A 57,671-nucleotide genomic window follows, 5' to 3' on the forward strand; every position below is an offset into this window, starting at 1 on the left:
CCCACCCCGAAGAGCCGGAAATTTCCACTTTAGAACGGCACTGATTTGGGGGTAGCCTCAGTCTATTTTTTCAGTTTTAGTTGTGCCAATTCGTAATATGGCGCGGCCCCCACGTGAGGTCACTATAATGAACATCCTGAGCGCGCAAGCACGCGCCTGCCGTCTACGAATCCCACCATGCAAAGCGTCATTTTGCCGTTCATTGCCGGCTTTCTCGCCGTACTGTTTTTTCATGAGGCAACGATCGCGTTGCTGCACGCGGCCGAATTGACCGACCAATTGCCGTTCTCGACCACGCCGTTCGCGCCCCTCGGCGTCCCTGAGTTCCTGCTCACCGCGCTGCTCGGCGCGCTATGGGGCATCGTACTGGCGTGGCTGCTGCGCGTAGGTCCGCAACGGCCTGCGCCGTGGCTCGGCTCATTCGTGTTCGGTGGCGTCGTGCTGACCGCAACGACGGTGTTCGTGCTCGATCCAATCCGCGGTATCTGGCCAAGCGGCAACATGCTGCCACGCCTCGCGTTTAGTTTCGTCGTCAACGCGATATGGGGATTCGGCACGCTGGTGTTCATGCGCGCGTTCATGACGGACAGTGACAAGCCGTCATAAACCGCCTGCGGCACACAAGCACGCGCAAGCAAGGCCGAAACGCCGTCGCCACCGCACAGCACGACGATGCGACGGGCCGCGACAGCGACACGGCGAATCGTCCGGAGCGGATCGTCCAGAGCCAGCGGGGCCAACGTGCGGCCCGCCGGTTCGCGCTGGTCAGCCCCGTGACACGTCACCAGGACGGAAATGACCGCTCTTGAGCAGTATCGGGTGTCCGTCGCAGCGCTTCAAATGCTCGCGCGCTGTGTCGAGGATACGCGCGCGGCCCCGGTCGAACGCGCGGATCCAACCGTCGCGATCGTTCGATACAACACCGAAGTGATCCTCCAGGGCTTCAACGGAGATGGCGCAGCGTACCCGTTCGCCATTGACAATGGCATCGAACTCCACGGTTAGGTTGTTGTCGCGGTACGCTCCGGCTTCAGCGGGAAAATCAATCTGCATGCCAGCCTCGGGAATCGGACGTGGATTCCTATTTTAGCGAGCCACGGCATGGCCAGCCAAGTCGGCCGATAGCGGGACGCCAATTCAGTCGTGCGGCAACGCTAATCCGCTGTAATCGTGCCCGAGCAGCGCACACAGCGCTTCCACCACGAGTTCGTGGTCCTGGCGTTGTGCAAGGCCCGACACGGTCACCGAACCGATCACGCCCGCGCCATGCACGGCCAATGGAAACGCGCCGCCGTGCGAGGCGTAATCGGCACACGACAGGCCATACTTGTCGGCCAGCGTGGCGCCAGACTGTGCAAGGCGCAGGCCCACCGCGTAAGAACTACGCCGGAAATGCTCCACCGTATTGCTCTTGCGGCGCACCCACCGCGCATTGTCCGGTGTCGCCCCCTGCAACGCGCAGTAAAACACCGGATGGCCGAAGGTGCGCACGTCGATCGCGACCGCATGCGCCCTCGCCTTGGCGAGCTCATGCAAGTATGCGCCGAGCTGCCATCCAAAATCCGTGTCAAAGCGTGGCGCGACGAGCGTCTTTTCCTGAAGGACAATGTGCTGCAGGTCTCGAGTGATGTCCATGGGCAATGAGTCCGGCCAGCCACGCCGCCGGTAAATAAGAAGTCGGCAAGGCCGGCCAAGATGAAGCCGATGAAGTCGCAGGCTCTCGCATAAGCCATCATTCTAGCGGCATGGCGGCGCTGCGCGGTGCATTCGCGAACCAGGCAGTCTGATGCTGCACTGACATTGCGCGCTGCACATCCTTGCACCGCAGAACGGACCTGTGTATAATTTAATTCTTCGACGGACGCGGGGTGGAGCAGTCTGGCAGCTCGTCGGGCTCATAACCCGAAGGTCGTAGGTTCAAATCCTACCCCCGCAACCAAATCATTTTTTCGAAAATCCCGGATTTCGCACGAAACCCGGGATTTTTGCTTTCTTCATCTTGGCGAGGACCAACTCGCCGATGCTGGATTCGGCAAGCCATTGCGCCAATCTGATGCCGCAAAAGCAGTTCGGGCGCGTTTGATCAAAAACCGTATCCGTTTCCGCAGTGACATAAGGTTTTCCAGCCATAGAACCATCCCCACTGCCTGTCGACGATCAGCAGGGCACGGCGGATGGAATACGATTGCATTGAGTTTTCCTGCCAAGCCGGCGATGAACGGAGAAGCGACAAGGCCCTGTCCATCGCTGATGGGACCTTGGAATGAATACCGCTATATCTCAGTCACGCGCGCCGATCTGATGACCCGCCATAGGCGGCCCCGTGGTCACGGTGGTGGTCATTGTCTTGAGCGTAACGAAGTTCATGCGACGCATCATCATGAGCCGCATTCAAAACATCGTTTACCCAGCAGCACCTATCTCTAGATATTTTTTCATCACCCAAGCCGCAGTCTAATCGATACGGCTCGGATCACAATCCGATGATGGGATGCTCGCGCCCATTCATGGTGCCAACGCCAGCCGTGCGACATTCGTCGCGCCTTTATTTGTGCCGCAGGCGAGCCGATCACGGGCGCGCTAGCGCGTCGGCGATGCAAAAACGCCAAATGTCGGCCACGCGCCCGATGTTAAACTGCGCACCATTGTCCCACCGACCCTCGATCGATGAAATTTTGTTCTGTCTGCGGCCACGTGGTGAGTCTGCGCGTGCCTCCCGGCGACAACCGCGAGCGCTTCGTGTGCGACAACTGCAATACAATTCACTATCAGAACCCACGTAACGTGGTCGGAACGGTCCCGGTCTGGGACAACAAGGTGCTACTGTGCCGCCGCGCGATCGAACCGCGCTATGGCTACTGGACATTGCCGGCTGGCTTCATGGAAATCGGCGAGACGACAGCGGAGGGGGCCGCACGCGAGACGCTGGAAGAAGCGGGCGCGCGCGTCGAGGTTCAAACACTGTTCACGCTGCTCAATGTGCCGCATGTGCACCAGGTTCACCTGTTCTACCTCGCGCGGTTGCTCGACATCGACGTGCAGGCCGGCGAGGAAAGCCTGGAGGTACGGCTATTCGATGAAGCGGATATCCCTTGGGATAAAATCGCGTTCCCGACCGTTGGGCAAACGCTGCGCTTTTACTTCGCCGATCGCGTCGCGGGCGGCTTCGGCCTACACACCGGCGACATCTTCCGCCCACTGCGCGACAGCTAGTCCCGCGCGCGGGTCACACGTCGCGCAGCGTCGCGGCGCAACGCCCGTGCCGACACGCCAATCTCACTATGGTCCCCTGGCTCAGCCCCGACGATCCGTTCCCGCCACTTGAGCGCGCGCTGGACGAAGCCAGCGGCGCACCCGGCCTACTCGCCGCGAGTGCCGAACTGGATCCGCGACAACTACTCGATGCGTACCAGCACGGCATCTTCCCATGGTACTCGAAGGGCCAGCCCGTGCTGTGGTGGAGTCCCGATCCGCGCATGATCCTGGTGCCCAGCGAATTCAAGGTGTCGATTTCGCTGCGCAAGAGCCTGAAAAAAGTCCTGCGCGAACCTTCTTGGGAGATCCGCGTGGACGCTGGCTTTGCCGATGTGATGCACGCGTGTGGAAACGCGAACCGGCATGGGCAGCATGGCACGTGGATCACGCCCGAAGTGATCGCCGCCTATGAGGCGTTGCACCGCGCCGGCTTGGCCCATAGCGTCGAAACCTGGGTCGAGGGCCAACGCGTCGGCGGTCTGTACGGCGTGAGCTTGGGTCGCATGTTCTACGGCGAGTCGATGTTCGCACACCGTACGGACGCGTCGAAGGTTGCCCTCGCCGCGCTCATTGCGCATTTGCGTGAGCACCGGGTTGACATGGTCGATTGCCAACAAAACACCGCTCACCTTGCCTCGCTGGGCGCGCGTGAAGTATCGCGTCGCACGTTTATCGCCCATATGCGCGCCGCGATACGGCACTCGCCAATCCCGTGGCAATTCGACAAGCACGTGCTGCATCGATACTGGAACAACAGTCGCAACTAACGCGCCCGGACCGCGCGACGGGTCCTGCCGCTGGAGTCGAAAGCCATTTGCAAGCTGCGCGCCCAACGCAACGCGGTGCGCGGGCCCACACTGTCCGATAAGCTTATTGAAATGGCGGCCTTATAAGGGACACCCTGCTGCTTGGCAAGAACTTGCGTACGGTGGAAACCTTCGACTATGCCGCTCGGGGGACCTGCGCCACAACCTGCCATCATTTCGTGATACCGTTGTTACAGCCTCGTGTGCTGGCTTGATTTGGCTGCCGCAAACATGCCATCAGCACCGAAGCGATCTGATGTCGCCACATATTGGGCAAACGATTGCTGTGTGAAGGGCTGACGTGACCTACCTTAACGAACTGCCGATATCGCCGCTGTCAGCGCTGCAATTCTATGCGACAGCGCCCTACCCCTGCAGCTACCTGGAGGGACGCATTGCGCGTTCACAGGTCGCCACACCAAGCCACCTGATCAACTCAGATGTCTACACCGAATTGGTCAAGGCAGGCTTCCGGCGCTCTGGGGTCTTCACTTACCGGCCCTATTGCGACGGCTGTCGCGCCTGCGTGCCGGTGCGTGTGCCCGTCGAGCGCTTCGATGCAAGCCGGACCCAGCGCAAGGTGTGGCGCCGTCATCATGAGTTGATCGCGTCGGTCTCGCCGCTGCAATATGATGAGGAACACTACGCATTGTATATACGCTACCAAGCCGCACGGCATGCCGGTGGTGGAATGGATTGTGACAGCCGCGATCAGTACGAGCAGTTCCTACTGCAAAGCCGCATTAACTCGCGGCTGGTCGAGTTCCGCGAGCCGTACGAGCCACGCGGCACGACGCGCTCACGTGCAGTGCGCGAAGCTGCGAGCCCCCGCAAGGGCAAACTGCGCATGGTCAGCATGATTGACATCCTCGGCGATGGCTTATCCTCGGTCTATGCGTTCTACGAACCTGATGTCGAGCGCTCGAGCTTCGGTACCTACAACATCCTGTGGCAGATCGAGCAGGCACGCAGTCTGAAGTTGCCGTACGTGTACTTGGGCTACTGGATTCGCGAAAGCAGCAAGATGGCGTACAAGGCGAATTTCAGGCCGCTCGAGGGACTGGTCGAAGGTCAATGGCGCGATCTGGAGTCTGCAGGAGCCGACACGCCGCCGCTCGATGCCGCCATCGAACGGCTTGCGCGCCCGGTAAAATAACGGGTTTTCGACTCAGGGCCGTCGGCCCAGCCCACTTCCGTGCTCAGTTCCCTTTATCCGCTCGCACGGGCGCACCTGTTCCGCATGGATGCGGAGGACGCCCATCACTTGACACTGCGCCTGCTGAGCGCGGCCGCCCGCGCCGGCCTCGCGCGTTGCCTCGCCCCGCACGCACCCGATGCGCCGCGCACCGTGATGGGCTTGACATTTCGTAACCCGGTGGGGCTTGCCGCTGGCCTGGACAAGGACGGCGCTTGCATCGACGGTTTGGCGGCGCTCGGCTTTGGCTTTATCGAGGTCGGCACGGTAACGCCGCGCCCACAACCGGGCAATCCACGCCCGCGCCTGTTCCGGCTGCCCCAGGCCGATGCGTTGATCAACCGGATGGGCTTCAACAACCATGGCGTGGACGCGTTCGTCGCCAATGTGCGAGCCGCACGCTATCGTGGCGTGTTGGGGCTAAACATTGGCAAGAATGCCGATACGCCAATCGAGCGCGCGCTTGACGACTACCTGTACTGCCTGGAGCGCGTCTATCCGTTCGCCAGCTATGTGGCGATCAATATCTCGTCGCCGAATACAAAGAACCTGCGCCAGTTGCAAGCCGCCGGCGAACTGGATGCGCTACTGGGCGCGCTCAAGGACAAACAACAGCGGCTGGCGGACCTGCACGGCAAGCAGGTGCCACTGGCGCTGAAAATCGCGCCAGATCTCGACGACGAGCAGATCAAGTCAATTGCGCACACGCTACTGCGGCACCGTATCGATGGCGTGATTGCGACCAATACCACACTGTCGCGCACCGCGGTGCAGGGCCTGCGCGATAGTGACGAAGCTGGCGGCCTATCCGGGCGACCGGTGTTCGACCCGTCCAACCGGGTAATCCAGCAATTGCACGCGCAATTAGGCGACGCGGTGCCGATTATCGGCGTAGGCGGAATTTTTAGTGGCGAGGACGCGAACGCAAAGCTTGCAGCCGGTGCCTCGTTGGTGCAGCTTTATACCGGCCTGATCTACCGCGGCCCAACGCTGGTGGCCGAATGCGTGCGTGCCACCGCTGGCCATCGCGATTCATGCGTAATATAGCCATCTGAAATTGATAGTTAAGTTTTAATGACGGTTTTATTATGATGACCGCCATCTGTCACTACCCGCCAAGAGGGGAAAACGATGAAACTTTCGCTGCTCAGGAAATGGCTCGCCGCGGCGCTGGTCGGCGGCGCACTCGGCACGGCCGCCGTGGCCGCACCAGCCGCCGACCTACTCGACCAGGTCAAAGAGCACGGCACGCTGCGCATCGGTCTCGAAGGGACTTATCCGCCATTCAACTTCCGCGACGCCCATGGCGAACTTGTCGGCTACGACGTGGACGTGGCCAAGGCGATCGCGCTGCGGCTCGGCGTGAAGCCCAAGTTCATCACCACTGAATGGAGCGGCATCATCGCCGGACTGCAGGCCGGCAAGTTCGACGTGATCGTGAACCAGGTCGGTATCACGCCCGTGCGACAGCAGACGTTCGACTTTTCTCAGCCCTATACGTACTCGGTCGCGCAACTGATCCAGCGCAAGGACGATTCGCGCCAGTTCAAATCACTCGACAACCTGAAAGGCAAGAAGCTTGGCGTGAGCTTAGGGTCGAACTACAACGACCTGGCCAAGTCGGTGCCTGGCATTGAGGTGAAGACCTACCCGGGTGCGCCCGAGTATCTGCGCGATCTGGCGGCGGGCCGCATCGACGCGGCGCTCAACGACCGGCTGATGCTCGCATACTTGATCAAGACCAACGCGCTACCATTGCGTCCGAGCAGCACGCTGGGCCAGCAGGAAAAGGTGGGTATCCCATTCAAGAAAGGCAACCCGAAGTTCGCCAAAGCCATCGACGACGCCATTGCTCAACTCAAGGCCGACGGGACGCTGCCGAAGATCTCCGACAAGTGGTTCGGCCTCGACGTGACCCGACCACTGAAGTAAGCTGCCACCTCGATGTCACCGTTGACGTTGTTGCTGCAGTCCGCCCCCGCGCTCGCCGCGGGTGCGTTGCTAACGATCAAGTTTGCGCTGCTATCGATGGCATTCGGGCTAGCCGGCGGCATGTCCATCGCGCTGATGAGCATCAGCGAGCGGCGTTGGCCGGTGAGCGCCGCACGCGCATACGTCAGCATCATGCGCGGCACGCCGCTGCTGGTGCAGATCTTCGTCGTCTACTACGGCCTGCCGAGCGTGGGCATCGAGTTGGATCCGACGCCGGCCGGCGTGCTGGCGTTGTCCGCGAACGTCTCCGCGTACCTGTCCGAGAGTATGCGCGGCGCAATCCTGGGCATCGCACGCGGCTAATGGCTCGCCGCGTACAGCCTAGGCCTGTCGCGCCAGCAGACGCTGCGCTACGTAGTCGGGCCCCAAGCGCTGCGTATCGCAGTGCCGAGCCTGTCCAATAGCCTAATCAGCCTGGTCAAGGACACCTCGCTGGTGTCGGTGATCACCGTGACCGAACTGCTGCACAGCGCGCAGGAAGTGATCGCGGCCACCTACCAGCCGCTGCCGCTTTATGTCGGCGCAGCAAGTGTGTACTGGGTACTGTGCCACCTGCTTGAGGGGCTCCAGCACCGGCTCGAACGCTACCTCGCACTGCCCACGCGGCACTGAGCGGCCATGCGCTCAGCCTGCTCCGCGCGGTATGCGGGCGGCGAGCGCACTTCACGCACTGTGTGCCCGGTGCGCATCATTGTGCGCCCCCGTACATAGATAACGCTGAGTGCTGCCGATAATGGCCCGAGTGGCCATGATGCGCAGGGCGCACACGGCGTCAACACCGCGTCAGCCGCAAGGCCGAAACCTAATCCGAGAGGACCCACGCTTGAAGGTAGCGATTGTTCACGACTGGCTGGTCGTCCATGGCGGCGCCGAACGGGTGCTCGCCCAGATGATCGACTGTTTCCCGCAAGCGGACATCTTCAGCCTGGTCGACTTCCTGGAAGACCGCTCGTGCCTGCGCGGCAAGCCGGTCCACACTTCGTTTATTCAGAAGCTGCCCATGGCCCGGCGCAAGTACCGCGGCTACCTACCGCTATTTCCACTGGCGATCGAGCAATTTGATCTGTCCGGCTACGACGTGATCCTGTCCAGCTCGTACGCCGTGGCCAAGGGCGTGCTGAACGGGCCCGACCAGCTACACGTGAGCTATGTGCATTCGCCAGTGCGCTACGCATGGGATTTGCAGCACCAGTACCTGAGCGAGGCGGGGCTCACGCGCGGCGTGAAATCCGTGCTCGCGCGCGCGCTGCTGCACTACATCCGCAACTGGGACGCGCGTTCAGCCAACGGCGTGGACCTAATCGCAGCAAACTCGCGTTTTGTCGCGCGGCGCATCCGCAAGGTCTATCGTCGCGAATCGACGGTCATTTATCCGCCAGTGGACGTTGAGCACCTGCAGTTGAATACTGCCAAAGAGGACTTCTATCTGACCGCGTCCAGAATGGTGCCCTATAAGCGCATTGACCTGATCGTGGACGCCTTTTCCCGGATGCCACAGCGCAAGCTGGTCGTCATCGGCGATGGCCCGGAGATGGCCAAGATCCGCGCGTTGGCAGGCCCGAACGTGACGCTGCTCGGCTATCAACCCTTCGACGTGTTGCATTCACACCTGCAGCGTGCCAAGGCCTTCGTGTTTGCCGCCGAGGAAGACTTTGGCATTTCACCAGTCGAAGCACAGGCATGTGGCACGCCCGTCATCGCCTACGGTAAGGGCGGCGCGCTCGAATCGGTGCGCGCCCATACCGACGCACAACCCACCGGCCTGTTCTTCGATGCGCAAACCACGCCCGCGTTGATCGATGCCATCGAGCGGTTCGAGGCGCTGCCCCACGGCACGTTCGAGCCGCTCGCGTGCCGCGCCAACGCGCAACGCTTTTCTGCGGATCGCTTCCGCGCCGCGTTTTCCAACTTGGTTATGGAAGGCTACCAGCGGCTGCAGGCTGAATTGGCGTCGCCAGTCAACGATCCAGCGCGCAACGACGTGCCGTCGTATGCGATCATGCCAGACCAGCCGGCTGTCGCCACCACGCTGGCGTGCGCGCCGTCCAGTCGCGTAAGCTGCTGCGCACCGCGCCCGATACGCATCCCCAGTTTGTGATCTTCAAAGGCACGGAGGACAGCTTCGCGCATTCCGAAGGATGCCTGACTGATACATCGCCATCTTGACTACGCCGCAATCCCGCTCGATATGGAGCACGTGGACACCACCGCGCTGCTCGATGTCGCGAAACGTGACGCGGCGACCATACAGCGAATGCCAATGATGATGGCACTCGACTTCCTGTCTGATATAGGCGCAATGAACGAGAACGTGCGAACGGCCTGATTGCATCTCGCCCACGTCGCTCGAGATCGCCACGCGTTGGACTTAATGTAACGATTTAATTTTTGTCGTTCATTTTGTAGATATTACAGCGCTATCCCAAAGCGCTTTGCGGCTACATCGTGCGTAACTGACGCAAACACCGTCCCTCAATTGTCTCGATGATCAAACGCGTCATTAACGACATCAGCCAAATTTGCTTCCCTGCTCTCAAGCGCAGCATTTAGAGCTATGTCAAACCGCCAATACGCTTAGGATTTAAGCACATGGCTTTTGCAATGTACTATTCTCTTACTAAGCTGAATTCAGCCATGTCGTTCATAAATGACATCGGCCTCGGGGCCACTCATAATGTTGGTGGCGTTTTTAAGCTATGAAAAAGGAGATTCTCATGGATCAGTCCCAAAGCATGAATTATCAAGCATTGGATTTGCCGCTGGATGACGAATCACTGATGGAACTGTGCGCTTCCGAGTCGACGCTAGGTGGCTCAGGGCAATATAGGGAGGCTGGTGTTGGCCGCTTCCTATAATCATTAGTTTGGTATAAAAGCTTACGCTAAGCAATACGCCGAGCACTGGCCTACATGGATGTATATGCGTGGCAGGCGTTGTGAGGGATTGCTTAGCGTCGCGACGCTGTGCTGGTCGCGCCATCAATACGCCGAACTCGTGTTTGGTCCCCTTCCGTTCCCGCTATAGCATCGCCTCCTCAGACGGCAGCGTCGGCGTAGCTGCCAGCACATGCGCGTGCTCGTAAGACGCAGGAGCGAGCCCGGCGCGCAGCGATGGACGAGCCTGCCGCTCATCGAGCACGTCGGCGAAAAGCTCCGTGAGGAACGCCTCGCACAATGCCGCGACGCGCTCGCGTGCTGCCGGATTCAGCACCTCATGATCCATGTTGGGTATCACGCGGGCATGCACACCGCCGATCCGTGCAAGCCGTTGGCCACCATGACCGAAATGAACCTCGAGTTCGTCCAGGCCACGGTCCAGCGGACTGAACAGCAATTGCACGCGAACCCCGCGCGCGGCCAACTCTTTCATCTGGCGACGCGCTCGCTGGCTGCTGCCCGGCGCATCTCGCATGTCTTGCGTCCAGGCGGCCGCGAGGCCCCGCGTGCGCGCCACCGCATAGCGGCACAGCGTGCCGATGACCGGCCGCAGGCTGACCTCGCCGCGCAACACCTGGGCCCACTTCTGCGCGCGCCACATCGAGCGGAAATGCGCGCGGGTCGATCCGGCACCCACCCGGCCGGCGTCATGCATCGTAAATCCATCGGGAAACGAAAAGCCGAGCAGGTTCACCAGCATCAAGCCCCGGATCGCCGCATTGTCGAGCGCGGCGCGCAAGCCCAGGTATGCACCGGAGCAAATACCGAACACCGCAATGCCCGGATGGCCGCGCGAGCGCGCCCAATCGACCGCATCGGACGTGTCGGCGGCCAGCGCGTCGAAACTCAACGAGCCCGGATCGATCTGCGTAGCCGCCGCCGCGCTGTCGCCCAGCCCGCTCGCATCAAGCCGCAGCGAAGCAAACCCCGCACGCGCGAATTGGCGCGCCAACTCGACGTTAAAGCGTCCGTCCCCGACATGGTGCGTGGCGGCCGTGTTGGGGATCACAATAAGCGGCGCACGGCCCAATCTGCCCGCCGGTTCGCAGAGGATGCCGAACAATCGGCCCTGATCCAACTTGACCGGCTGCTCCACCATCCAGTCAGTCTGAAGCGGCGCATCGTCACACATCGGCATCGGCGATGCGGGACGCGATGCGCCCGCCGAAGCGGCCTGAGACGTCACCTCTTCGTTCACCAGCCACTGTGTGACGGCATCGAGCGTAGCCTGCGGGACTTCGGCGAGCCAAGATGGCTGCATCGCGCCCGGGTATTCGGCGAACCAGCCAGCGTCCACACGTGCGCCCTGCGACCGGTACACATCGGCGAGCGCATGGCTCGGATCGTGCGGGTCGACATGCATGATCAGCACTGACGCCGCGGGCGGTGCCTGGACGCGGCGCAAGTCGTGCTTCGCCACCTGCTCCATCGCGGCCAGCTCGAACCGATGCCCGAGCACATCGAATGCGCCAGCCGGTGGTGCGTCGGTGCGCACGTGCGAGCCCGTCTTCTCCCGCCATGTCTGCTGCAACACCTTGAGTTCGCGAACGAACTGCCGGCCCGAGACGACGGGCGCCATTAATACGACGCGCTGCGCGCCGACCTGGGGCGCGGCCTGTGCGGCCACCATCGCGCCGTAGCGCGCCCCGACCAGCGCAATGCGTTGCACCCCCGTCACACGACGCAAATGTTCGACGGCGCTCACCACTTCGCCCGTCCATCGGGTCGGCTCGACCAGCGTGTCACGATCCAGCGAATCGCCGGTGCCTGCATAGTCAAAGCGCAACACCGGAATGCGCCGCGACGCCAACCGCTCGGCCAGTTGCCGCATCGTCTGGTGCAACCATAATGCTTCATGCCCGAGCGGGCTGCACAGCACCACGCCCCAACCCACGTCGCCCGGATCGCCAGCCTGCGCACCATGAAGCCAGCCGAAATGCCCATCAAACGAGACAGGCCGCATCGTCGCGTTCATTCTCTAACCCTCTTTGTTCTTCCACCCGGCGCCTGCGTGCCATGCGCACGGGCCATCCGGCCGTCCCCCCTCCATGACAACGCGTCCACGGCACGGATGCGCCGGTTAGTAGGCGGCATCCGCACGGGTGGGGTCGGTACGCTGACACACCCAATCGAACCATGCTCGTCGCCGTGCGTGTGCCGCCTTCGCGCTGCCCCCCGCGCCGAAGACGGGTATCGGGTTTAATCACGGGCTTTCTCCCGACGAAATAGGGGAAAATCCGGCCATTTTGTTTGTCTGTCACCCCTGGGACGTTCTTCTAGATTGGCGCATACTAGACGTAAGGGGACTCCTTAATTTTCGCGCAGTGCTGCCGATAGGCAACGATGATGGCCAACAGTGCAGCGGTGCGCATCTTGCCGGACTTCGCGCTGTCGGGCTTGGGGGACGCGCCGGACGAGGCGGTGCGCTTGAAGGGATAAAATCATGAATAACATGCTGCATATTGTAATCATCGTGCTCGCGATCCAAGCCGTCGCGCTATTTGTTGCCATGGCATTCGGACGCGCGGCCAAGAGCGGAGATCGTTTCGAAAGACTGAACGAATTCGACGACGCGCGCGCCACCAAGACAACGCTACTCGCGCGTCGCGAAGCCTCCCGGGTGGCACAGCCGGCGCAGGTACAACAACCGAGCCATTGAGCGCTCCAGGACGGCGCGCGTAACACGACGGGCGAACCGCTTTGCGCGTCTCACCCGCCACTGTGCAGCCCCGCTCGGGCCGTATTCCGCCGCTCGCACGCTTCTTCGCGCGGCTACTGGCCGCATGGCGACTTCCATAGGGTCTGCCGCACCCGCTGCGGCCAGGCGGCGATATCGAAACCATGCAACTTGAATAGCGACAGCGCAATCCGTTCAAGCCCAAAGCCGCAGCACCCAGTGTGCACGATTTCACCGGTTTCGCTACGGATGTCCCATGTCTTGCCGAAGTTGTCCATATGGTAGTTGAAGCTGCCACACGCGGTCGGCTTATGCGGATTCAGCACGGTCACCGCCGCCTCGAACTTAAGCTGCAGCGCACGTTGGCTGTTTGCCACGACGCGCCCGCCCCGGCCGAAAAACGGATCGTTGGCCAGCTCCAGTGACATTGGCAACTCCAGCGCATGAAACATCCAGCGCGCATGGTCCATCCAGTTTTGCCGGAAGGCGAGCACTTGCTCGGGCGTGCCCATCCTGACGAACTCGCGCTGCCGAAACAGCTGCATCCGCTCCGGCTCCAGTGACGGCTCCTGACGGAAAACATACGAAAAAATATCGATCAGATGGCCTTGCGCCGGCACCGGACCGCGCTTGGCTATCACCGAGTAGACGGGATAGCAGGCTACTGGCGTCATCATGATGCGTGTGGGCTTTTGCTCGGCGGTCCAGTCCTCGCCTTTATCCAGGCAGGCGAGCAAGCGGGGATGGCTGAAATCATTGCCGCAGAAGCTGAAGACCGTGCCAGCCAACTGCGGAAAGTTCTTCAAGTAACCGCTTTGCTCGAGCAACGTGCGGCTCATCGCCGGCGGAAACCGCATCACGTCAGCACCGCGCTCCACTCCCCATGCACCGATCAAGTCGCTGATGCGCTCGACGACGTCCTCGAACACGGCGCCACGGCCATACAGCCCATCGACGTCGCTCGGAATCAGCAAGCCGCGCTCGAATAACTGCTCCAGAAAACTAGCGGCGCCTGCTGCATCGTTCAGCTCGCGAGTGGTCGCCGCGCGATCGCGCTCGTTCGGCACAGCTCCGGGACCGGACTGTTTCGATTCCAGATTGGCACTACCCATGTTCGGCTCCTTTGGCGGGGATTCGTGTCGCATGATCGATGCTGCGCTTTGTGGGCTCCGGGCGGATGGAAACGGCGCGGCAGACGCTGTCCGGGAACGCCGCCGTGCGGCACCGCAAGCGCACGTTGTACGCGAAAACCCGCACGGCCATCGGTTCGCTGCCGAACAGTGGACCAGTGCACGTTGAGCGTGCACTGCACAACGCCGGCGGCGCAACCTCACCTCTTCGCCAGGATCCATGTCGAATAGTGCGCTTGCGAACAGAGCTTGCCCGCACTCGCCAGTACCTTCGTTCCATAGGGTGCGGCCGCTTTTGGCATTGCAACATTGCGGTGCCGGCGGCGCACGGTGCTATCCGGCCACGCCTGGCGTTTTCTGCGCTGGCCGAACGAGGAACACATCATGGACTGGAAATGCTGCGAATTCGGGCAACTGAGTTCGGACGAGCTATATCTGATCCTGCGCGCGCGCAATGCCGTATTGGTTGTCGAGAACGCCCACGTGCACCTGGACATCGACGGCAAGGACAAGCAAGCGTTGCACGTTTTCGCGATCGATACGCGTGCGCAGCAGCGATCGGTGGAAGGCTACGCGCGCCTGCTGCCGGGCGATGACATCGACCCGGAAACAATCATTGACAAATTCTTGACGAGCGCCGCGCGGCGCGACGACGACACCGCCGAGCAATTGCTCAGGCGGGCACTGAGCCATGCGCGCGAGCGTTGGCCAGGCGCGCCGGTGCGGATCCACTCGCCGATCTACCGCGAAGCGTTTTATAGCCGGTTTGGTTTCCGCAAGGTCGACGGACCGTTCCTCGAACACGGAATGCCGTACATCGGCATGATCCACTCGATGCGCGACACGACGCTACCCAGCCGCGGCCTGCTGCGCGGCGTGCGCGGCCTCGTCGAGCCGGTGGCCGGCGCGCTGGGCAGCGTCACCCAGCCGGCCCGCGCAGTGCGTGCCGACGCACGCACCGAATCAGACGCTTACGCCTTCTCATCTCGCCTTCCCGCAGATTCCGGAGTAAATCGATGACCGGCACCGAGCCTACATTCACGTCTTCCGTCCCCGCCGACGCGCCGCCGCACCTGCTGCCGGTGATCCTGGCCGGCGGTTCAGGCACGCGGCTGTGGCCGCTTTCTCGCGAGCACCACCCCAAGCAATTGATTGGCCTGATCGCCGATGAATCGTTGCTGACAGCAACTGCCCGTCGCTTGGACGGCATCAGCAGCGCGACGCTAGACAACGAACTGCTGCTCGTGTGCGGCGAGCACCACCGCTTCATGAGCGCCGCGCAGGCGCGCGCCAGTGGCAAGTCCGCCCGCATCCTGCTGGAGCCGGTAGCACGCAACACCGCACCGGCGCTCACGCTTGCCGCGCTAGACGCGCAGGCGCGTCACGGCGACCCGGTGCTAGTGGTGATGCCCGCCGACCATGCGGTCACTGATCCAAAGGCGTTTCAGGACGCCATCGCGCTGGCCGCCCGCTACGCGCAAGCCGGCGCCATCGCCACGCTCGGCGTGCTGCCCCGGCACGCGGAGACCGGCTATGGATACATCCGAATCGGCGCGCCGGTGCAGCATGCCAATGGCACACTGGGCGGCCACGCAATCGAGCGCTTCGTCGAGAAACCGCACCAAGAGCTGGCCCGCCAATACCTGCAGTCTGGCGAATATTGGTGGAACAGCGGCATCTTCGTGGTACGCGCGTCGACCTGGCTTGCGGCAATCGCCGCGTTGAACCCGCTCATGCATGCCGCCTGCGAGGCAGCTTGGCGAAGCGGCGCGGAGGAAACCGGTGGCTTTTTCAAGGCGGACGCGACGGCCTTCGACGCATGCCCGTCCGATTCGATCGACTACGCCGTGATGGAACGGCTCGCCGATCCAGCGGGTCCGGGCATCCAAGGCGTCGTTGTGCCCCTGGCGGCCGGCTGGTCCGACGTTGGCTCATGGGACGCCATCTGGGAAATCATGCCCAAGGACGCAGCCGGCAACGTCTCGCGTGGCCGCGTCATCTTCGAGGGCACGGAGGACAGCTTCGCACATTCCGAAGGACGCCTGATCGCTTGCGTTGGCTTGAAGGACGTCGTGGTGATCGAGACCGCCGATGCAGTGCTGGTCGCCAACAAGCACGATGTGCAGCAAGTCAAGGCCGTGGTGGCGCGGCTCAAGTCCGAGCAATACGTCGAAGCCGAAGATCATCGCAAGGTGCATCGCCCCTGGGGCTATTACGATTCCATTGACCACGGCGAGCGTTTCCAGGTCAAGCGCATCGTTGTCGAGCCGGGCAAGCAACTGTCGCTGCAGATGCACTACCACCGCGCGGAGCACTGGACCGTGGTGCGCGGCACCGCGCGCGTGACTTGCGGCGACAGAATGTTCCTGCTCAGCGAGAACGAGTCGACATTTATCCCGCTGGGCACGGTGCACCGGCTTGAGAATCCGGGCAAGACGCCGCTGGAGATCATCGAGGTGCAGTCGGGACATTATCTGGGCGAGGACGATATTGTGCGGCTGGATGACCAGTACGGCCGGGCCTCTCGGCCGGCGGCGGGTACACCTGGCGCATCTGGTGTACCTGGCACATCCGGCGCGTCCGGTACCACGCCCGTCGCAACCGCTCATGCGATGGAAGCCGCCGATGCCGTGGGAGTCGCCGATGCCGCGCAAGCCGCTCCGGCCACGGTCGCCTCCCGCGCTGGGGAAGCGCCGAGCGCCATGGCCGCGCCGCGCGGCGGCGTGGGCGCATGGCGAGCCGGCCGTTGACCGTGCGCGCCACAGGGCCCACCCTCGCCAAGCGCGAGATGATGGTGCTGGTCATCAACGATTTCGTGCGCAAAGGCGGGGCGGAGGAAGTGTACCGGACCTCGGTGGACGTACTGCGGGCGTTGCCCGGCGTGGACGCCGAAGGCTTCGACGAACGATCGGTGGCCGCCGCGCATGGCATGGCACGGCGCGCGTGGAATCCGGCCGCGGCGCGCGCGCTGGCCGCCACGATCGAACGTGTTCAGCCCCAACGCGTGTTGGTGCACAACTATCACAGCCTACTGTCGCCATCGATTTTGCCGGTCATACAACGATACAAACGCAAGCTCGGCTACCGCACCTTCCTGACCTGCCATGACTATCACATGGTGTTCTACAATCCGAACCTGCTGACCTATCCGAAGCCGGGCGTGTCCAAGCCTCTACCACTGGAGGCGCTGGGCGACAGCCGGCGGCTGCTCGCCCGCGCCAGTGCACGGGGCATGCTGCACGATGCGGTGAAAAAACTGCATTGGCACGCGGTCAATACGGTGCTAAACCCGTGCGCCGTCTTCGACCAATTCCTGTGCCCGAGCCCGTACATGCGCGATGCGCTGGCACGGCGCGGCATGATGCGTTCAGCGATCCTGCCCAATCCAGTCAATACCCGCATCGCCCAGGCACCGCCCCGCATCGTCGACAAGGACCGCTTTGACCTGGCATTCGTCGGACGCATCGAGCCCGAAAAAGGACTGGATCCGTTTCTCGAACTCGCCAGCCACACGCAATGGCATCGGCTCGGCAGCGTGACCCTCTACGGCGACGGCTCGCAACGCGATACCCTGCACGCGAAGTACACGACGCTGGTCAACTGCGGCCGATTGCGCTTCGCGGGTCGGCTCGACCACGCGCAGTTGTTTGAGGCGCTGCGCGCGCACGATGCGGTCCTGCTACCGTCGATCTGGGCTGAAAACGCACCATTGGTGATCGTCGAGGCAGCGATGATCGGTCTACCGGTGCTCGTGCACGATCTGGGTAGCTTAGCTAGTTTTGGCGATGAGATCGGCAACAAGATCAAGTACCAACACACGCCTGACAGCCTGGTCGCCGCGCTTGATGCACTAGGCATGCATTTGCGCGACACGCGGCGCCGTTACGATTGGTCCCAGTACACGCGCGAGCACTATGCGGCACGGTTGAGCGCCCTGCTCGATTTGCATGCCGGAACCGATACCGTAGGTAAATAGACATGATCGATCAGCGCGACATCCACGCGAAGCTGCCGTGCACAGCCTGCGCCGGTTCATTTTTTCCAGTCCGGAGCCGGACATGTCGTCCGTAAAGAAGAACTTCCTGTTGTTGATGACGCTGCAGTTGTCGACCTACGTCGTACCGCTACTTACGCTGCCGCTGCTCACCCGCGTACTTGGCCCCGAGGGATACGGCCGGCTGGCGTTCGCGTTGGCTGTCATCACCTACTTCATCAATTTCACCAATTACAGCTTCGACCTCACCGCCACGCCACGCATCGCGCTCGCACGCGAAAACCGCGCCGAGCGCTCGCGCGTGTTTTGGGCGACCTTTCTCGCGCAGGTCGCGATTACCATGGCCGGATTCGTCATCCTGCTCGCGTTGACCTTCATTGTCGAGCGCTTCGCTCTTGACCGCACGCTGCTGATCATCGGCTTCGGCATGACTGTCGGCGCCGCGCTCACGCCGAGTTGGTACTTTCAAGGCGTGGAGAACCTGCGCACGATGAGCCTGCTGCTGTTCGCCAGCCGCGCGCTCAGCGTCCCCGCGATGTTCCTACTTGTGCGCGAGCGCTCCGACGTCACGCTCGCGATGGTCGTCAATGCCGCCGTGCCGCTTGGCTCCGGCATCGCGATCTTCGTCTATATGTTCATCCGACGCGAGGTTGAATTCGTTCGGGTGAGCATCACGGACATCGTCGATGCGCTGGCCGGCGGTTGGCAAGTCTTTCTTGCGTCGACGTCGGTCGCGTTCTATGCATCGACCAATACCGTGTTGCTTGGTTTCGTCTCAGGCAACGTCGCCGCCGGCTATTTCGCCGCGGGCGACAAGCTGATTCGCGCCGCGATCAGCATGTTGCAGCCGATGAAAGCCGCTGCATACCCGCACATTAGCTACCTAATGCACCATGCGCGTGAGGATGCGATGACCTTCCTGCGCAAGTTGTTCATGGTCCAAGGTGCGATGGTGTTGACGATCTCACTCTGCATCTTCTTCGGCGCGCCGCTCGCCGTGCGCATTCTGTACGGCGCGACCTACGAGCCGACGATCGGCGTGCTGCGCTGGATGGCATTCATTCCATTTATGGCGGGGATGACGGACCTGTTCGGCGTGCAAACGATGCTGCCTCTGGGTATGAAGACCGCGTTCAGCCGCGTGCTGATTTCCTCCGGTTTCCTCAACGTCGCCTTGCTACCGTTGCTTGCGAAGTGGTTCGCTGAACAAGGCGCGGCGGCCGCGGTACTGGTCGCCGAGAGCGCGGTGGCCACCGCGCTGGCCTACGTTCTCTATGTCCAAGGCGTGTCGCTAATTGGACGGGCGGCGCCACGGCAATAGCGATTCCGGAAAGATGCGCTATTGTTTTCAAATGTTCAGGAAAATTTTTTCGGCGTACTGCTTGAATTTTAATGGATGCGCGGTGACGCACCGAAGCGCCTCGTGTCCAACTGTAACGTAAAAAAACTTTGCATACGCGCGTGCACCCACCACGATTTAATGTCGCAGTCACGGAGTAGGGTCGCGAAGGCGATGCTGCAATCGACGCGGATCGTCCCTGTCCTGTGGATATCCTCGATAACTAGATCCAAGGCCCTTGAATGGCAAACCCTCCAGAAAATGGCCGTTTAGACCACATCGACGCGATGCGTGCTATCGCGGTATTGTTCGTTATCTGGACGCACTATGCTGAACTGCTTGCCCCGCTGGCCGGATCTCAACATGGGTTGGACGCACTACAGCGTTCGGTCAACTTCGGGCGCATCGGTGTCGTGATTTTTTTTGGAATCAGCGGGATGCTGATTCCAAACAGCCTGCGGGGCAGCATCGCCGATGGTACGCGCACATTTTTGATACGCCGTTTCATGCGGCTGTACCCCGCATTCTGGCTTTCGGTACCACTTGGCTATCTTACGTACTGGACGCTGTTCCAACAAAAGATGAGCAGCATCGGCATTCTCGTCAACTTGACGATGATCCCAACGGCATTCGGCTTCGACACCATCATGGGCCACTACTGGACATTGGAAACTGAATTGTATTTCTATCTTTTATGTCTAGTTTTGTTCTGGAGTGGCTTGCTGCATCAAATGCGTGCACTCGTTACCGCCAGCGCGGCACTAGGCATACTGTTCGTCTTGACCACTGCATGGCATGTTATTCCTAATAATGCATTGGGGCAGTACAAGGGCATGTTGTATCATTTGTCAATCATGTTCTGGGGGGCAGTATTTCGCAAGGCGTACGACGAACCCAACGCAATCTTGCTTATCTGGCCGCGCAGACGCTCTATCCCTGCGTTGTCGATGACCTACCGTGGCGTATTGATTGCGTTGACCACACTGATCGCTTTAATTGCAGTGGCAATCGCTATCTATACTCTTCGGCGCCATGACTATGCGCACGTTTCGTCGTCAATCGGCTACCTCGTCGGCATCGCGTTGTTCGCCAGCTTCGCCACCCTATTCAAGATCCATCACCCGTCATTTGCGTGGCTAGGCAAAATCAGCTACTCCGTGTACCTATTGCATGGAATACCGCTATATCTTGTGTTCTGGCTGTGTCGGCATTATCAGTGGACCGGCGCGCCGCTTGGCGTCTATATGCTTGCTCCATTGGCACCGGCAATCGCACTGTCCTGGCTAAGCTTCAAATTTTGCGAAGCGCCTAGCATCCGTGCGGGACATGCGCTAACCTGTGCATGCCAGACCCGTTTAACGGAGCGGGCCCGACCGGCTACAGCACGTTCGCAACGCTTCTGAAACACAGGCGCCGATTCCGCGCTACTCTCCATGCACCAGCAACGCTCATGGCAAGAGCGTCGAGCCATGGCTTGACATAGAGCACGCAATAAGTGGCGCAACCACAACGATAAGAGCAGGGCTAACGCCACCCTTCACAGTCCGCATGCATGAACCGCGGGCTATGCCATCGCTACACCCTGCCGCGGGCGATGATTTCTTTGACCACGCTATAGGCTGGCTTTTTCGTGACAGCATCCGACTTGATCAAGCCATAGCCATCGTCAGCCGACATGTCGAACAACTCATACAACTGGACCGACTGCAGCAAACTGTACTGCGACTTGAGCTTGACGAATTCCTGCATTTGAGTGGCCAGGTAGCTCGCTTGTGCATTAAGCAGCGTGTTCTCGGACTGACCATACGGTCGATAGCCATACTCGGAAATCCAGATCGGTCGCCGGAAGCGCCGCGTCAACTCTTGAAGCACATTGATACCGTTCGCATTCGTGATGTCTCCCATATCGCTATACCAGTGCCAGGAGGTGACATCCCAATTAACGCGTGGCCCACTCGTTCCACCTTGGGGATCCGTGCCGTCGGCCAGCATTTGCAAAATACCGAAGTGTAACCACCCGGCGGTAACGGCCACTGCTGCGCGGGGATCCGCGGCGCGTACGCCATCGATCATGCCGCGTATCATCCCGCGGTAAATAAAGTACGGCGTCACTCGGTAGTCGGTGCGAAAGTTGCCGCCACGGGATACGAAACCGATTTCCATTTCGTTACCGCACTCATACAACAGTACCTTACCCTTTAAAATACTTGCGATGGAGTATGCGAGTTGAAAGCTATTGCTGTACGCAGAAGCCTCATCGGTATTGAATAGCTTTGGGGTGATCACCACTGAGACACTAATGCCGGTACCCCTCAGTGCGTCAACAAAAGAGGCAATGTTTTTTGCCCCCATCGTATTCCAAACATCTTGGCGAACATTCGAAACCCCAAGATCGCGCATGTAGGCTATCTGCGTGGCAAACGCCGTGCCATACGCATTACCCGAATTAATGTGTCCGTTGATTCCGAAGAACCCGGACGACACTGCATTGTAGCTGTTCGACGACATGGAACTGGAGGTTGCCGCGGCACTGGATGTCGTCACACTGACGGGTGTAGTACTAGTAGCACTCAAAGCCGATGCGGCTGAATCTAACGAAGTCGCGCCGCTGCTGGACCAGCGGCGCGTACGCTCAAAGCTAGCAGCTCCAACCTCGCTACTTGCACACACTCCCAGCGCCATCGTTCCGGCTGTAGCAACCAGTGTGCGAAGGAATTCACGTCGCACACATAGCGCGTCTTTCGCACTGCCTTGGGAGTCCAAATCGATGTTTGAGGCGCAGTGAGAGGGACTTTTAGATGAATTGCTCTTCTTCGAAATCATGAATTTGAATGTATAGTCATACAAAGGCCGATAATCGAAACGCACGTGCCTTCGCCAAACGTTGGACGAAAGCACTTCGTGCCCGTGCCGCATTGAACGCGACGAAGAACCGCACCCCTGGGACACTGGGCATCGCCTTGCACTTCGTGGGAATGGGACTTCTTCGTGACGAAACGGTAGATCAAAGCCAGACGCACAGTGACACATGGTGTGGATGGCAATCGACAGCCGAATCGACGAGCCCGAAGCTAGCCAGCGAGCGAATTATCCGCACGCAGAAGCTAAGAGAACTAGGATGACGCTTCATGCGTCGAAAGAACGAGCGCACATTCTACTGAATTCGGGCGCTCGGAAAGATGGATGTTTCGCTGCACATGCGCTGACGGCGCATAGCGCAGCCAATTACCGTGCCCGACTCAATGTGCCCGGCCACATGATGCACTCGGTACGACTGTCACGCCGACAGGTAACCCTTTATCTAGGTTATGCCCACCGCCCGAAAGCCGGCACGTATCGGGTCGAAATGGTACGTCAACGCACTGATATGGGTTGACTCATGCGCGATGCTATGCCAATTGACCAAAGCGTATGCGCCCTTCCCGACTCACGTACGTCACATGAGGCGGCGGTGGTGATCCGGCGCCATGACGGCAATAGCCAGCGGTTGCCTCAGTGATTTATTGCGGACCCTGTGAGATGAACGACACGAATTCGAGCCATCGCGGCCGCACTCTGCATGCCGGACCAGCGCGTCCCGGCGGTGAGCAGCACGTCGTCGGTTCATCATGGAGTGGGAGGTTTGACTCCAGTAGGGCACGGGGTGCCTTCAAGGCAGTGGATCGTTATTATCTGGTGTGGGCATTTTTTGTGCCGATCACGTCCGTGCTGGTGTTTCCCAGCGTGCAAGGTACCACGCCGGGCTATTTGATGTGCTTCTTATCACTGGCAATCGCTATGCTGTACGGAGGCGGCGAGCGTACCCGCTATTTGCGCATCCTTTTAACAGCGATCTTTGTCTGGTTATTGCTGTTTACACTGACGCAACTAGCCGACCTGACCGACGATTATACGCCTGATCTTGACACCTTGTCGCTGGTCAATCCGTATGACCATTCGTTTGTCATGCGCGCTTCGCTTTTCACGCAATCTCTATATGTCGTCGCAGTGGTACTCTATGGCACCTACCTGTACGTCTACTACGACGACGCATGGGATCGCATCATCGTTGCCTCCGGCGTCCTGTTTGCCGTGTACGGACTTTATGAGTGCGCCTACTACCTTGTGACCGGCCAGCCGGGTGACTTCCTGTCCAATCGCCAGTTCACCAACACGCTGGCCCGGCCCCTGCCCAAGGACATCGTCACGGGCAGCGACTTTCAAACCATGGGCATCGGTGGGATCTCGATGCAGCGTCTGAAGTCGCTAACGGGCGAACCGTCGATGTATGCGCTGTCGATGTTCCCGTTCTGGGTCTACGCCCGCACCGTGCAACGGTCGCGCTGGCCAGCGATCATTATTGGCGCCTCACTCGTGATGACGGCCTCCACGACGGCGATGGTCGGCTACCTGTGCTACCTCGGCATCCGGATGATGCACACGCGGATCAATATTATTAAGCTGGTGCTGGCCGCGCTTGCCATTATTGCGATCATCATCGTGTTTAACGAGCAAGTCGTGCAATTGGCAGATGATGTGATAATCAAGAAACTCACCGGTGCCAATTCATCGGGCCAGGAGCGCTCGGCCGGTTTCATGGCCGCCGTCGACTTCTGGCTCAATGCACCCGTTGCGAACAAGCTGGTGGGAATCGGCTTCGGCTACATCCGCACCACCGACATGTTTTCGACGCTGCTAGTCAACAATGGGCTACTGGGCCTTGCGCTGTTCAGCGTGCTATTGCTGTATCCGGCGTTCAAGCTCGATTGGGCGCCGAAGGCGGTCGCGCTACGACAGTGCTGCGTGGCGACCTATGTGATGATGATGGTATCGGTGCCGGAGTTCTCGTACCTTGCACCGTGGACCTTCGTTGCATTTGCCTATTGCCGACTGTATCACCGCAATCGCGCACGACAAGCCGCGGACCGGCATGAAGTGGAACTAACCGCGCGCACCTCACACATGCGCGAGGCTTGAGGCTTGAGGGTAGCAGGACAACGCTTCTTGGTTCCCGGCGCCTCGCTGCAACCCAGCGTCGGGTAACCCCGCTGCCACGGGCAGTATTATTCCGCCAGGGTTGGATGGCCGCTGATTGTCAGCGTAAAGCCGTTAGCGCCGGCTTCCAATCGCGCGGGCACGCCCACGGGCAGCGTCACGGTATCCGCGCCGTGGCCAAAGCGCAGCCCAGTTATCACCGGAATACCGATCAGCGCGCGGATCTGCTCGACCATCGCGTCAAAATCATAGCCATTGTCATACTCCGACAACTGCGCCCCGGTGAAGTCACCGAGCACCAGCGCCTGTTGACGCGGCAGGATGCCGGCCAGATGCAATTGGTACAGCATCCGCTCGACGCGGAATGGATGCTCGTTGACGTCCTCAACAAACAAAATGCCCGCGTCGATGTTCGGCAAGTATGGCGTACCAGCCAGCGCGGCGATCATCGCGAGATTGCCACCCCACAACGTGCCGCGCAGGTCGACGTCGTCGGGCTGTGGCGTCAGCTCACCAATCGTGAACTCCGCGTTGCTGATCGCCGCCCAAAAATGCTCGACTGTGAATTCGCTCAATATCGGCGCGCCGAAGTTGCCGCTCAGCATCGGGCTGCCGAACGTAATGAGGCCACTGTGCGCGAGCAACGCCATCTGAATCGCGGTGAAGTCACTATGGCCACAGATCGCGATCGGCTCGCCGGCCAGCCGGCGTTGCAATCCTGCATAGTCCAGTCTATGCAGCAACCGGATCGCGCCATAGCCGCCACGCACGGCCAGCACGATGTCCGGCAGCGCCCGCGCAGGATCAGCGAGCCGATTCAGGTCCGCGGCGCGTTGCGCATCGGTGCCCGCGAAGCGCTGGAAGCGCCGCTCGGTCGTATCGATGCCCTGGATGTGATGGCCGGCATCGACCCAACGCGCCAGCGCCCGGGCAACGGCTTGTGGATCCTGCGGATAGCCGCAGGGGGCAATCAGTTCGATCGTACGGGGCCTCATGACACTCCTGAGCGGGAAAAGACAGTGCGCGGCACGTATTGCAACCCGTGCCGACACGGCGCGACGTCGATCAGGATCACACGGCGCGACATCGACCGGAATCAACTTGCGTCGCCGAGTGTACGCGACGTGCGCAACTGCTGACGGCGCTCGACGAAGAACTGACTCAACTCGTGCGAGCATTCATCGGCCAGTACGCCGCCGACAACGCTCGTGTGATGATTCAACCGTGGCTGTGCAAATACGTCGACTACACTGCCGCACGCGCCGGTCTTCAGATCATGCGCGCCGAACACCACTCGAGCGATGCGTGCATGCATGATCGCGCCGGCACACATCAGGCATGGCTCGAGCGTTACGTACAATTCGCAGCCCGGCATCCGATAGTTGGATAACGACTGTGCAGCCGCTCGCAGCGCGACCATCTCCGCATGCGCGGACGGGTCGTGAGTGCTGATCGGCTGATTGAAGCCCTGCGCAATCACTTCGTCGCCCCGCACGACCACGGCGCCTACCGGCACTTCGCCAATTGCATAAGCGCGGCGGGCGGCGGCGCGCGCTAACGCCATGAAATGCAGATCCCGGGCTAACGGGCCCGCGTCAGGTAAACCGCTGTTGCGCATTCAAGCTCCGCGTCGAAGGGCCGCTCAGTCAGTCGCTGCTGGCACGACGGCGCCACCACAGCCGGCCAGGCGCTCAGCAACACGGCGGCAATACTCGTGTGGCACCACCATCGGCCCGCCACGCAGCGATTCGAGCGCCATAGTCAGCGCCAGCCACTTCGCCCGCAGGCGACGCTGTTCCGCGCGATCCAGCAGCGGCCCATCGTGTGCCGGGCACTGAGGGCCCATGTCGCATTCGCACAACGCATGCTCCAGTTCGCGTAGCGCACGCAAATGCTCGACGCCCGGCGGCACAAAGCCGGCGTTTTTCAAAATCCGGTTCGCCACACGAACCTCATGCGGCACAAGCAAATCGTCGTCGAGTTGCAGCGCCCGCCCGCTGCCGGGCAAATCGTCGAATTCACTCCGCGCGGCCGCGGCAGCGATGCGCTGTTCAACCAGCGCGTCGAGCAGTTTCATAGACGGACAAGATTCGAAATGCGCGTCAAGGATACCAAACTCTAGCGTAGTTCAGCCGCCCTCGCGCGAAGTGCAATGGAGCCGGCACTCTATTGCAGCGATCAACCGCTCCAGCCACGCGCGCAGCAGCGTATTGGACCCGACGAGCGCGATCGAGGTGACGATAACGCCGTACACCTGCTGGCGCCGAACCTTGGCGGCCGGCTCCGGCACCAGCCAGTTCGCGCTGTTCACTAGCAACAGCAGCGTTTTCAAGCCGATGACGATCGGCCACAAGCATGCCAGCCTCAGGCGCGGCGCCGAACGGCGAATCGCCAGCGTATAGTCGATTGCGTCGCGGAACTGGTCCAGCGCATGGCGTACAAGTTCCAGCATCACCGGGCGCGCCCGGCCTGCCGCCTCGGCGGACAACAGGTCCCGCGGCGTCAAACCGTACCGCTCGAGCATCGTGGACGGCAAGTAGCAGCGGCCAATCCGCAAGTCTTTAGCGCAATCGCGCAGCACGTTCGTCAGCTGCAGTGCCTTGCCAAAACGCACGCCGCGCGCTGACATCGCCACGGGGTCACCGTGCAGCACGCGCGGCAGATGCATATAGGTCATCTCCGTCCAGAACGCGCCGACGCAGCCGGCGACCATGTAGGTGTACTGATCCAGTTCGTGCCATGCCCGTAACGCCACCATCTGCCCGGAGCGCTCGTGCGCAAATGTGGTCAAATCGAACTCCATGCCGCGCGTGAGCGTCGACACAATGCCACGGACCGCCTCGCGATCGCGCTCGGCCAACTGCTGTAGGATCGCCAGCGCCGGCTCGAGCGATTCCAGCAGCCGCCGCTCGTCGGACTGTTGGTGTTGCGCGGCCAACTGCCTAGCCATCTCGCGCAGCGGCCCGCGATCGTGTTCGGCGTCATTCACGTGCGCACGCAGCGTCAATAGCATCCGCAGCCGCAGCGCGGGCTCGATCAGCGGCGTGTCTGCGATCGTGTCGGCGGCGCGCGCTAGCAGATACGCCAGGCCAACTGGGTCGCGCATGCCGGCGGGCAGCACGCGCAGCGTCAAGTAGAACGAGCGGGACACCCCCTTGAGTAGCGGACCGAGCAGGAAAGCGCGCGCCGGATCGCGCATGGATCGGTCAGCAGCAGTCACGCAGGCGGGCGGTTGCGGACCGGCCACCGGCCCGGCGGCACGTCGCGCGTGCGCTGCAGCGCCGTCGGATGGAGAGTCGAACGATGAATCGGACATCGCGCAGCCATAAATTGACAATCACAGCCGGCATTGTACCGGTTCACGCACCGGCGTCGCCGCGCCGTCGGGTCCAGCAAGCCGCCTTCGGCCATCATCGAGGCCTGGCCCGCGTGGAAAAGCAACTCGCCTCCCAATGCTCGAGCGCTGCGGGCGCTAGCGCATGCCCGCGCTGCCGGGCTAGGACGACGGCCTACCCTATCGGGCATTGTTGCGCGTCATATTGAACAACATACCGCCCTTGCCCGGCGTTTGCATCACCACGCGAAGCCGGCGTTCCTTTTCAATGTAGAAACCCACGCCGCGAACCGTCGAGTTTGGGTAGGAACACATTGTATCGCCTGAGTACTCAACCTCGATATCGTAGGCACTGCCCCACTCACGAGAAACGATTTTGCCGACAAACGGGCAATATCCCTCTGTCCCTGTGATCCTACCCCGGCCATCGATTATCATTTCAATTATGCTCGGCATATTGATCTCGTTGACAAGATAGTCACGTTTGCTGAACATGCCTTTGTATGTCCCGACCACTTTGCTCACAGTCGGCTTGGTATGTAACGCTAGGTCGGCATTGCCTTGGAATTGGAGCGGCGGCAGGCCATCGGCGGATGCGACGATGTGAATCGATTGCGAATTGAACAACAAGTTGTCGGCCTGAGTGGCAATATTCTGATAGCTGGGAAACTGGTTGGCCAGGATCGAGACCACTGTGGAACCGACGTGGGAAGGCAGCGAACGACCGGAATCAGTTGACGCGCTTAAATTGACCTTTATTGCAAGCCGCTCTTTCAAATAGAGGATCCCGGTCCCGGCGTTGCCCATGTCGAAATCGCCAACAATGGCCTCACCTATATCGTCGCCGTGAGCATATATCGCATAAAACTTGCCCGCCGGGGTAACCAACGCGGTGAAATTGTAGTTGCCCGATAGGCTACCGATGTATTGGCCTTGCGCTTCGTGCGCCTCCATGAGTTCGGTCTGTACGCCGGCGTCCGCGACTTGGGCGACGGGCTCGGGTTCGGTCTGCACGCCGACAGCCGCCACTTGAGCGACGGGCTCGGGTTCGGTCTGCACGCCGACAGCCGCCACTTGAGCGACGGGCTCGGGTTCGGTCTGTACGCCGACGGCCGCCACTTGGGCGACGGGCTCAGGTTCGGTCTGCACGCCGACGGCCGCCACTTGAGCGACGGGCTCGGGTTCGGTCTGTACGCTGGCGTCCGCGACTTGGGCGACGGGCTCAGGTTCGGTCTGCACGCCGACAGCCGCCACTTGAGCGACGGGCTCGGGTTCGGTCTGTACGCCGACGGCCGCCACTTGGGCGACGGGCTCGGGTTCGGTCTGTACGCCGACGGCCGCCACTTGGGCGACGGGCTCAGGTTCGGTCTGCACGCCGACGGCCGCCACTTGAGCGACGGGCTCGGGTTCGGTCTGTACGCTGGCGTCCGCGACTTGGGCGACGGGCTCGGGTTCGGTCTGTACGCCGACGGCCGTCATTTGGGCGACGGGCTCGGGTTCGGTCTGTACGCCGACGGCCGTCATTTGGGCGACGGGCTCGGGTTCGGTCTGTACGCTGGCGTCCGCCACTTGGGCGACGGGCTCGGGTCCAGTCTGTACACCGACGGCCGAAATCCGCGCTTCGTGCTCGCCCACGCCCACATTCAAGTCTTTCACCACAGCTTCGCTTACGCTGTGGCCTGTCCGCCAAATACTACGCCTTTTCCTGCCTCTGTCGTGATTCAGACTACCAATCTCGACCGTTCCATCCGTTGCATAAAGTTGGCCTACATTCGTAATGTTGATGATATTCATCGTATGGGCCGAATTTGTTGTAGGGACTGGAGAACCGACCGTGGTACCGGTGTGCCAGCCTTGTACGGGATCCATTGGCGAGCGGGCCCGCTCTCGTTCTCCGTCCGCCTCTTTGACGACTACGCGTTGGACCATGTCATCATCAGATTTGCCGCCGCCGCTCCCCCCACATGCCCCCGCAGCACCGACAAGCATCACAGCGACACACTGAATTATTCTGTAACGTAGTGCCCTGATAAGCCAACCGGATGCGGCTAAATCCTTCAAAGCCGCGTTGGCGCGCACCAAGTCACGCGCGGTTCGAGCGTCTTCTAACACCCCCCAATTCCGCTTCCTTTGCTCGCAAACTAGATTAAACGGCACCACACCCGCTTTTTTACTCAATTGTTCAAATCCGTGTAAAACTGTCTTTCGCCCAACTCGAAACCGCGTGATCGATGCTCGACGCCCATGCGTGGTCAACTCGATTCCGAGAAAATCAACGCGACTGAAAAAAGACCCGCGAGATATTAGTCCACCCATAGCTTGCCTATTGCCACCGGCCACTTCTCTTTTGTACTTGGCGAAACGCGTCGGGGCACTCAACCCTTCTGCTTGAAACAGGCTACCTCGGCGCCACATCGAACAGCATAGGAATACCCCCCGACCGACGGGGTGTTGGAAACACCGATGACAACGCCACACGGCAGGGTAGCGTCAGTGGCGTGACATTCTACAACCGGGAAACGGGGTGCGGCACTCTATTGCCACGTGAACTGGCATATGCAGGCGGCGAGACGCCTAAGATGTAATTAAGTCGGACAAGTATTGGCTATCGAGTCAGGCAGGTGCTCGCCGGTGGACAGCGCGCAGCGCTGCACCGTCGAGGTAGGCCGTGCGCCGTGCCGGCCCGATGTCAGCAGGCATGTCGAGCATGGACGCGCTTGGGCAGCTCGCACGCCCATCGTGCTCAGTCCTGGCCGAACTTTGCACTGTATAGCTTGATGGACGCCGAGAAATCCAGCCCGCCCATACCGCGTTGGCTCATCGACTGGTAAAGTACGGATGATAAGTATCCGAACTCCAGCAACGGCCGGTTGACATGTTAATGACGCCGGCCAGCACCGCCGGGCCGATGCCGAGCGAAACACCGAGCGACATTGCTTCAGCCACGCCCATCATCGATATACCGAGCACCAGATTGTTGCAGATCTTGGCCACCTGCCCCATGCCCGGTTCGCCGCACCGAACGACGTTCTTGCCCATGCTCAGCAACACCGGTTGAATGCGCTCGAACAGTTGCATGTCGGCGCCAACCATGAAAGTGAGCGTGCCGGTCTGCGCGCCGCCGGTGCCCCCGACACAGGCGCGTCAGCAAACGGATTGCGCTGCCGGCCGGCTGCCGCCGCAATGGCTTGCACCGTCGCTGGATCGACCGTGCTTGAATCGATCAGCCCGATAAAACCGATTTCCATGACGCCTCCTGTCAGCGTAAAGCGATCGTCGTATTGACCCCAGTGCCCGGTGCGTCGTCGAACCAGCGCGCGGTCACGGTCTTGGTTTGCGTGTAGAACTGCACGACCTGCTTACCGTATGGGCCCAAGTCGCCCAGCTTTGAGCCGCGCGAACCGGTAAAGCTAAAGAATGGCACAGGCACCGGTATTGGGATGTTGATGCCGACCTGTCCGACGTCGATCTCGCTCTGGAATTTGCGCGCCGCGGCGCCGCTTTGCGTGAATAACCCCACGCCATTACCCATCGGGTTGCGGTTCACCAGCGCAATGGCGTCATCGAGGGTGGCGGCTTCCAGCACCACGATTACCGGGCCGAAAATTTCCTGCTGGTAGATCGACATGTCGGTCTTAACGCTTGAGAAAATCGTCGGACCGACAAAGTTACCCTGCTCATAGCCCGGCACTCGCACGCCACGACCGTCCAGTAGCAGCGTCGCACCCTCCTTGATGCCCGATTCGATCAAGCCGACGATCCGCGCCTTAGCTGCCGCCGAAATCACGGGCCCGACATCGGTTCCCGGCTCATGGCCGGCGTTCACTTTTAGCGTCTTTGCCTTCTCCACCAGCTCAGGCAACCAATCGCGCGACTCGCCAACGAACACCACCACCGAGGTCGCCATGCAGCGTTGGCCTGCGGCGCCAAACCCGGCCCCAACCAATGCATTAATCGTCTGCTCACGATTGGCGTCCGGCAGCACGACCGCGTGGTTCTTGGCGCCCATCATCGACTGCACGCGCTTGCCATGCTGGCTGCCGAGGTTGTATACGTGTGTGCCCACCTGCGTGGAACCGACGAACGATATCGCCTTAATGTCCGGATGCGTGCAAAGCGCGTCAACCACCTGCTTGCCCCCGTGCACGACATTGAGCACACCGGCCGGCACGCCGGCCTCGAGTGCCAGCTCGACCAGTTCCATCGCCGACAACGGATCCTGCTCGGACGGTTTCAGCACGAACGTATTGCCGCAAACGATCGCCATCGGAAACATCCACAACGGGATCATCGCAGGGAAATTGAACGGCGTGATGCCCGCGCACACGCCGATGGGCTGCCGTAACGTATAGGTGTCAACGCCGCTAGCCACGTTCTCGGCAAACTCGCCGAGCTGCAGCGTGCCGATCGAGCATGCATGCTCAACGACTTCCAGGCCGCGAAAAATATCGCCCTGTGCGTCCGGCAACGTTTTGCCCTGCTCTGCCGTCAGCGTGTGCGCAATGCGCTCCATATGCAGGCGAATCAACTCTTGGAACTTCAGCATGATCCGCATGCGAGTTCCGATTGACGTGTGTTTCCACGTCGCGAAGGCACGCTGCGCGGCGGCTACCGCCGCCTTTACCTCGTCATCGGTGGCGAATGGCACGCGGCCGATGACCTGCTGCGTGGCAGGATTGATGATATCGCGCCACTCGGTGGACTGCGATTCGACGAACTGCCCGTCGATCAACAACTTGACGGTGGTCACCTCAAGCGAGGTGGAAGCTATGGCGGAATTCATTAACAGTCTCCAACACTATCAAACTTCTATTTAGGTATCCTACTCGGTAGACGGCATGACACGCCGCCGCGCCGATACGCCACCTAGCGTGCCGATGCCGGGCTCAGTGGCGCGGCGAACACGCACATCAGCAACAAACCAATCACGAACATGCGCTTCTGCCCAATCCGGTCGCTCAAGTGCCTGTACAGCGGCATCGTTACTAATGACAGTACCGCACTGGCGGTAATGGCGTTCAGGATGTCGGCCCGTGGCGATCCCCGAGGCCGTGCGGCCTTCGATGGTTGTTTGCGTCTGCATAGTGTCTCCGTTTATTGTCAGGCGGGCCGCCATGGCCGGGCGATATGGGTCGTGTACCGGCATATTGATATGTCCAGTATAGGTAAGCAAACGGCTTCGCTGTATCAACAATAAACCAAATTGGATGTGCATGAATGCACAAGCTGCATGCCAATTTTGCAGTGGAGCGCGAAAGTTTGTTAAGTGAGAAGATCGGGCCTTTATCTAACGGTAAATTAGTGCGCGTTCGCTTTACCTGTCTACCTGTCTACCTGTCTGTCGGCCTGCACTGTAGGCACCCATCGTCAGCGCCTAGGCATTAGGCACCACAAGCATCATGCGGACGACGATCGGGACACCTCTACGCCCCGTGAAGAAGTCAAATCATATGTCCAGACCAGACCCAGACGGCGCGCGCCAGGTGGTTGACGCGCTTTGTCTGTATCGATTGCTTAAATTTACTGAAACCCGTCTGCAAATAATCCAAGTTGTAGTTGGGCCAATGCTGCGTCGTGGCGTCGTTACCGATGACCGCCTGGCTGTTGATGCGGCAGACCGCCGTGCGGATCCGGTCCACCGTCGCTGCCGGCGACGCGGGCACGCGCCGCGACAGGGATATCGACCGCGCCCACTGTCACCGGCGCGGCACAGTACGGCATGCGCCGCCGTCAACGCACGCCGCCGCCCCGGCGGCTCCCATAGCTATCACCTCCATCGCGGTATCGACGGGCTCTGCCGGTGTCAAGGCGTGGATATGCGCCGACCCGCAGCTCACATCCGCCCTCGACAACGCATAGCGGGCCTTCTCGCGCGATATCCTGGTCATCGTGCACGGCGAAACTGACTTGTACTACCGGCTCTGCGGCATAAGCATTACGCTGCCGCCGCTGCGCGAGCGCACCGATTGCGGTTGCGGCTCGAGCGCCTGCTCGCGCAAGAGGCGGCATTAGCCAACAGAGACCGCAGGATCAGCGTCAAACATCTACCACCGGAGTTGACTCGCGACGACCGGCACGCCGGCAAGCCCACGCCTGGCGGCTTGCCTGGCCGGCACGCTGGCCGAAGCGAAAGCCGATGTGATCAGGCAGGCACTCCAGCGTCACGACGGCAACATGTCGGCGACCGCCCGCCCGAAGCCTGGGCATCTCGCGCGCGACGCTGCACCGAAAACTACGAGGTCGTAGCCTCGGGCGGCACCGCTCGACAGTTGTGTCCCGTTCGGGCGTTCTATTATTCGCCACCCTTTATTACATTTACGCCAACAGACTTCGCGTCACCATCCACGATTGCGCCGACCGATGCGCGAGCCGGATGGCGCAGCAGCGATAATCGATGTCCGACATATGACGGGCGCTCGCTTCGCTGCCGCGCTCGCTCAGCTATTCCTGGAACACCGCATGTCAGACAATGGTCCTTACTTCACCACGCCGCCACTACTTGGACCCATTGAAACAACGACGCCCATGCTCGTAAGATCAGGCGCGCGCCCGGCACCTGCGCCTTCCCAGATGCCGTCGCGGGAGCCAGTCGCCGCCCTGCGCAATCTTCTCTGGACTGCAAATGGACCCTTCGTCCATACCATGCCGCAGTTCCTAAACCAATCGCGGGAGTACTTTTTCCCTTATAACCCGGCTCCCCCGTTGTCTTGATGGCATCGCCTTCGCGTGCCGCGCCGTCCTGCGCACCGCAGCCTTCCGAGCCGCCGCTGGATAACGGCGTGGAACAGGGCAAGCACGCATGACACGCGATGTGCGGCCAACACGGACGACGTAGTCCCCCGCCCCTCCCCCGATTGGGCGCGACCCGGCGATGCCATACGTCAAGCGCCGGCGGGCGTGCAGCAGTCGCGTGTGCTACCGTGCACACAGCCATCTCACGTTCTCGATTGGCCTGGTGGACCTCGGACGCTTCGACACATGACCACTGCGCGAGCTGGGGACCGTTGCGGCCCTTTCTTTGACGATTAGCTTATCGAGCGATACTGAGTCGTCACTAACACTTGTAGCGGCATAGTCGGCACGCGCCTCAACGCTGTTGACAAATCCCAACAGCTATCCGCGCCGAAACCCGTATTATGGAGATTGTCACGGCCTCCGCTTTACGACTTCTCAATGCCGCCGTCTTCGCCACCCTGCTCGCTACCACCCGTCGTCGTGTGGTTTCGCGACGATCAACGCCTAGCCGACAATCCCGCGCTCGAATACGCTATTGCCACGGGTCACCCTGTCGTGTGCGTGTATGTTCACGACCCGGCGCCACGCAATACGCGCCCGCCGGGCGCAGCTGGGCGCTGGTGGCTCCATGAATCCTTACGCGCACTCAATGCTGCGCTCGTAGCGCTGGGCGGTGAATTGACCGTCCTTCACGGCTCCGAGTCGCAGGCCATCGAAGCGTTCGCCGTGGCAATCGGCGCGATCAAGGTGTGCTGGAATCGCCGGTATTCGGCACCGCAACGCGAAACCGACACCGCGATCAAGACGGCGCTCAAAGAACGTGGCATTGCGGTTTTCACTTTCAATGGCCACTTGCTGCGAGAGCCGTGGACCGTGGCTACGCGAGATGGCCGCCCGTTTCAGGTCTTCAGCGCGTACTGGCGCGCCGCGCGCCACCAGTATTCCCCTGAAGCGCCGCAGCCCGCCCCTGAGCGAATCAACTTCTTTCCCGTGCCGGAAAACATCGGCGTGGCAGTGCGCGTGAAAAATCTGTCTGCACTGGCGCTCCAGTCTCGCACCCCCGACTGGGCCAGCGGGCTGCGCGAAACGTGGCAATGCGGCGAACAAGCGGGACAGACGCAACTGGACGCTTTCCTCGCGAATGCGCTGACCCGTTACGCGAGTGGACGCGACGTTCCCGCGATGCAGGCAACCAGTCGGCTCTCTCCGTATCTTCGCTTCGGCAATCTCTCGGCACGGCAAGTATGGCATGCAGCACTGTCTGCTGCGCGCGTCGGGCGCCACTGCGGCGACGCGCGCAGCGCCTGCACCGCGAGCAGCGGCGTCGATAAGTTTCTCGATGAGCTTGGCTGGCGCGAGTTCTCATACTATCTGCTCTATCATTGTGCGCCGCTCCATCAAGTCAATTTCAAACGGCAATTCGACACGATGCCGTGGCGTACCGATACCGCGGATCTGCGCGCGTGGCAGCATGGCCGCACCGGCTATCCGCTCGTTGACGCCGGCATGCGCGAGCTGTGGCATACGGGTTGGATGCACAATCGCGTGCGGATGGTAACGGCGTCGTTTCTCGTCAAGCATCTGCTCATCAACTGGCGCGAAGGAGAGGCCTGGTTCTGGGACACGCTAGTCGATGCCGACGAAGCCAGCAATCCTGCAAACTGGCAATGGGTGGCCGGCAGTGGCGCGGATGCGGCGCCGTACTTTCGCATCTTCAACCCGGTGCTACAGGGTCAGAAATTTGACCCGCAGGGCGCCTATGTGCGGCGCTGGGTGCCCGAACTCGCGCGCGTGCCGAGCGGATGCGTCCATGCGCCATGGCTCGCGCAACCCGCACAACTGGCGTCTGCGTCGGTTCGGCTGGGTCAGGACTATCCGCTGCCGGTGGTGCCTCACCAGCAAGCGCGCGAGCGGGCGCTGAAGGCGATGGAGCACATGCGTGGGCGCGAATCGGGCAGCGCCGACCCGTTGGCATGATCAAGCGGGTTTGCGCGACGCGGCTGATCGCGATCCGCAGCCGCCGAATCGATCAAGCTGCTGCCCGGCCACCCGAAGCACCGTGGGTGCTACCGCGTCACCGCGATCAACGAGACGCATCTGGTGTTCCAGCCATGGGAACGGTGCAAACATCGCGGATCGTGTCAGCGGCAGACCACATGCAGCTTGCCCGATGTCGACGTATCGCGCCGATTCGGTTCTTCCATTGTCGTTTCGGCACCGGCGCGACGTATCGCCGCGCTTGCTCCGACAATTGCGGATTTTAGGGCCTACCGAATGCCGCATCCGCTATCCTTGAGCATCGCACCGCGTGCCAGCCAGGGCACGCAAACATTTGATCCAATCCCCTCGGCGGCTTACACGCCTGAGGCAGTCGGGAAGCAATCTACCGCGCAACGACGGAATGGGGTACATCGACTCGACGGGCTGGGTGCCAAGCAATTGTCCAAGAGCCCGCAAGCCGCTATTGGCCTGAACGAGATGCCAACGGAGCTTCTCGCCAACATATTCAGCCGTGTTCCGCTCAGCGATGCGGCGCGGTTGTCCGAGGTCAACAGCAAGTTCCGGCAGATGCTGCTGCCGCGACGGCATTGCTTTCTTGTAAACAAGAAGCTGCAGGCCGTTCGCCAACTGCCCCCCGGCCCCCAGCAGTACGATCAAGCACAGAGGCTATGGACGACGTCGTTGGAACTGCTCGAGCATAGCCGCGCCGAACTGGATGGAATCATCCAGTCCTTTGAACTCGAATGGCTGGCCCCGCAGGATAGAAAGGGCGTGCTGGACCAGATGATCGAGCATCTGAAACGCTCGCATGACAGCGCGTCGTGCGCGACGCAATCCGATGAGCCCAGTAGCGGGTTGCCATCGCGCGATAACGCGTCGGTAAGCGCGCGGCAACGCCGCGCACTGCTAAACCACCTAAAGTCACAAATCGAAACCCTGCCGAAAGGCGAACGCGCGTCGGCGCTGACACGGATCATCGAATTGCAAGGTCAGGAAGCGGCGACGGTTGAACGCTTGTTTCCGCGAATCCATGGCGGAAATGTCTGGATATCGAACCGCGACTATGCCATTCATTTGCTGAACTACGGTTTTTTCGAGGGCGAGGCTGCCGCGCTCGCCGGCGAACGCGACCCGCATGCATTGGAGGATCCCGACATTGAGATTTGCACTGCCGTCATCGCGTGGCGGCCCAAAAACCTGCCACTACACAAGTTTATCGACTTGCTCGAGCAAGCGATAGCCGATGCCCGCCGTCACGGGGACAAACACCGCGTGGGTGCCGACGACGAGACGGCGGACGATGAACGGGCTCGGCTTGTGCTGCGATTGAGAAACCTGACCCGCAATGCGACGCCTGACGCGCGCACCCTATCACGGTTGACACCCGACTCTATCGAACGCGTTCGCACGCGAGTCTGAGCCAGCGTTCATCGTGCGGCTTCCTATCCAGCAAGCTGACGGCAATCGCAACAACGAAGCCAGCGGGCGCGCCAAACACGCCTGAGCTGATCGGCTCAATGCCGGACCGAGCAGCCCGTTGTGAAGCCAGTCCGGCCAGCATCCCGCAACCGCGCCGGCCTGGGTGGTGCGTTTCCAGAATCTGTTCAATTGTCCCCAAAAAGTTACCGTGACGTTGAGCGGCGCGATCCGGTCTTCGAAATCGGATCGCTAACGGAACTCGCGCTGCTTGAGCGCGGCCTGTTATTAGCGCCTTCATTTATCGTCGAGTAGCACATCAACGATGGCAAGCTGATACAGGCCCTAGTGGATAGTGGACGACGCGCCGACTTCCGTTTCACGCTGTGATGCCGCACCGTTCGGCAATGCCGGTGACAGTACGCAGCTTCGTTAACTTCATGGCGGAGTGGTTCGCCGCATGACTGCCCGGCGTCCATGGCCGAGGCTGCGGCACGTAGCACCGCTTCGCGATGTACTCGGCGTCGATAGACATTGGGTCATTATCGTGGACTGTACTGACGGCAACGAATAGAAAGCGTACCCTTAAGACTATTGCAACCCCTCATTCTTGCAACATCACCGTGTATTTGCACAGCGCTGTTGCATCAATCAATCTAATCTGGCGCTTCAAGGGGGCGGTGTGTGCACCAACTACGAATCCGCGACGCTCGACGATTTGAGCACATTCACCGAGTTTCCTCGGCCGACATTCGATTACCCTCGCAGCGTCTATAAAGACTACGCGGCGCCAATTTTCCGTATGGGAGAAGGTACGAGAAGCACCGATCGGGCAACGTTTGGCCTCGTGCCCCGCAAGCACATCCCGCCCGGCGTCAAGGTGTTCGATACGATGAACGCTCGAGCCGAGACCGTGGGCAAAAAACGCAGTTTTTCGACATGCTGGCGCAATGGGCAGCTGTGCCTTATCCCTGCATCAAGCTTCTATGAGCCGAACTATGAAACCGGCAAGGCGGTGCGCTGGCGGATCAAGCTAGCGAGTGGTGAGCCGTTCTCGATTGCAGGGTTATGGCGTGCGTGGAACGATAGTCTGTCGTTCACGATGCTGACGCTCAATGCCGACTCTCATCCGCTCCTGCGCCGTTTTCACAAGCCTGGATCTGAGAAGCGCGGCATCGTAATCCTGCGGCGCGAATACTATGACGACTGGCTGACGTGCCGTGAGCCGGAGGTGGCCAGGACGTTTCTGAGCTTGCTGCCAGCCGATGAACTTGTCGCAGGCCCTGCCCCACTGCCTACGCGCAAAAATGTGGGCGATGCAAAATGAGTACGCCCACCCATGGCTGCGTCAGTGCGCATCGCCACCGGCCGAAGGGCATCGAGTCTCTCCAGAGCCTTCGTCGCTGATGCGAATCGACATGCGCAGCGACGAAGGCCATGCACCTCATCGCGTCAGCGCGCCTCGTTCAACTGATCGAGGATAGCCGGGTTTTCCAGTGTCGACACATCTTGCGTGATCGCCTCGCCGTTGGCCAGCGAGCGCAGCAGCCGCCGCATGATCTTGCCGGAGCGCGTCTTCGGCAAGTTGTCGCCGAATCGAATATCCTTCGGCTTAGCAATCGGACCGATTTCCTTCGCGACCCACGCCCGCAACTCATTTGCCACCTTCACGGCCTCGTCGCCCTGCACACGTGCGCGCTTGAGTACGACAAACGCGACCACCGCTTCGCCGGTTGTGTCATCGGGCCGGCCGACGACCGCCGCTTCGGCGACGATCGGATTAGCCACCAGCGCCGACTCGATCTCCATCGTGCCGAGCCGGTGACCGGACACATTCAGCACATCGTCGATGCGTCCCATGATCGTGAAATACGCGGTTTCCTCGTCCCGTACGCTGCCGTCTCCGGCAAGATACAACTTGCCACCGAGTTCCTCGGGAAAATAGCTTTTCTTGAAACGCTCCGGATCGCCCCAGATCGTGCGGATCATCGAGGGCCACGGGCGCTTGATCACGAGGATCCCGCCCTGTCCGTTCGGTACGTCCTGGCCGGTCTCGTCGACGATTGCCGCCATGATGCCCGGCAACGGCAGCGTGCATGAGCCCGGCACGAGCGGCGTGGCGCCGGGCAGCGGCGTGATCATATGGCCGCCGGTCTCGGTCTGCCACCACGTGTCGATGACCGGGCAACGCTTGGCGCCGACCTGCTCGTAATACCAGACCCACGCTTCGGGGTTGATCGGCTCGCCGACAGTGCCGATGATACGCAGCGACGACAGGTCGTACGCGCGCGGATGGCATGCCGGATCGGCATCCGATGCCTTGATCAGCGAGCGGATCGCGGTCGGCGCCGTATAGAACACGGTGACCTTGTGCCGCGCGATCATCTCCCAGAAGCGGCCCGCGTTCGGATACGTCGGCACGCCTTCGAACACAACTTGCGTTGCACCACACGCCAGCGGCCCGTACGCGATATACGTATGGCCGGTGATCCAGCCGATGTCGGCGGTACACCAGAACACATCGTCCGGCTTGATATCGAACGCCCATTTCATTGTCAACATGGCCCACAGCAGATAGCCGCCGGTGCTGTGCTGCACGCCCTTCGGTTTGCCGGTGGAACCCGACGTGTACAGAATAAATAGCGGATGTTCAGCACTGACCCATTCCGGCTCGCATTGCTCGGGCTGTTGGACCACCAGTTCATGCAGCCAATGGTCGCGCCCTTCGTGCCAGGCGACCTTGCCGCCGGTGCGCCGATAAACAATGACATCCTTCACCGCGTCGCATCCGCCCATCGCCAGGGCTTCGTCGGCAATACGCTTAAGCGGCAGCGCCTTGCCGCCGCGCATCTGCTCGTCGGCAGTGACCAGCGCCACAGCGCCGACATCGATCAGCCGCTCATTGAGCGATTTCGACGAAAAACCGCCAAACACGACCGAATGCGTTGCGCCGATCCGGGCACAGGCCTGCATCGCGACGACGCCTTCGACCGACATCGGCATGTAAATCACCACGCGATCGCCCTTGCGCACGCCGCGCGACTTCAGCGCATTGGCAAACTGGCACACGCGCCGGTGCAACTCGCCGTAGGAGACAGGCGTGAGCGTGCCATCGTCAGCCTCAAACACGATTGCGTTCTTCTGCGCGTGGCCCGCGGCGATCTGCCGGTCCAGGCAATTGTACGAAGCGTTGAGCTGGCCGTCCTCGAACCACGTGTAGAACGGTGCATTGGATTCGTCCAGCACTTTCGTGAACGGCTTGTGCCACGCCAGGTGCTCGCGCGCCAGGCGAGCCCAGAATCCGTCGTAGTCGCGCTCGGCCTCGGCGACCAGCGCCCGATAGGCATCCATGCCGGCGATGGCGGCCGCGGCCGTGGTCTGCGCGGACGGAGAAAACACGCGCCGCTCTTGCAGGACCGATTCAATGGCAGACATCAAACTACCCCCTGATAATGGAATAAACAAAATCGTTGTCGTGTGCCGCCGTATCGCATCGCTGTCGCAACGCGCTGGATAACCCGCCGCGCGCCGCCGCGTTGCCACACATTGGCGTGAGTGTCTCCGCTCCCGCCGTGACCGGTGGCCGGGCGGCGCAACGAAGTCGATCGCCGCGCCGCATCGACCCGCGTGCTTACCGGCACCTACCCAGAACTTTACAATGAACTCTACAATGCTTGCTCAATTAAGAAAAAGCTGAGCGGCCTCGGATTCGCTGTGACCCCGCAGCAAACCGCTACGCACGCTTGCCCCTTGCGCGATGCGACTCGTCAACACTTATGTGGGCATCGGCAAGAGCATCGTCGCACTCATTTCGGTATCGATCTTCACGCTATTACGGTTCGTGACCGAGATCGGCGTGCTCTGGCCGCTGTACCGGCCCACGAAGATACGTGTGGTGAATGGCTGAGTCTGTTCCTGCAATCGTTGTTCGGCACGTTTCTGTTCACGCTATGGATGCTCAACGGGCCGCGGCACACGAGCGCCGTCGCCGCCGGCGTAATCACCCGCACGATTGCGGCGCTCGGCGCGGTGTGCTGCGAATCGATTTGCTTGGTCCTGTCGTAAACATTGGCGGCCATCGACGTAGGCCGTACACGCACGGCATCGTACCTGCTGCCGAGGTTGCTATTCGGCGTGGGCTCGCTTGCCGCGTTCGACTATGGGGCGGTGCTGCCGGTGGCCGCCGCATACAGGATCACTTTTCTCGGCGATCGTCCGAGCACAGCGCATGGGTCCGTGCGAGTAGGCGGGATCGCCGGCATCGCGTTGGCCAGCATGCGGCCGGCCGCGTCCCGCCACTCGCGTCATGGCCCGCCGCCGCGTGCCCGAGCCGAGCGTGCCGCAGCCATTCTGCTGCGACGCGGTACAATAACCGCATTGGTACAATAACTGTATTTTTGACCTCACCCTGGCGTTCGCCCCTGCCCGCGCGCGTGCACGGGCAGTGCGACACCGTTTGCTCAGTTGCACGATGCCTTCCAGTCACCCGCCATTTTCGCCGTCCGGGCCGCGCCGTATGCGCGCACTGCCGTCGCTGATCTTTTTTAGTCGCTGGCTGCAACTACCACTGTACCTGGGCTTGATCCTCGCCCAGGCTATCTACGTCTTCCTATTCCTGAAGGAACTGTGGCACCTGGTGTCGCACGCGGCGTCGCTGACCGAGACCAATGTGATGCTGGTGGTGCTCGGACTGATCGACGTCGTGATGATTTCGAACCTGCTGATCATGGTGATCATCGGCGGCTACGAGACGTTCGTGTCGCGGCTGGGCTTGGAGGGCCACCCGGACGAACCGGAGTGGCTCGATCACGTCAATGCCGGCGTGCTGAAGGTCAAACTGTCGATGGCGCTGATCAGCATTTCGTCGATCCACTTGCTCAAGACCTTCATCGACCCCGACCAGCATTCGTCGCAGGCGGTGGTGTGGCAGGTACTCATCCACCTTGCATTCCTGCTGTCGGCGCTCGTCATGGCCTGGGTGGACAAGCTTACATCGCACGCGCCGCATGTTCCTGTTTCACTAGCCGATTCGACACACGATTGAGCGTTACTCCCGCCGCCAGCCGATGCGGCGCCCCAAGAGAAAAGCACCATGACAGTCATCAAGCAGGAAGACCTGATTCAAAGCATCGCCGATGCGCTGCAATACATCAGCTACTACCATCCGCTAGACTATATCCAGGCGCTGGGCCGCGCGTACGAGCGCGAGCAAAGCCCGGCAGCGAAGGACGCGATCGCGCAGATCCTCACCAATAGCCGGATGTGCGCCGAAGGACGCCGCCCGATCTGCCAGGACACGGGCATCGTCACGGTGTTCGTCAAGGTCGGCATGGACGTGCGCTGGGATGGCGCGACGATGAGCGTGACGGAGATGATCAACGAAGGCGTGCGGCGCGGCTACACGCACCCGGACAACGTGCTGCGCGCATCGATCGTCAACCCGCCCGAAGGGGCGCGCCAGAACACTCGGGACAACACGCCGGCAGTCATCCACTATGAGATCGTTCCGGGCGACAAGCTCGACGTGCAGGTGGCGGCAAAGGGCGGCGGCTCGGAGAATAAGTCGAAGTTCGCGATGTTGAATCCGTCCGATTCGATCGTCGATTGGGTGCTCAAGACCGTGCCGACGATGGGTGCCGGCTGGTGTCCGCCGGGCATGCTTGGCATCGGCATCGGCGGCACTGCCGAGAAGGCGGTTTTGATGGCGAAGGAATCGCTGATGGATCCGATCGACATTCAAGACGTAATCGCCCGTGGACCGCGCGATTGGATTGAGGCGCTGCGCGTCGAACTGCACGAGAAGGTCAACGCGCTGGGCATCGGCGCCCAAGGGTTGGGGGGTCTGTCAACCGTGCTGGACGTGAAGATCATGGCGGCGCCCACGCACGCGGCCAGCAAGCCGATCGCAATCATCCCGAACTGCGCGGCGACCCGCCATGCACACTTCACGCTCGACGGCTCTGGCGTTGCGCGGCTGGATCCGCCGCCGCTGGAGGCCTGGCCCAATGTGCATTGGCAGCCGAACACCGAGACCAGTCAACGCGTGAACCTCGATACGCTGACGCGCGAGCAGGTCGCCGGCTGGAAGCCGGGCCAGACGCTGTTGCTCTCGGGCAAGATGCTGACCGGACGCGATGCCGCACACAAGCGCATCGCGGACATGCTAGCCAACGGCCAGCCACTACCGGTCGACTTCACGAACCGCGTGATTTATTATGTCGGCCCGGTCGATCCGGTGCGCGACGAAGTCGTCGGCCCCGCTGGCCCGACAACCGCGACACGGATGGACAAGTTCACCGAGATGATGCTCGCGCAAACCGGCCTTATTTCGATGATTGGCAAAGCCGAGCGCGGCCCAGTCGCGATCGATGCGATCAAGAAGCACCAAGCGGCCTACCTGATGGCGGTCGGCGGCGCCGCTTACCTCGTGTCCAAGGCAATCCGCGGCTCGCGCGTGGTCGCGTTCGAAGATCTCGGGATGGAAGCCATCTACGAATTCGAGGTCAAGGACATGCCGGTCACGGTGGCGGTCGATTCCAACGGCACATCGGTCCATCAGACCGGCCCGAAGGAATGGCAAGCCAGGATCGGCAAGGTTTCGATTGCCACCGCGTAGCGGATCGGCGGACCGCGCAGCCGCGCGGCTTCACATTTAGCGAGCAACGGACGACTCGGTTCAATCCATAACTTGCACACCGTCCGTGCCTGCCCACCACAAGGAACCGATCATGCAAGGCGACAAGAGAGTCATCGAATATCTGAACGCTCAGTTGAAGAACGAACTGACGGCGATCAACCAGTACTTTCTGCATGCGCGGATGTACCAGCACTGGGGGCTGGACAAGCTGGGCAAGCACGAATACGACGAGTCAATCGGTGAAATGAAGCACGCCGACTGGTTGATCGAGCGCGTATTCATGCTCGATGGCTTGCCGAATCTGCAGGATTTGCACAAGCTACTGGTCGGTGAGACCACGCAAGAAATCCTTGAATGCGATCTGAAGCTCGAACTGGCGTCGCAAACGACCTGCAAGGAGGCGATCGCGTATTGCGAGTCCGTGCAGGACTATGTGTCGCGCGAGCTCTTCCGCCGCATCCTGGACGACACCGAAGAGCACATCGATTGGCTCGAGACACAACTCGAATTGATCAACAGGATAGGCATCCAGAATTACCAGCAGTGCGCGATGACAGCTGTCCAATCGTAAGCCGCGGCAGCCACCAGCACGGTGAGGATGACAATGCGCAACGCGGCGCCGATCGGCGTGTTCGACTCCGGGGTCGGCGGCCTGTCGGTGCTGCGCGCGATCCGTGCGACGTTACCCGATGAGGCACTGCTGTATTGCGCCGATTCCCGCTACGCGCCGTATGGCGAGCGCGACGACGCGTTCATCGCGGCGCGCACGCTGGGCATCGGCCGGTGGCTCGCGGCGCAACAGGTGAAGGCGATCGTGGTGGCCTGCAACACCGCCACCGCGCATACCGTATCGATGTTGCGCGAGCGCCTGCCGATGCCGATCATCGGCGTCGAGCCGGGCATCAAGCCCGCCGCGTTGCAGTCGCGCACCCGCGTGGCCGGCGTACTGGCGACCGCCAGCACGCTCAAGAGCGCGCGCTTCAACGCGCTGCTCGCCCAGTACGGCGGCGATTGCCGATTCGTCTGCCAGGCAGGTCATGGCCTGGTCGATGCAATCGAGGCGGGCGACATCGGTTCGCCGGTCGTCATGCAACGTCTGGCCGCATGCCTGCAGCCGATTCTGGACGCTAGTGCCGATATACTGGTGCTGGGCTGCACCCACTATCCGTTTCTACTCGATGCGGTGCGTACAATCACTGCCGACCGGCTCCACGTCATCGACACCGGCGAGGCGATCGCGCGTCAACTGGTGCGGCGGCTGACCGACCAGCAGTTACGGGTTGACACTGGCCCGGCCGCCGCGCACGCCGAGCCGACATCCGCGCCAGCGCCGTTGCGGCTCGTCACCACGGGCGACGCCCCGCAATTGGCCCGCATCGCTCGGCAACTGCTCAGCGTCAACGTGGCCGCCGAACACGTCGAAATAGCGTCAGAACCGATTTATCGCGATGCACTGGCCTAACGCAAGGCCAGCGACCCCGATGTTACAAAAAATCATCGATCGCGCTTGCACACGTCACCACAAAGAATGATAATAATTCGCATTAACGTTAGCTGTCAGCGCATCATGATCGTCTGCGTGTGCAAGTCTGTTTCCGACCGTACTATCCGTGCATCGCTGGAGTCCGGTGCCTCGACGTTCGACGAATTGCAATTCGAGTTGGGCGTAGCAACGTGCTGCGGCAAGTGCGAGCAAACCGTGCGCGACCTGGTTGCCGCCTGCGGCGCATGCACGAGCCTGTGCGGTCCCGGCGCCCACCCGGCGCGTCATGTGACGCCGGCGCCGGTCGCGTTCTACGAGCGCAAGGCGGCCTGACGCCAGTGGATATCGGGCGGGCCGCGGCCCGATGCCGCGTCGGTTCTGCTCTGGCCCGTCTTTCTCCGTGCAAGCCAGCGCGACGCGCGAGCCAGCCACGTTACCGCACTGCGCTCTCGGAGGGCTTCATGGAACTGCTGCTTGGATTCGCGACAACGCTATGCATCTCCTTTCTGATTTTTCGACGCTGAACCCGGCACACTCCGGGTCGCGTCGAAGCAAAGCCGGCCATTATCCGCGTCGCGGCCCCCGTGCATCTGCCATCGGCCAACGCTAATATGCAGGTTTCTCCCAGTTCGGCTGGCGCGCTACGCTCCAGTGCAGTCTCGCCGATGAAATCGCGCCCCGTCGCGCACTACACGACCACACTCGCCGCAGTGGCACTGCTGCATGCCGGCGTGATCGCGTGGCTGGTTTATGCGCGTGCCGACACCGTCCCAACCGTGACGGTCGAGTCCCGGCCGATCATGGCCGAACTACTCGCCCCGCCGGCACCGGTCGCGGTGCAGTCCGCGCCGGCGCCCACGCCTGCGCCGAAACCCAAACCCAAGTCCGTGATGATGCCGCGGCCCAATCCCAAGCCCGTCGTCAAGCATCCCGCGCCAGCGCCTACGCCACCAATGCCGGTACGTGATACCCCATCGCAATCGGTGCCCACGCCGTCAGCGCCCCCGGCCGCGCCGGCGCCCACGCCCGTACCGGTCGCCGAGCCCGCATCACCCGCGCCGGGCCCTCGCTCGGTGGTCGCGCAGGGCGCACCCAAGGGCGTCGCCAAGCTCGACTGCCAGATCGTGCGGCCCGATTATCCCGCGCTGTCCAGACGACGCGAGGAAACGGGCACGGTGGTCGTCAACCTGGTCGTCGGTCTGGAGGGCAAGGTGGAACGGGCCACGATCAAGAAAAGTAGCGGTTATGATCGATTGGACGAGGCCGCGCGCAATGCCGCGCTAGCCAGCACGTGCCGGCCTTACATCGAAAATGGGCAACCGATCCGGGTCACGGCTGACCAGCCGTATGTGTTCAATCTAGACGACTGAGCCGTGCCGGCTGATACCGTGCCGCTGGCGTCCATTGCCGAGTCCGCCCGCTCAACAGCGTCACCGATAACGAGGATACGAAGGAAACACCATGCAGAACTACGGTATGGCCCACGTATGGGCACAAGGGGATTTCGTCACGCGCGGCATCGCGATCACACTATTGATCATGTCAGTGCTATCGTGGAGCGTAATCCTAATTAAAGGATGGAACGTGCTGCGGTTGCGGCGCCTGACGCGTAACACCGAGCAGCAGTTCTGGCATTCCGACGATTTCACCGAAGGTCTCGTAAAGCTCGGCTCGACCGGCTCCGGCGACGCCGATAACCCGTTCGTCGCACTCGCGCTCTCCGGCAAGGAAGCCGCCGACCATCACCACAAAAGCCAGCCTCACCTGCATGACCGGATGGACATTTCGGACTGGATAACGCGCTGCCTGAAGGACACCATGGATGACTGCGTCGCCCAGATGCAAAGTGGGCTGGCGGTCCTCGCATCGATCGGCAGCACCGCACCGTTCGTCGGCCTGTTCGGCACCGTGTGGGGCATCTATCATGCGCTGCTGACGATCGGGGCGACCGGCGACACGTCAATCGACAAGGTTGCGGGACCGGTGGGCGAATCGCTGATCATGACGGCATTCGGTCTGTTCGTCGCGATTCCCGCGGTGCTCGGCTACAACGCACTAACCCGCTCGAACAAGGCCGTGGTGACCAAGCTGAATCGCTTCGCGCACGGGCTGCACGCGTACTTCGTGACAGGTGAACGATTGTCCTCGACGCTCCAGCGCGGCGAAGGCCCGCGGCTAGCGACAGCCGGTAAATGAGCGAGGTACGGCAATGGCAATGACCCCCTTTGTGGACGACGACGATGACGGGCTGATGAACGAGATCAACATGACGCCGCTGGTCGACGTCATGCTCGTGCTGCTGATCATCTTCATCGTGACGATTCCGGCGATCCAACACGCAGTCAAGCTCGACCTGCCGCACGCGAGCAGCCAGCGGCAGGATGTGCGGCCCGCGCACGTCACGGTGTCGGTCAATGCCGATGGCACCGTGTTCTGGGATGACGTCAAGGTGTCCGACGCCGAGTTGCAGCGCAAGATCGCCGCCGCCGCGCAGGCCCACCCGCAGCCGGAACTGCATTTGCGAGCCGATCGCAAGGTCGCGTACGAGCACGTAGCCGACGTGATGTCCTATGCGCAATCGAGCGGGTTGGCCAAAATCGGATTCGTGACCGAGCCCAAAGCGCATTGATTCGCGGCCATCACGTCACCTTCGAAGCCTCGTAATGGGTTACGCAACACCACGTCGCGTAGCGACCCCTGCGCGAGCGCCGGCGAGCGCGGCCTTGACTGCCGTACCCGAGCCAACCCTAGCCGCCGGCCAACGGCTAGGGGCTACTTTTTCCGCCTACCGCACACTGGGCCGCGGCTTAGTTGGACCCTGCAAGCGCGGCAGGCGACGCTCAACGCCCAACGGCGCAAGGCCCGCCGTGTCACGGCGCAGCATACGCAACTGTGCCGCCGGCGCTGGCCCAACCGAGTCGATGCTGGTCTGGCGCGAAGCATCAGCCAGTCCTGCCCCCACGAGCAACTTGGCTTCCAGCTTCAAGTTGGTCAGGCGCGCCGGATCCTGCAAGGCGGTGCGCTGCGCCAGCAGCTGGCTCCAGGCGTTGTCGCCGTAATTGACCACGTAGTAATCTTGCCCACTCGGGTCGGCCAACACCGCGCCACAGCCATCGAGCCGCACTTGCATGTCGGTGGCCTTCATCGCGAGCGTCTTGCGGCTGGTCAAGCCATCGCCATACGCCAACGTCAGCGGAATAGTCCACTGTGTGCCCGGATACCGATTCTGGTTCGGAAACGGCTGCTGTTTCAGCGTCACGACCGTCTGGTTGGCGCTCAGATCACAGCGCGTGTCGAGCGAAACCAGCGGAATGCCAGTCTGCCGCACGAAGCTGTCGCCGATCGCCGCCATCGGCTCGCCGCTGGCTTTGGCCAGTTCGTCCCACAACCGCTTGGGCGTGGCGTTGCCCAGCGCATAATCAGCCAAGTAGGACTGCAACGCGCTGCGCAGCACTGGCTCGCCCAAATAGCCCTCGATCATCTTGAGCACCTGGCCGCCCTTGTTATAGACGAACGTGCCCGCACCCAGCACGAAATCATTGGACGCGTACGCGCTGAAGTTGGGTTGAACCGGAAATGCCGATGACTTCAAATCCGCCGCAATCACACGGTATTTATTCTTGACCTCGTCGGCCCAACTGAAACGGTCCGGAAAAAAGCGGATCTTGGTCTTGTTCTCAAAGAACGTCGCAAACGACTCATTCAGCCACACGTCGTCCCACCAGTCCAGCGTAACCAGATCGCCGAACCATTGATGCGCAGCCTCATGCGTGAGCACGGTCAGGCCGTAGTCCGACATCGGCGTACCAGGAGGCGGCAGGATGTCGTCCGCGAACTCCAGGATCGCGCCCCAGTTTTCCATTCCGCCGAAGTTCAGGTCTTTTTGCTCTTTGAACGCGTCGTTTGCGGCGACCGTGTCGAACTTGGTGAGCGGCAGCGGGATACCCGTATAGCGGTAGTAGAAATCCAGGGCCTGCTTGGTCTGGTTCATCGCAGGACGCGCCCACTCCTTCATGCCAGGCGGCGTGAAGATGCGCAGGTGCAGCCCCTTGCCATCCGGCAGCGGGCTCGAAAAGTCGTCCTCGAGCACATCGAACTGCCCGCCGCCGAAGAACAGCAGATAGGACGGCATCGGCGGCGTCTTCTCGAACGATACACGCTTGTAGCCACCATCGATGTCCACCGGCGGCAGCTCCGCCGCATTGGACACAACCCGCCAATGGCTCGGCACGTCGGCGCTCACCTCATAGGTTGGTCGGAACGCCGGTTCATCCCAGCCCGGAAACCACTGGCGCGCGAGGTCCGATTCGCCCTGGGTGAGAATCGCGCCGCTGGTGGTGCCATCCGTTGCCTTCAAGTCGACGCGGAACACGCCTTCGGCGGCCGAGCAGCCGGGATAGGGATCATCACCGCAACTTCCGCCGGTGTGAGTGGCCGGATCGTCATAGGTCTTGAAGTTGATGATGCCCTGCCACTCCATATGCAGCGAATAGGTGCCCGCCGCAATTTGCCCGCTCACGGGACGAAGCTGATAATAATCCCCCTTGTCCTGCGGCACCGCCGTCAGCGGAACATTGCCCGGCTGCAGCGTGATTGAGCCGTTGATGAAGTTGATCCGGTGCCCCGCGACGACAATCGCGTTGACCGGCTCGCGCACCTTGATCTGAACGTCAGCGCGGCCCTGGAACGTTGATAACGCCGGATTCGGCCGGAACCACAGCTTGTAGTTCAGCGGCACCACGGTGTCGGGCATTTCGACCGGAGACACCGTCTTGACCACTGCCGGGTTGGCGGCGATCGGCGCGGTGGGGACCGTGAGCGGCGCATCGGATGACGGCGGCAGCACAGCTACGGTGCGGCTGGCCGTACTCTGGGGCCCGTCTCCACCCCCGCATCCGCTCAACGCAAGCAACGCGGCCACCGTCACGCACGGAAGCCATACTCCAAAACGAGTGAGCATAAAAAAACCTCGAGTGAGAAAGCAATGGGTTGATATGTCATTTCTGCTGCTTACTTCCTCACTCGCGCGTTGCGCCATATCGCCGGCGCACGGTCGCCCCGTATGCATGGATCGCGGACGTCATGCGCCCACCCGCATTGCCATGCAGCAATGCTATTTATATGAAATACTAAAAATTAGGTATCCAAAACCTACTACACAGACGGGCAGACCGTGCCACTGAATCAGCAACCTTGGTTTCGCCAACTGGAATGCGCCACATCCAGCTCGGGGTTTTCCCTGCTGTCGCGAACTGACTCGCCTGGAGACAGTACAAAGATTAAGAGCACGCGCATTCGCGTGTCAACTTTCTTTCAAAATTTTTCTTTCGTAATGGGCAAAGAATACTACCCATATACTATCCATCGTTATCGGAAATTATTGTCGCGTTTCGCACTGCATTACGATTTTGAAAGGTAAATAGGTAACGCGGCGCGGTCACTTCGATTAGCCGGTCAAACCCGGGTGCACAGGCCCACCATCACGCTGCTGGCAAAACATGGGCTCTGCTACGATGTCGCCGACTCGGACAGCATACAACGCGTGGACACCATAGTGCGAGGCCCGAACAAGCTTTGCGAACACGCGTTAGCTAAACGCGGAGCATTATTTCCCGCGCGCCTGGCCTCGCACGATGCAAGCCGTTGCGACGAGCCGCTCCCGCATGCTCGGCCGCGTGTCCCACAGACGTGTAAACTGCTGTCTTTTTGACTCTGGTGGTATGGTACAAGTCCCTCGGCACGCGGCGTCCGGCGCCCCGACGCTTGTTCGTCTGCTTGCGCGGCTCGCGCATCTCGATGTAGCCGAATCCGGACAACCGTTGCCGGACCAACTGAGCCAATGGCTTGCTTGGACCGACGCCATCGCGTTATCGACGGCGCTCAACACCAACGCGCACGGCGCCGCATTGGAGGCGGTCGGGGTGGTGCACGGGGGCGAGAACGACGCGTCGGCGCATAGTGTCGCCGTGCGCACGTCGCTGATCCGCCGCATCGATGCCGCTTGCGGCTTCGCTGCCGGGGCACGGCACGCGACCACGCCCGCGGCGTTGCGCGGGACGAGCGTCGACACTGTGCTCGACTACGCTGATTTTCGCCACCGCTACGTCGGCGTGCAACATGCGATGGCAACGGATATCGGTGTGCTGCGAAGGCGGCTGCGCGTAATGCTGTCAGTGCGCTCGCCCAATATGGCGCGGCTGTGCGCCGTCGATACCGTCATGGAGCAAGCACTGGCGGCACGCGAGCATCAACTGTTGGCCAACGTGCCCACGTTGCTCGGCGCACATTTTGCCCGCTTGCGCGACGCCGCGCCTCCGCCCGCGCCGCCGGCACAGACAAACATGCCACAGCAGACGTGCACGCAAGTTCCGCTAACCGGCGCGCCGCCGCCCGCGGGCGCGCCCCGCACATGGCTGGACGTATTCCGCAACGACATGCGCAGCGTGCTGATCGCCGAACTCGATGTCCGATTTCAACCGGTGCAGGGACTGCTCTCGGCCTACCGTACCTGCTAACCCACCTGCTATGACCCGCTTTCGCTTTAATATTGTTGTCTTCCTGGCCGGCCTGGCCGTCGTAGGCTGGATCGGCGCCGGCTACCTCGGCTCTAACCCGCTAGCCTCGGCCGTCACGCTGCTGATCGGTGGCGGTTATCTCGCGGGCGCCCTGGAATTGCGCCGCTACCAACAGGCCACTGTCACGTTGACGCGTACCGTAGCCGGCCTGTCCGCCCCCCCGCCGGCGCTGGAGCCCTGGCTGGCACAATTGCATCCCGGTTTGCGCGGCGCGGTGCGCCTGCGGCTGGACGGTCAGCGAGTCGCGTTGCCGGGTCCGGTGTTGACGCCCTATCTGGTGGGATTGCTGGTGCTGCTCGGCATGCTGGGCACCCTGCTCGGCATGGTGACGACGCTGCGCGGCACCGGCGCCGCGCTGCAAAGCGCGACCGATCTGGACGCCGTCCGGGCCTCGCTTGCCGCGCCGGTCAGCGCACTGGGCTTCGCGTTCGGCACGTCGATTGCAGGCGTGGCAGCATCCGCCATGCTGGGGCTGCTTTCCGCGCTGTGCCGACGCGAGCGCACCGAGGCCGCGCAGCAACTCGATACGGCCATCGCGACGACATTGCGGGCCCATTCGAGCGCCCACCAGCGCGAGACGAGTTTTCAGCTCTTGCAGCGGCAAGCCGATGCGATGCCTGCACTGGTCGATCGGCTGCAAACGATGATCACGCACATCGAGCAACAAACACGGACATTGAACGAGCAACAGCTCGCCGGGCAGCAAGCCTTCCTCGAAAAGGTCGAGGACGCGCACGCGCACCTCACCTCGTGCGTGGCGCAATCGTTGAAAGAATGCGTGGCCGACAGCGCCCGCGCCGCGGGTACGGCGCTGCAGCCGGTCGTCCAGGCGACGATGGCCGGCCTGGCGCGCGATACGGCATCGCTGCACGATACCATCGCCGGCGCCGTGCAGCAGCAGTTGCATGCGCTGTCCACGAGCCTGGACGCGACCACGCGCAACGTGGCGGCGGTCTGGAGTGAGGCATTGGCCGACCATCGACAATCCAATGACGCGCTGCTCGAGCACCTTCGCGTCTCGGCTGACCGATTCGCAGAGGCGGCTGAACAACGCGCCGCGACCCTGTTGCAGACGCTGTCGGCACGTTTGGAAGCCAACGTGGCGACGCTTGCCCAGACTTGTCAGCATACGCTAACGCGGCAGGAGCAGGCCGCAGAGCAACGCGCCGCGGACCATCAGCACGCGCTCGAAGCGGCCGTTGCGGCGCTCGCACAGCGCTCGATGGCATCGTTGGATGCAATGGAGCAATCGCAAGCGCAGCTGCGCACCGAACTGCAATCGCAGGACGAACACCGGTTGGCCACCTGGACCACGGCGCTGACTTCCATGGCCACCACGTTGCGCCAACAATGGGATGAAACCAGCATGCGCGCAGCCGCGCAGCAGCAACAGATCTGCGATACGCTGGCGCATACGGCGCAACAAATCTCGGCGCAGGCCACCGAGCAAGCCACCGAGACGATGGCGCAGATCGGCAAGCTCGTGCAGGTCGCGTCGCAGGCGCCGCTGGCCGCAGCACAAGTGATCGCCGAGTTGCGCCAGCAACTATCCGAGAGCCTCGAGCGCGACACAGCGGTTCTGCAGGAACGCGGCCGCGTGCTCGAAACGCTGGCGACGCTACTCGACTCGGTCAACCATGCGTCCAACGAGCAGCGCTCAGCCATCAACGCACTGGTCGCGACATCGGCAAGCTTGCTGGAGCGCGTCGGCAACCGGTTCACTGACGAGGTCCAGGCCGGCACGCGGCAACTGGAGGCTGCCGCGACGCAACTCACCAGCGGCGCGGTCGAAGTAGCCAGCTTGGGCGAGGCGTTCGGCGTGGCGGTCCAGTCCTTTGGCGCGTCCAACGATACGCTGGTCGCGCATTTGCAGCGCATCGAAGCGGCGCTGGACAAATCGCTGGCACGCAGTGACGAGCAACTCGCTTACTACGTCGCGCAAGCGCGGGAAGTCATCGATCTAAGCATGATGTCGCAGAAGCAGATTATCGAGGAGTTGCAACAGCTCGCTACGCAGCAGGGGCGTGCGGGAGCCGAAGCGCCATGAACGACGACATTGACGGCGGCGTGGAAGCGGCCGCGCCCATCTGGGCCGCGTTTGCCGACTTGATGTCAGTATTGCTGGGCGCGTTCGTGCTGATCCTGGTCGGCGTCATCGGTATGCAACTGCAACTATCGGCCAAACTCGAGAACGAAGTTCGGCAACGGCAAATGGAAACACAGCGCCGCAAGACGCTCGAACAGGTATTGGCCGGGCCGCTAGCCGCCGGACGCGTGACGCTGGTGAACGGCCGTATCGGCATCAGCGGCAGCGTGCTGTTCGCGCTGAATTCGGACCAGTTGCAGCCCGAAGGTCGTGAGCTATTGAAAAGTCTCGCCAAGCCGCTTCGCTCATACCTGAGCGCCCGTGACGAGATCCTGATGGTGAGCGGTTTTGCCGATGACCAGCAGGTCCGCGCGGGCAATCGTCGCTTCGCCGATAACTGGGAATTGTCGGCACAGCGCGCGTTGACGGTGACGCGCGCGTTCATCTCGGAAGGTGTGCCAGCCTCGTCAGTCTTCGCCGCCGCGTTCGGCTCCGAGCAGCCGGTAAGCTCGAATGCCGACGACGCTGGACGGGCTCGCAACCGGCGCGTGGAGATCGCCGCGGTGCCTAGGCCATCCGCCATGAACGGTGAACGCCGTGAGCCATAGCGAAACGCATGCGCGGGCTCGGCTCGACGCATGGCGGGCATCCGGCGCCGATCGGTTGGACCCGGTGCGCTTTTGCTTCATCGACGCGCTGGAGCGACGCACGGCCGGTCACGTCGGCGCGGTGCGACGCCGCTTGGAGCGCCGGCTTGGCGAGCTGCTAAATGCATATGCCGCTGATCTCGAGCGGGCGGATCCCCGCGTCGGCAACGCAGATGCCGCAACGACATCACGCGAACCCGCAGACCCTACACTCGCGATGGTGCTCGACTACATCGCCGCGCGCAAACGCGCGCATGGCGATGCCAGCGCCCCTGCCGCCGCATCGCACCCCGGGTCCGATCCAGGGCCGGCGACGCTGGATTATTTCAGAAAGACCTGGGCCAAGGTCCGCATCGAAAAGCAGCTTCGGCAATCGCTCAACCAAGTGCCGAGGAATGCCGGTCCGCTCAATTCCAGCAGTCTCGTGCATCGCTCGCTTTCGTTGATGCGCGAATTGTCGCCCGGGTATCTACAGCAGTTCCTCGCGTACGCGGACACGTTATCGTGGATGGAGCAATTAAATAGCGGGGACCCGGCCTCGGCCAAGGACACCGTGCGTGCCGCCGTTGCCCGTAAGAGCGCCCGAGGCAAATCGCGCTGAAGCGGCGTGCCGTGCGGCAAAGCTGCCGTCACGGTGGGATCATCACAGGACCGAAAGGAATGAACACTTGCACGAAAACGGCGTGCCCCGCGCAGTGGGCATGGGTATTGCATTCGGCCAAGCACGCAACGAAAACGGCGGCGGGCGCGGCCTGGTAGCGCGCCGCTCAACCTCGGACATCGTCCCCGACTCAACCGCTCATGACGGAACCCATCGACAAGCCACGCAACCCGCGCCGACGCAGCGGCCCAACCTCCCCGTCACGAGCCCGGCAGGCACCGATCAAGTTTGCGCAGAGCGTGCATGCGCTAGCGCGGCACGGCGATCCCGCGGCGGGCAACGTGACATTCGTGCTCGGCGCCGGTTTCTCCCGTGCCTGGGATAGCTGCTATCCGACCGGCACCGATCTATTTGACTTTACCGATGACGACTGGGCGAGCGAATCTTCGTTCCTGGAGGATTTCCTGCGTATGACGCAGATCGATCGCACCGTTGGGTTGGACCGATCCGCATTTCTCGACATCGTCTATCAGGTGGGCATGTTGAAAAAGTATCCGCTGCTTCGCAATCGATACGTCGACGAGTTCTATCTGGAACTAGTCGAGCGTGAATTGCGCTATGCGGTGCTTCGCAAGTTCCACCAGCGCGCAAAGCCTCCTACGCTGGTCGGCGACACGCTATCGTTTGACCAGCCGCTTAGCGACGCACAGACGGCGATCAGTGCGCTGTTTGCCGCGCTGCAGGAGCATGCGAGCGCAACGTCGGCTGGCGAGCGGCCTGCCCCCCGCATCGGCGTGAATTTCCTAACGACAAACTACGACTTTGTCATTGAGGCGATGGTGGACACAGCGCTGCGACGTGCCCGTTCGCGCGAGTTGTATCGAGGCTTCACGCCGTTCGCCTGGTGTGGTGACATGGACAGGCGTGCGGTGGCGGTGCCCTTTGCGGGCGGTCATTTGCTAAAACTCAATGGGGGGTTTGAAATCTATCGGCGTGAGGGTCATTTCGAAGTCGACTACCGTCACCGCGACACGCAGACACTGCGCAGCAACCCGCCAGAGATCATGCTGCCTTCACGCGCCCAAGACTACGATCAACCTTACTTTCAGGCGCTCTTCCCGAAGGCCGTGCGGCTGCTGCGCGAGTCCCGGATCGTCGTGTTGGTTGGCTACAGTTTCCCGGACGAAGACGCGCTGGTGCGACTGCTGCTGCGTCAATTTGCCGAAGCGCCCGCCGACGGACGCCAGCGTGCGCTGTACTACATCGATCTGAATGACGTTCAGACGCAGCTGGCTCATGCAAGAAGCGTCTTTCCCCATGCCAGCGTGTCCGGAGGCCTCGCGGTATTACCGTGGCGGGGCGGTTTCAGCGAATGGTGCAGTATTGCCGTTCGCGCACTGTGATAGGTTTAAGGCGCGCTGCCCCGACGCGCGAGTCCCGCTACCATCCGACGATACCGCTCCGCCTGCAGGGCAAAGCAGGTCCTCGAACCAGCATAGGGGCCCAGTCGGCATAGTCTGAGCCTTGCCGCGCGTCAACAGCCGCACGGTACCGGCCCGTGGCACGGCTCCATTAGGCTTGGCTAGCCTGCGGATTGCCAACCTTCTCGGCAAACTGCGTCAGCTTTTGATCGGTCGCCTTCTCCTCGTCGAGCGTCGCCTTGAGCAACGGCACTGCGTCGTCCTGGCCGAGCTGTTTCGCGAGCGCGCACAGCGTGCCGTAAGACGCAATCTCATAGTGCTCCACTTTCTGGGCTGCACCGATCAGCCCCGCATCGAGCACGGGTCCCTTCTCGATTTCGTCCATCAGTTCCACGGCTTCCTCGACCAGCCCCTCCATTGCTACGCATTTGATCCGC

The 57,671-nt window shown here is 61.6% G+C and carries 49 protein-coding genes, 1 tRNA gene and 4 pseudogenes (1 of these 54 running past the window's edge); 36 read left to right on the forward strand and 18 right to left on the reverse strand.

Features of this window, described 5'->3' with window-relative positions:
• Window positions 1–177: 177 nt before the first annotated feature.
• Window positions 178–606, forward strand: coding sequence for a hypothetical protein (locus KPG66_RS07975; protein WP_237070567.1), 429 nt, complete (start codon window positions 178–180; stop codon window positions 604–606).
• Between the two features lie 159 nt (window positions 607–765).
• Here KPG66_RS07975 and KPG66_RS07980 read toward each other — a convergent pair whose 3' ends face one another.
• Both KPG66_RS07980 and KPG66_RS07985 read right to left on the reverse strand, forming a co-directional pair.
• Window positions 766–1,053, reverse strand: coding sequence for a DUF1488 domain-containing protein (locus tag KPG66_RS07980; protein ID WP_237070568.1), 288 nt, complete (start codon window positions 1,051–1,053; stop codon window positions 766–768).
• 84 nt (window positions 1,054–1,137) lie between these two features.
• Window positions 1,138–1,635: a heme-degrading domain-containing protein gene (locus KPG66_RS07985; RefSeq protein WP_041753632.1), complete on the reverse strand. Its 498-nt coding sequence runs from the start codon at window positions 1,633–1,635 to the stop codon at window positions 1,138–1,140.
• Between the two features lie 227 nt (window positions 1,636–1,862).
• Here KPG66_RS07985 and KPG66_RS07990 point away from each other — a divergent pair.
• Window positions 1,863–1,939 (forward strand) — tRNA-Met (locus tag KPG66_RS07990).
• Between the two features lie 2 nt (window positions 1,940–1,941).
• Here KPG66_RS07990 and KPG66_RS17720 read toward each other — a convergent pair.
• Window positions 1,942–2,130: a hypothetical protein gene (locus KPG66_RS17720; RefSeq protein ID WP_336886352.1), complete on the reverse strand. Its 189-nt coding sequence runs from the start codon at window positions 2,128–2,130 to the stop codon at window positions 1,942–1,944.
• A 537-nt stretch (window positions 2,131–2,667) separates the two neighbouring features.
• Between KPG66_RS17720 and KPG66_RS08000 the strand changes: the two genes are divergently transcribed.
• From KPG66_RS08000 to KPG66_RS08035, 9 genes and pseudogenes are all read left to right on the forward strand, one after another.
• On the forward strand, window positions 2,668–3,213 hold the full coding sequence (locus KPG66_RS08000; protein ID WP_013435583.1) for an NUDIX hydrolase: 546 nt from the start codon (window positions 2,668–2,670) through the stop codon (window positions 3,211–3,213).
• Window positions 3,214–3,281: 68 nt separating this feature from the next.
• Entirely contained in the window at window positions 3,282–4,022 is a 741-nt protein-coding gene (gene aat, locus KPG66_RS08005; RefSeq protein ID WP_237070569.1) for a leucyl/phenylalanyl-tRNA--protein transferase, read from the forward strand.
• A 340-nt stretch (window positions 4,023–4,362) separates the two neighbouring features.
• Window positions 4,363–5,217: an arginyltransferase gene (locus tag KPG66_RS08010; RefSeq protein ID WP_237070570.1), complete on the forward strand. Its 855-nt coding sequence runs from the start codon at window positions 4,363–4,365 to the stop codon at window positions 5,215–5,217.
• Window positions 5,218–5,256: 39 nt separating this feature from the next.
• Window positions 5,257–6,303: a quinone-dependent dihydroorotate dehydrogenase gene (locus KPG66_RS08015; RefSeq protein ID WP_237070571.1), complete on the forward strand. Its 1,047-nt coding sequence runs from the start codon at window positions 5,257–5,259 to the stop codon at window positions 6,301–6,303.
• An 84-nt stretch (window positions 6,304–6,387) separates the two neighbouring features.
• Entirely contained in the window at window positions 6,388–7,188 is an 801-nt protein-coding gene (locus KPG66_RS08020; RefSeq protein ID WP_237070572.1) for a cystine ABC transporter substrate-binding protein, read from the forward strand.
• A 12-nt stretch (window positions 7,189–7,200) separates the two neighbouring features.
• A pseudogene (locus tag KPG66_RS08025) lies at window positions 7,201–7,860 on the forward strand (amino acid ABC transporter permease).
• 211 nt (window positions 7,861–8,071) lie between these two features.
• Window positions 8,072–9,346 carry a glycosyltransferase family 4 protein gene (locus KPG66_RS08030; RefSeq protein ID WP_083813453.1) on the forward strand — a complete coding sequence of 425 codons (1,275 nt, stop codon included), beginning with the start codon at window positions 8,072–8,074 and terminating at the stop codon, window positions 9,344–9,346.
• A gap of 99 nt (window positions 9,347–9,445) precedes the next feature.
• Complete coding sequence (locus tag KPG66_RS17560) at window positions 9,446–9,574, forward strand: hypothetical protein (RefSeq protein WP_272907051.1); 129 nt, start codon at window positions 9,446–9,448, stop codon at window positions 9,572–9,574.
• 388 nt (window positions 9,575–9,962) lie between these two features.
• Entirely contained in the window at window positions 9,963–10,103 is a 141-nt protein-coding gene (locus KPG66_RS08035) for a burhizin family lasso peptide (protein WP_157864392.1), read from the forward strand.
• Window positions 10,104–10,266: 163 nt separating this feature from the next.
• Here KPG66_RS08035 and KPG66_RS08040 read toward each other — a convergent pair whose 3' ends face one another.
• Window positions 10,267–12,159, reverse strand: a complete 1,893-nt coding sequence (locus KPG66_RS08040; RefSeq protein WP_237070573.1) for a serine aminopeptidase domain-containing protein — start codon at window positions 12,157–12,159, stop codon at window positions 10,267–10,269.
• Between the two features lie 468 nt (window positions 12,160–12,627).
• Between KPG66_RS08040 and KPG66_RS08045 the strand changes: the two genes are divergently transcribed.
• Complete coding sequence (locus KPG66_RS08045; protein WP_013435594.1) at window positions 12,628–12,843, forward strand: hypothetical protein; 216 nt, start codon at window positions 12,628–12,630, stop codon at window positions 12,841–12,843.
• A 113-nt stretch (window positions 12,844–12,956) separates the two neighbouring features.
• Here the strand turns inward: KPG66_RS08045 and KPG66_RS08050 are convergent, their stop codons facing one another.
• Complete coding sequence (locus tag KPG66_RS08050; protein WP_083813454.1) at window positions 12,957–13,973, reverse strand: amino acid--[acyl-carrier-protein] ligase; 1,017 nt, start codon at window positions 13,971–13,973, stop codon at window positions 12,957–12,959.
• Window positions 13,974–14,375: 402 nt separating this feature from the next.
• On the opposite strand from KPG66_RS08050, the gene KPG66_RS08055 reads away from it, so the two are divergent.
• The 5 genes from KPG66_RS08055 (at window position 14,376) to KPG66_RS08075 (ending at window position 20,727) form a co-directional block, all read left to right on the forward strand.
• Window positions 14,376–15,011 (forward strand): GNAT family N-acetyltransferase, encoded by a 636-nt coding sequence (locus KPG66_RS08055; RefSeq protein ID WP_041754319.1) that lies wholly within the window; start codon window positions 14,376–14,378, stop codon window positions 15,009–15,011.
• Window positions 15,008–16,741 carry a mannose-1-phosphate guanylyltransferase/mannose-6-phosphate isomerase gene (locus tag KPG66_RS08060; protein WP_013435597.1) on the forward strand — a complete coding sequence of 578 codons (1,734 nt, stop codon included), beginning with the start codon at window positions 15,008–15,010 and terminating at the stop codon, window positions 16,739–16,741. The genes KPG66_RS08055 and KPG66_RS08060 overlap by 4 nt, the downstream gene beginning before the upstream one ends.
• 38 nt (window positions 16,742–16,779) lie before the next feature.
• Window positions 16,780–17,967, forward strand: coding sequence for a glycosyltransferase family 4 protein (locus tag KPG66_RS08065; protein WP_041754322.1), 1,188 nt, complete (start codon window positions 16,780–16,782; stop codon window positions 17,965–17,967).
• Between the two features lie 82 nt (window positions 17,968–18,049).
• Window positions 18,050–19,306 carry an oligosaccharide flippase family protein gene (locus KPG66_RS08070; protein WP_237070574.1) on the forward strand — a complete coding sequence of 419 codons (1,257 nt, stop codon included), beginning with the start codon at window positions 18,050–18,052 and terminating at the stop codon, window positions 19,304–19,306.
• 260 nt (window positions 19,307–19,566) lie between these two features.
• On the forward strand, window positions 19,567–20,727 hold the full coding sequence (locus tag KPG66_RS08075) for an acyltransferase family protein (RefSeq protein ID WP_237070575.1): 1,161 nt from the start codon (window positions 19,567–19,569) through the stop codon (window positions 20,725–20,727).
• A gap of 172 nt (window positions 20,728–20,899) precedes the next feature.
• Here the strand turns inward: KPG66_RS08075 and KPG66_RS08080 are convergent, their stop codons facing one another.
• A complete protein-coding gene (locus tag KPG66_RS08080; protein WP_237070576.1) occupies window positions 20,900–22,147 on the reverse strand; it encodes a glycosyl hydrolase in 1,248 nt (415 codons plus the stop codon).
• A 696-nt stretch (window positions 22,148–22,843) separates the two neighbouring features.
• Here KPG66_RS08080 and KPG66_RS08085 point away from each other — a divergent pair.
• Window positions 22,844–24,280 carry a hypothetical protein gene (locus tag KPG66_RS08085; RefSeq protein WP_237070577.1) on the forward strand — a complete coding sequence of 479 codons (1,437 nt, stop codon included), beginning with the start codon at window positions 22,844–22,846 and terminating at the stop codon, window positions 24,278–24,280.
• Window positions 24,281–24,366: 86 nt separating this feature from the next.
• On the opposite strand, the gene ldcA is transcribed toward KPG66_RS08085, so the two are convergent.
• The 9 genes and pseudogenes from ldcA to KPG66_RS08130 form a co-directional block, all read right to left on the reverse strand.
• Complete coding sequence (gene ldcA / locus KPG66_RS08090) at window positions 24,367–25,293, reverse strand: muramoyltetrapeptide carboxypeptidase (RefSeq protein ID WP_237070578.1); 927 nt, start codon at window positions 25,291–25,293, stop codon at window positions 24,367–24,369.
• Window positions 25,294–25,394: 101 nt separating this feature from the next.
• Window positions 25,395–25,916, reverse strand: coding sequence for a tRNA adenosine(34) deaminase TadA (gene tadA, locus KPG66_RS08095; RefSeq protein WP_237070579.1), 522 nt, complete (start codon window positions 25,914–25,916; stop codon window positions 25,395–25,397).
• Between the two features lie 24 nt (window positions 25,917–25,940).
• Complete coding sequence (locus tag KPG66_RS08100) at window positions 25,941–26,375, reverse strand: J-domain-containing protein (RefSeq protein ID WP_237070580.1); 435 nt, start codon at window positions 26,373–26,375, stop codon at window positions 25,941–25,943.
• A gap of 51 nt (window positions 26,376–26,426) precedes the next feature.
• Entirely contained in the window at window positions 26,427–27,497 is a 1,071-nt protein-coding gene (locus KPG66_RS08105; protein ID WP_237070619.1) for a squalene/phytoene synthase family protein, read from the reverse strand.
• 315 nt (window positions 27,498–27,812) lie between these two features.
• Window positions 27,813–29,288: a hypothetical protein gene (locus KPG66_RS08110; RefSeq protein ID WP_237070581.1), complete on the reverse strand. Its 1,476-nt coding sequence runs from the start codon at window positions 29,286–29,288 to the stop codon at window positions 27,813–27,815.
• A 1,087-nt stretch (window positions 29,289–30,375) separates the two neighbouring features.
• Window positions 30,376–30,859 (reverse strand): annotated as a pseudogene (locus tag KPG66_RS08115) (NAD(P)-binding domain-containing protein); the annotation flags it as partial.
• 32 nt (window positions 30,860–30,891) lie between these two features.
• Window positions 30,892–32,415 (reverse strand): CoA-acylating methylmalonate-semialdehyde dehydrogenase, encoded by a 1,524-nt coding sequence (locus tag KPG66_RS08120; protein WP_237070582.1) that lies wholly within the window; start codon window positions 32,413–32,415, stop codon window positions 30,892–30,894.
• Between the two features lie 107 nt (window positions 32,416–32,522).
• Window positions 32,523–32,669 (reverse strand): annotated as a pseudogene (locus tag KPG66_RS08125) (MFS transporter); the annotation flags it as partial.
• A gap of 404 nt (window positions 32,670–33,073) precedes the next feature.
• Complete coding sequence (locus KPG66_RS08130) at window positions 33,074–33,271, reverse strand: hypothetical protein (protein WP_237070583.1); 198 nt, start codon at window positions 33,269–33,271, stop codon at window positions 33,074–33,076.
• A 478-nt stretch (window positions 33,272–33,749) separates the two neighbouring features.
• On the opposite strand from KPG66_RS08130, the gene KPG66_RS17920 reads away from it, so the two are divergent.
• From KPG66_RS17920 to KPG66_RS08145, 4 genes are all read left to right on the forward strand, one after another.
• Window positions 33,750–33,878 carry a helix-turn-helix domain-containing protein gene (locus KPG66_RS17920; RefSeq protein ID WP_422392662.1) on the forward strand — a complete coding sequence of 43 codons (129 nt, stop codon included), beginning with the start codon at window positions 33,750–33,752 and terminating at the stop codon, window positions 33,876–33,878.
• Between the two features lie 927 nt (window positions 33,879–34,805).
• Window positions 34,806–36,344, forward strand: a complete 1,539-nt coding sequence (locus tag KPG66_RS08135) for a cryptochrome/photolyase family protein (protein WP_237070584.1) — start codon at window positions 34,806–34,808, stop codon at window positions 36,342–36,344.
• A 501-nt stretch (window positions 36,345–36,845) separates the two neighbouring features.
• A complete protein-coding gene (locus KPG66_RS08140; protein WP_237070585.1) occupies window positions 36,846–37,787 on the forward strand; it encodes an F-box protein in 942 nt (313 codons plus the stop codon).
• Window positions 37,788–38,394: 607 nt separating this feature from the next.
• Window positions 38,395–39,111, forward strand: coding sequence for an SOS response-associated peptidase (locus KPG66_RS08145; RefSeq protein WP_336886353.1), 717 nt, complete (start codon window positions 38,395–38,397; stop codon window positions 39,109–39,111).
• Between the two features lie 125 nt (window positions 39,112–39,236).
• On the opposite strand, the gene acs is transcribed toward KPG66_RS08145, so the two are convergent.
• Window positions 39,237–41,219: an acetate--CoA ligase gene (acs, locus tag KPG66_RS08150; RefSeq protein WP_237070586.1), complete on the reverse strand. Its 1,983-nt coding sequence runs from the start codon at window positions 41,217–41,219 to the stop codon at window positions 39,237–39,239.
• Window positions 41,220–41,541: 322 nt separating this feature from the next.
• On the opposite strand from acs, the pseudogene KPG66_RS17725 reads away from it, so the two are divergent.
• The 9 genes and pseudogenes from KPG66_RS17725 (at window position 41,542) to KPG66_RS08200 (ending at window position 48,533) form a co-directional block, all read left to right on the forward strand.
• Window positions 41,542–42,173 (forward strand): annotated as a pseudogene (locus tag KPG66_RS17725) (hypothetical protein).
• Between the two features lie 82 nt (window positions 42,174–42,255).
• Window positions 42,256–42,828, forward strand: a complete 573-nt coding sequence (locus KPG66_RS08165) for a TIGR00645 family protein (protein WP_041753659.1) — start codon at window positions 42,256–42,258, stop codon at window positions 42,826–42,828.
• Between the two features lie 48 nt (window positions 42,829–42,876).
• Window positions 42,877–44,400: a fumarate hydratase gene (locus KPG66_RS08170; RefSeq protein ID WP_013435627.1), complete on the forward strand. Its 1,524-nt coding sequence runs from the start codon at window positions 42,877–42,879 to the stop codon at window positions 44,398–44,400.
• Between the two features lie 112 nt (window positions 44,401–44,512).
• Window positions 44,513–44,992: a bacterioferritin gene (bfr, locus tag KPG66_RS08175; RefSeq protein ID WP_041754326.1), complete on the forward strand. Its 480-nt coding sequence runs from the start codon at window positions 44,513–44,515 to the stop codon at window positions 44,990–44,992.
• 27 nt (window positions 44,993–45,019) lie between these two features.
• A complete protein-coding gene (gene murI, locus KPG66_RS08180; RefSeq protein ID WP_237070588.1) occupies window positions 45,020–45,883 on the forward strand; it encodes a glutamate racemase in 864 nt (287 codons plus the stop codon).
• Window positions 45,884–45,988: 105 nt separating this feature from the next.
• Window positions 45,989–46,237: a (2Fe-2S)-binding protein gene (locus KPG66_RS08185; protein WP_237070589.1), complete on the forward strand. Its 249-nt coding sequence runs from the start codon at window positions 45,989–45,991 to the stop codon at window positions 46,235–46,237.
• A gap of 332 nt (window positions 46,238–46,569) precedes the next feature.
• Entirely contained in the window at window positions 46,570–47,274 is a 705-nt protein-coding gene (locus tag KPG66_RS08190) for an energy transducer TonB (RefSeq protein WP_049786398.1), read from the forward strand.
• 91 nt (window positions 47,275–47,365) lie between these two features.
• On the forward strand, window positions 47,366–48,100 hold the full coding sequence (locus KPG66_RS08195; RefSeq protein ID WP_237070590.1) for a MotA/TolQ/ExbB proton channel family protein: 735 nt from the start codon (window positions 47,366–47,368) through the stop codon (window positions 48,098–48,100).
• A gap of 13 nt (window positions 48,101–48,113) precedes the next feature.
• Window positions 48,114–48,533, forward strand: coding sequence for an ExbD/TolR family protein (locus KPG66_RS08200; protein ID WP_237070591.1), 420 nt, complete (start codon window positions 48,114–48,116; stop codon window positions 48,531–48,533).
• A gap of 156 nt (window positions 48,534–48,689) precedes the next feature.
• Here the strand turns inward: KPG66_RS08200 and KPG66_RS08205 are convergent, their stop codons facing one another.
• A complete protein-coding gene (locus KPG66_RS08205; RefSeq protein WP_237070592.1) occupies window positions 48,690–50,864 on the reverse strand; it encodes a M1 family metallopeptidase in 2,175 nt (724 codons plus the stop codon).
• A 760-nt stretch (window positions 50,865–51,624) separates the two neighbouring features.
• On the opposite strand from KPG66_RS08205, the gene KPG66_RS08210 reads away from it, so the two are divergent.
• The 5 genes from KPG66_RS08210 (at window position 51,625) to KPG66_RS08230 (ending at window position 57,216) form a co-directional block, all read left to right on the forward strand.
• Entirely contained in the window at window positions 51,625–52,419 is a 795-nt protein-coding gene (locus tag KPG66_RS08210; RefSeq protein WP_237070593.1) for a DUF3348 domain-containing protein, read from the forward strand.
• A 10-nt stretch (window positions 52,420–52,429) separates the two neighbouring features.
• On the forward strand, window positions 52,430–54,526 hold the full coding sequence (locus KPG66_RS08215) for a DUF802 domain-containing protein (RefSeq protein ID WP_237070594.1): 2,097 nt from the start codon (window positions 52,430–52,432) through the stop codon (window positions 54,524–54,526).
• A complete protein-coding gene (locus tag KPG66_RS08220; protein ID WP_013435638.1) occupies window positions 54,523–55,173 on the forward strand; it encodes an OmpA family protein in 651 nt (216 codons plus the stop codon). Before KPG66_RS08215 ends, KPG66_RS08220 begins: the two co-directional genes overlap by 4 nt.
• On the forward strand, window positions 55,154–55,813 hold the full coding sequence (locus tag KPG66_RS08225; protein ID WP_237070595.1) for a DUF2894 domain-containing protein: 660 nt from the start codon (window positions 55,154–55,156) through the stop codon (window positions 55,811–55,813). Before KPG66_RS08220 ends, KPG66_RS08225 begins: the two co-directional genes overlap by 20 nt.
• A 200-nt stretch (window positions 55,814–56,013) precedes the next feature.
• Window positions 56,014–57,216, forward strand: a complete 1,203-nt coding sequence (locus tag KPG66_RS08230) for an SIR2 family protein (RefSeq protein WP_237070596.1) — start codon at window positions 56,014–56,016, stop codon at window positions 57,214–57,216.
• Between the two features lie 169 nt (window positions 57,217–57,385).
• Here the strand turns inward: KPG66_RS08230 and KPG66_RS08235 are convergent, their stop codons facing one another.
• Window positions 57,386–57,671 carry the 3' portion of a YciE/YciF ferroxidase family protein gene (locus KPG66_RS08235; protein ID WP_237070597.1) on the reverse strand. The gene runs 209 nt beyond the window's last position, so only the last 286 of its 495 coding nucleotides appear in the window; its start codon lies beyond the right edge, outside the window — the gene reads right to left on this strand; the stop codon is at window positions 57,386–57,388.

Origin of the sequence: Mycetohabitans sp. B2 (assembly GCF_021733735.1) — a bacterium.
Classification (GTDB): domain Bacteria; phylum Pseudomonadota; class Gammaproteobacteria; order Burkholderiales; family Burkholderiaceae; genus Mycetohabitans; species Mycetohabitans rhizoxinica.

What these genes read in the sequence shown, in the direction of transcription:
- KPG66_RS07975 (WP_237070567.1), top strand. Translation starts at nt 178, where the DNA reads ATGCAAAGCGTCATTTTGCCGTTCATTGCCGGCTTTCTCGCCGTACTG.
- KPG66_RS07980 (WP_237070568.1), bottom strand. Translation starts at nt 1,053, where the DNA reads ATGCAGATTGATTTTCCCGCTGAAGCCGGAGCGTACCGCGACAACAAC.
- KPG66_RS07985 (WP_041753632.1), bottom strand. Translation starts at nt 1,635, where the DNA reads ATGGACATCACTCGAGACCTGCAGCACATTGTCCTTCAGGAAAAGACG.
- KPG66_RS17720 (WP_336886352.1), bottom strand. Translation starts at nt 2,130, where the DNA reads ATGGCTGGAAAACCTTATGTCACTGCGGAAACGGATACGGTTTTTGAT.
- KPG66_RS08000 (WP_013435583.1), top strand. Translation starts at nt 2,668, where the DNA reads ATGAAATTTTGTTCTGTCTGCGGCCACGTGGTGAGTCTGCGCGTGCCT.
- aat (WP_237070569.1), top strand. Translation starts at nt 3,282, where the DNA reads ATGGTCCCCTGGCTCAGCCCCGACGATCCGTTCCCGCCACTTGAGCGC.
- KPG66_RS08020 (WP_237070572.1), top strand. Translation starts at nt 6,388, where the DNA reads ATGAAACTTTCGCTGCTCAGGAAATGGCTCGCCGCGGCGCTGGTCGGC.
- KPG66_RS08035 (WP_157864392.1), top strand. Translation starts at nt 9,963, where the DNA reads ATGGATCAGTCCCAAAGCATGAATTATCAAGCATTGGATTTGCCGCTG.
- KPG66_RS08040 (WP_237070573.1), bottom strand. Translation starts at nt 12,159, where the DNA reads ATGAACGCGACGATGCGGCCTGTCTCGTTTGATGGGCATTTCGGCTGG.
- KPG66_RS08045 (WP_013435594.1), top strand. Translation starts at nt 12,628, where the DNA reads ATGAATAACATGCTGCATATTGTAATCATCGTGCTCGCGATCCAAGCC.
- KPG66_RS08050 (WP_083813454.1), bottom strand. Translation starts at nt 13,973, where the DNA reads ATGGGTAGTGCCAATCTGGAATCGAAACAGTCCGGTCCCGGAGCTGTG.
- KPG66_RS08055 (WP_041754319.1), top strand. Translation starts at nt 14,376, where the DNA reads ATGGACTGGAAATGCTGCGAATTCGGGCAACTGAGTTCGGACGAGCTA.
- KPG66_RS08060 (WP_013435597.1), top strand. Translation starts at nt 15,008, where the DNA reads ATGACCGGCACCGAGCCTACATTCACGTCTTCCGTCCCCGCCGACGCG.
- KPG66_RS08065 (WP_041754322.1), top strand. Translation starts at nt 16,780, where the DNA reads ATGATGGTGCTGGTCATCAACGATTTCGTGCGCAAAGGCGGGGCGGAG.
- KPG66_RS08070 (WP_237070574.1), top strand. Translation starts at nt 18,050, where the DNA reads ATGTCGTCCGTAAAGAAGAACTTCCTGTTGTTGATGACGCTGCAGTTG.
- KPG66_RS08075 (WP_237070575.1), top strand. Translation starts at nt 19,567, where the DNA reads ATGGCAAACCCTCCAGAAAATGGCCGTTTAGACCACATCGACGCGATG.
- KPG66_RS08080 (WP_237070576.1), bottom strand. Translation starts at nt 22,147, where the DNA reads ATGATTTCGAAGAAGAGCAATTCATCTAAAAGTCCCTCTCACTGCGCC.
- KPG66_RS08085 (WP_237070577.1), top strand. Translation starts at nt 22,844, where the DNA reads ATGAACGACACGAATTCGAGCCATCGCGGCCGCACTCTGCATGCCGGA.
- ldcA (WP_237070578.1), bottom strand. Translation starts at nt 25,293, where the DNA reads ATGAGGCCCCGTACGATCGAACTGATTGCCCCCTGCGGCTATCCGCAG.
- tadA (WP_237070579.1), bottom strand. Translation starts at nt 25,916, where the DNA reads ATGCGCAACAGCGGTTTACCTGACGCGGGCCCGTTAGCCCGGGATCTG.
- KPG66_RS08100 (WP_237070580.1), bottom strand. Translation starts at nt 26,375, where the DNA reads ATGAAACTGCTCGACGCGCTGGTTGAACAGCGCATCGCTGCCGCGGCC.
- KPG66_RS08105 (WP_237070619.1), bottom strand. Translation starts at nt 27,497, where the DNA reads ATGCGCGATCCGGCGCGCGCTTTCCTGCTCGGTCCGCTACTCAAGGGG.
- KPG66_RS08120 (WP_237070582.1), bottom strand. Translation starts at nt 32,415, where the DNA reads ATGAATTCCGCCATAGCTTCCACCTCGCTTGAGGTGACCACCGTCAAG.
- KPG66_RS08135 (WP_237070584.1), top strand. Translation starts at nt 34,806, where the DNA reads ATGCCGCCGTCTTCGCCACCCTGCTCGCTACCACCCGTCGTCGTGTGG.
- KPG66_RS08140 (WP_237070585.1), top strand. Translation starts at nt 36,846, where the DNA reads ATGCCAACGGAGCTTCTCGCCAACATATTCAGCCGTGTTCCGCTCAGC.
- acs (WP_237070586.1), bottom strand. Translation starts at nt 41,219, where the DNA reads ATGTCTGCCATTGAATCGGTCCTGCAAGAGCGGCGCGTGTTTTCTCCG.
- KPG66_RS08165 (WP_041753659.1), top strand. Translation starts at nt 42,256, where the DNA reads ATGCCTTCCAGTCACCCGCCATTTTCGCCGTCCGGGCCGCGCCGTATG.
- KPG66_RS08170 (WP_013435627.1), top strand. Translation starts at nt 42,877, where the DNA reads ATGACAGTCATCAAGCAGGAAGACCTGATTCAAAGCATCGCCGATGCG.
- bfr (WP_041754326.1), top strand. Translation starts at nt 44,513, where the DNA reads ATGCAAGGCGACAAGAGAGTCATCGAATATCTGAACGCTCAGTTGAAG.
- murI (WP_237070588.1), top strand. Translation starts at nt 45,020, where the DNA reads ATGACAATGCGCAACGCGGCGCCGATCGGCGTGTTCGACTCCGGGGTC.
- KPG66_RS08185 (WP_237070589.1), top strand. Translation starts at nt 45,989, where the DNA reads ATGATCGTCTGCGTGTGCAAGTCTGTTTCCGACCGTACTATCCGTGCA.
- KPG66_RS08190 (WP_049786398.1), top strand. Translation starts at nt 46,570, where the DNA reads ATGAAATCGCGCCCCGTCGCGCACTACACGACCACACTCGCCGCAGTG.
- KPG66_RS08195 (WP_237070590.1), top strand. Translation starts at nt 47,366, where the DNA reads ATGCAGAACTACGGTATGGCCCACGTATGGGCACAAGGGGATTTCGTC.
- KPG66_RS08200 (WP_237070591.1), top strand. Translation starts at nt 48,114, where the DNA reads ATGGCAATGACCCCCTTTGTGGACGACGACGATGACGGGCTGATGAAC.
- KPG66_RS08205 (WP_237070592.1), bottom strand. Translation starts at nt 50,864, where the DNA reads ATGCTCACTCGTTTTGGAGTATGGCTTCCGTGCGTGACGGTGGCCGCG.
- KPG66_RS08210 (WP_237070593.1), top strand. Translation starts at nt 51,625, where the DNA reads ATGGTACAAGTCCCTCGGCACGCGGCGTCCGGCGCCCCGACGCTTGTT.
- KPG66_RS08215 (WP_237070594.1), top strand. Translation starts at nt 52,430, where the DNA reads ATGACCCGCTTTCGCTTTAATATTGTTGTCTTCCTGGCCGGCCTGGCC.
- KPG66_RS08220 (WP_013435638.1), top strand. Translation starts at nt 54,523, where the DNA reads ATGAACGACGACATTGACGGCGGCGTGGAAGCGGCCGCGCCCATCTGG.
- KPG66_RS08230 (WP_237070596.1), top strand. Translation starts at nt 56,014, where the DNA reads ATGACGGAACCCATCGACAAGCCACGCAACCCGCGCCGACGCAGCGGC.